We start from the raw sequence: 56421 nt of genomic DNA, 5'->3' as shown, positions 1-56421 counted from the left end.
TGTCGCAAGGCGCTGGTGCTGGGGCGCGCACGGGCGCTGGTGGTGAATGCGGGCAATTCGAACGCTTTTACCGGAAACCGTGGTCGCGAGGCGGTGGAGGCGATTGCAGCGCGCGTGGCGGGGCGGCTGGGCTGCGAGCCTTCGGACGTGTTCGTCGCATCGACGGGCGTGATCGGGGTGCCGCTTCCCGTCGACAAGGCTGAGGCCGGGCTGGACGCCGCCTTCACTGCCGATCCGTGTGGATGGGAAGACGCCGCTGCTACGATCATGACCACCGATACCTTTCCCAAGGCAGCGGTGACGAGCGCGGTCGTCGATGGGAAGACGGTGACGCTCGCCGGGATCATCAAAGGGTCGGGCATGATCGCGCCCGACATGGCGACGATGCTGGGCTTCATCTTCACCGATGCCGCGGCGACTCCGGAGTTTCTGGCCGATGCGCTGCGCGATGCCAATGGCCGCAGCTTTTCCTGCATCACGGTCGATAGCGACACTTCGACCAGCGACACAGTGCTTGCCTTCGCCACGGGCAAGGCGGGCAATGCGCCGCTGGAAGATGCAGAGAGCGACGGGGCCGATGCGTTTCGCGCGGCGCTTGCCGATCTGTGCCTGCAATTGGCGCATCTGGTGGTGCGCGATGGCGAAGGCGCAACGAAGTTCATCAGCATCGCGGTCGAGGGCGCGGACAGCGATTCCAGCGCGCATCGCGTGGCGCTGTCGATCGCCAATTCGCCGCTGGTCAAGACCGCGATCGCGGGCGAGGACGCCAATTGGGGCCGGGTTGTCATGGCGGTGGGCAAGGCAGGCGAACCTGCGGAACGCGACAAGCTTTCGATCCGCTTCGGCGCGACGCAGGTGGCGAAAAACGGGCTTGCGGTCGATGGATATGACGAGGCACCGGTGGCCGCACATTTGAAAGGCAGCGAGATCGAAATCGGCGTCGATCTGGGGATCGGCGAGGGTCGCGCGACCGTCTGGACCTGCGATCTGACCCATGGCTATATTTCGATCAATGCGGATTATCGTAGCTGATGCATGACCTGTACGAGCCCGTATCGGCACTGATCCGCGAGGTTTCGGAAACGATCATCCTGCCGCGCTTCCGCAATCTGAGCGCGGGTGAGAAGGAAGAAAAATCACCCGATGACTGGGTGACGATCGCCGATCGGGAGAGCGAGGCGCGGCTTTCCGAAGGGCTGGCGGCGTTGCTGCCGGAAGCGCGGGTGATCGGGGAAGAGGCATGCGCGGCGGACCCTGCAATCCTCGAACAGGTCGGTACCGGGCTGCAATGGATTATCGATCCGGTCGATGGCACCGGCAATTTCGCGGCGGGGCGTGCCCCCTTCGGCGTGATGGTCGCGCTGGGTGACGGCGATCGGGTCGCTGCCGGCTGGATCTACGACCCGCTGAACCAGCGGATGTGCCATGCCATGCGCGGCGGCGGTGCCTATATCAACGAAGAGCGGGTCATGGCGCGGCGAAGCGACGGTCCGTTACCAGTCGCCGGGTTGGCGACCTATTTCATGCCCCCCGATCAGTGCCAGATCATCACGGCACGCGCCAGCGGTAAATTCGAGATTGTCGACATTCCCCGCTGTGCCGCAGAACAATATCCGCGCCTGGTGCTGGGTCAGAATGACGTGACGATTTTCGAGCGCACGCTTCCCTGGGATCATGCGGCGGGAACGCTGTTCCTGACCGAAGCGGGCGGGCGCATCGCGCGGCTTGACGGATCACCCTATCGACTGGGCGATGCGCGCACCGGTATGATCGCCGCTTCATCCCCGCAAATCTGGGATGAAGCGATGCGATCCTTACTCGGCTGAAGCGATCAGAGTTCGCTTTCCAGCCATGATTTCAGTTGGCTCTTCGGGGCCGCGCCGACCTTCGTCGACGATACCTGACCATCCTTGAACAGGATCATGGTCGGGATGCCGCGAACGCCATATTTGCCCGGCGCTTCGGGATTTTCGTCGATATTGATCTTGGCGATCGTGACCTGATCGGCGAGTTCGCCGGCGATTTCTTCCAGAGCGGGGCCGATCATCTTGCACGGACCGCACCATTCGGCCCAGAAGTCCACAAGCACGGGCTTATCCGCATTCAGCACGTCCTGTTCGAAACTATCATCGGTGATCGGCTTGGTCGCCATGGGTAACACTCCTTTAAACAGGCGTTCTATCTATGAACGAACACGCTTCGGCTCAACCACCGAGTTGCAACCTTTCCTGCTGAGGCGCGAAGTCACGCTTCGCGGCGACGAGCAGCGCATCGGGCAGAACGAACAGGCGCGGCGCAGCGGTGTAGAGCAATGCGGCCTCCACAACGCGCCCCGGAAAGATCGCGCGCAAAGCGCCGACATAGGCAGCCATCTGGCGCAGATGGTATTCGGGAATGGCGTCGAGCGTCGCGGGTGCGCGTCGCCCGGTCTTGAAATCCACGACGCGGATTTTGCTGTCAGTGACGATCAGCCGATCGACCGTGCCCGAAATCACATCGCCATCGACGACCGCGACAATCGGTGCTTCGACCAGCGCATCGCCGCTGAAGATATCGGCAAAGGCCGGGTCGGCGAGGATCGCGCAGGCGGCGTCGGCGATTTCGGCGCGCGTTTCGGCATCCGCCACGCCGCCGCTTTTCTCCAGCCAGATCAGCGCGGCGTCACGCCGCCGATCCGCGCCCAGCGAAGGCAGGCGTTCGAACAGCGCATGGAGCAGCCGCCCGCGCTCGGCAGCGTCGCGCATCGCTGGCGATGGCGGCGGGTCGGCGACGCGGTCCTCCCCCAGCGACGACGGGGCGAGCGGTCGCGGCGGGCGCGATTCCTGCGGCGGGTCGCGGTGCAACCAGCCGGGAAGCGCGCTCGGCTCCGGCGCTGTCTGCTGTCCTTCGCGGACCGGCACGGGATCGTGGTGGCTGGTCCCGTCAAAGGTCAGCGCTTCGCTGTCCTCCCCGGCAACCCCAAGCGCCCGCATCGCGGCGCTGGCGGCCTGATACCAGCTCATCTGCGGCGGCACGCCCTTTGCCTTCGGCCCCAGCGCGCCGGTGACGATCAGCTGCTCCTCGGCACGCGTCGCGGCGACGTAAAAGAGCCGCCAATGCTCTTCCAGCTCCTTGCGCTCGGTCTCAGCCATCGCCTCGGCGAGCGGGCCGCCGCGTTCGGCGGCGCGCGGGCGGAAGATCGGCAGGCGTGGCCCCTCCCCCCCCTCGGGGCGCCAACCGAGAATGTCGCGACGGTTCTGCGTCGGATCGACCGTCGCATCGGCAAGAATGACGAGCGGCGCCTGCAACCCCTTTGCGCCATGGGCGGTCATCACCCGCACGGCATCGCGCGGTTGTGAGGGATCGCGGACAATCTCCACCTCGCCCCGGTCGAACCAGTCGAGAAAGCGTTGCAGCGACGGGGTAGAAAGCGCCTCGAACTGAAGCGCAGCGTTGAGCAGTTCCGAAATCGGATCGCGCGCTTCCTCACCCAGCCGTCGCAGCAATTTGCGCCGCCCATCGAGCGGACCGGAGAGGATTTCCTCAAGAAAGCGATAGGGCGTCGCGATATCGGCGCGGCGCAGCAGCGTGTAGAGCGGTTCGAGCCGATCAGGCGTCACCGTGCCGCGAAGATACCGCCAGAGCGATCCGCGCTGCCGCTCCGCCGTTGCCATCAGGTCGTCCTGACTCCAGCCGATCAGCGGCGAGACAAGCAGCGAGGCGAGCGACAGGTCATCGTCGGGCTGAAGCGCGAACCGCACCGCGGCGAGCAGGTCCTGCACGGCAAGCGGCGCGTTGAGGCGCAGGCGATCGACGCCGGCGACCGGCACCCCTTCGGCATAGAGCCGCGCGACGAGCAGCGAGGCGAGTTCGCCGCGCCGCTTGACCAGGATCATCACATCTTCGGGACGAAGCGGCCTGCCCTTGCTTTCGAGCATATGGCCGGAATCGATCATATCGCGCACCGAACGGGCGACGCGCTTTGCAACCTCGCGGGTCGCGTCATCGACCCAGCCCTCTTCCTCCGCATCACTACCGCCCTCGACGACGGGCGGGAGCAGCGTCACGCGGCCCGGCCCGGCCACTTCGCTGGCATGGGGTTCGCTTTCGCTGAAACTGCCCATGCCGGGCTGGGGCAGCGCGGCGATGGCGGCATCGACGAATTCGAGCACCGGCCGGGTCGAGCGGAAGCTATGGGTGAGCGACATGCTTTCGAGCCGGGGCGCATCGACTTCGAAATCGGGCCGCAGATCGGCGAGGCGTTCGAAATGCCGTTCGGCCAGTTCGAAATACCAGGGGTCGGTGCCCTGAAAGCCGAAAATCGCCTGTTTATAATCGCCCACGGTGAACAGCGTACGCGCGCGGTCGCCCCCCGCCCCTTCGCCCGCGAAAAATTCATCGGCCATCGCCTGAACGATGGTCCATTGCGACCAGTTGGTGTCCTGCGCCTCGTCGATCAGGATATGATCGGTGGTCTGGTCGAGTTTGAAGCGGATCCATTCGCCCATGCCGGGCTGGGCCAGCAGGTGGAGCGTCCGGCGGATCAGATCATCGAAATCGACCGCGCCCGCCCGCCGCTTGGCGCGTGCATAGCCCTGCGCATAAGCCCGCCCGACATCGAGCGCGCGGGCCAGCAGATCGGCATAGGCTGCGCGGGCGCGCATCGAGATCAGGTCGGCGCAAACTTCGCCCAGCCTGATCGCGATTTCGGGATAATCGGGATCGGCCTCGATCAGCTTTTTCGAGTAGGCGCGCGGTTCCCCTTTTGTCGTGTGGAACACACCGACCAGCGCGTCGAGCATCGCGGCGCGCGCCTGAGCATCGGCGGCGAGCCAGCGTTCGATCAGATCGCCATGCTGCGTAGCTTGTTTCAGCCCCCAGATGCGGTTGGCGGCAAGGACGCGACGAAGGCCTGCACAATCGAAACGGTCATCGGCGCAGGCAGTAGCGACCTCCTCGTCAATATCGCCTGAGGGCAGGTCGAGCGCGCGGCGGAGATAGGGCTGGATTCCGGTCGGCAGCCGCTCCAGCGCCTCCGGGGCCTTTGCGCAGGCGGCAAGGAATGCCTCGGCCTGCCCCTCACCCATGCGCAACGACAATTCGCCCACCGCATCGGCATAGCGGGTGCCGCCGTTGCGCGCCTCTTCCTCCAGCAATTCGGCGAGCGCTTCGCGGGCGAGTACCGCTTCTTCGCGCGCATCGAGCGGGCGGAAGCCGGGGACCAGCCCCGCCTCGACCGGAAAGGCGGAGAGCAACGTCTGGCAAAAGCTGTGGATCGTCTGAATGCGGATACCGCCGCCGGGTGCGTCGAGCACACGGGCGAAAAGCGTCCGGGCGAGCGCCTGCTGCTCCGGCGTGCCATCCTCACCCAGCGCGCGCAGATCGTTGAACAGATCGTGCCGGTCCATCCGCACCCAGCGGGCGAGCGTATTGCTGATGCGAGAGGCCATTTCGGCGGCCCCGGCCTTGGTAAAGGTCAGGCACAGGATCGCGCCCGGATCGACCCCGCGCAGGAGCAGGCGGAACACGCGCGCGGTGAGCACCTGAGTCTTGCCGGTTCCGGCAGAGGCGGAAAGCCAGACATGACGAACGGGATCGCTCGCCCGCGCCTGATCGCCCTTCAGCGTGGGGAGGCGCTTCACCTCAGCCCCGCTCACGGCCATACCATTCGTCGCGGCGCATTAACTGGTCATAATCGGGATAATTGGCATATTCGGGGTTGAGCTTTGCCGTGAAGGGTTCGGCGCCGGTCAGCCATCGGGCACAGGCTTCGGTGAAGTTTTCGGCGGCGATGGCGACGAAATCCTCTGCGGGCACGGGTTCTTTCTTTTTCGGATCGACCGGCGAGTCGATATAACCGAACCCGCCCTGCACATTGCGCGACAGCGACCAATATTCGAAGGCGCGCGCCGTCCCGTCCACATTGGCGAAGCCGCCGCGTTCGGCGATCAGGCCCAGAAGCCCCAGTTGCAGGCTGAAGCCCGCACGGACAGCACGCGGCGATGGCGGTTTTCCGGTCTTGTAATCGACAATGGCAAGGCCACCATCGGGCAGCCGGTCGATCCGGTCATAGGTGCCCGAAAGCGTCACCCCGGCAATGGCGATCTCCCCGCGTTTTTCGACATCGATGACGCTGCGGCCTGTCGCTGCCTGCGCGGCAAGCTGAGCCGCGATCCAGTCGATCGCTTCCATCAGCCGGGGTTGCCAGAGCGCGCGCATCATCGGATGCGCATCCTTCAGCATGGCGAGCGCACGATCGCGAAGCCGGGTCGGATCGCACTGGTCCTCGCGCGCCCAGATTTCGAGCACGCGGTGCACCTCCGTCCCGCGCCATGCCGCGCTGGGATCGGCATCGACCGCGTCGAGCGGGCTAAGCCCGAGCATCCGCCGCGCGTAAAAAGCGAAGGGGTCGGCTTTGAGGCGGTCGACTTCGGTGACGGACAATTTGGTCGGACGGTCCGCGACCGGCGGGCATGGCGCGGGGCGATCGACCGGGTCGAAGGTCTCCGGACGGTCGAGCGCCATGGCCCAGTCGCCGATATCCGTGGCGCGGGAGAGCCCGCCCGACAGCGCTTCCAGCCGCAGCCAGAAGCGCGAGGCGATGGTCGGCGCGCTGGCATCGCGGCGCGCGCGGGTGAGCAGTACCTGCTGACCGCCCAGTGCATTGGCAAGGTCATGTGCCGAAAGGCCGATACGCCGTTCGAGGCCGGGCAGGTTGAGTTCGCTGCGGATGCGCGGGGCGAGCCAGGGATCGGGCGATGGCAGGCCGGGCCAGACGCCTTCGTTGAGCCCTGCCAGCACCATGACATCGGCGGTCTGAAGCTGCGCCTCCAGCAAACCGTAAATGGCAAGGCGGGGATGGCCGCCCTGTTGCGGGCGAACCGCGCTTTCGTCCATCAGCGTGCGCAGCATGGGCCCAAGCGATGCGGGATCGACCAGTGCCGGACCGCGATCGCCCTCCCGCTCCAGCGCGTCGAGCAGTTGCGCCCCCTGACGCCCGTCGGGGCGCGACCAGAGCATTTCGCCGCACAAAGCCTCGGCGGCTTCGCGCATCGCGGCGATGAGGCTGCTCATCGGCTGCGGCCCGGCGGCGAAGGTCGCGGCAATGGGTTCGAGCAGCGGGCGGGCCGCCTCCCATGGGGCGAGCGCTGCACGGCGGACGGCGCCGGTGCGCCCCTCCTGATCGGCGAGATGCGCATCGATTCCGGATAGCCCCATGGCAGGACGCGGCCCGCGCAGCGCAAGGTCGATCAGCCGGACCCCGCCCAGCCATTCGGTGCGCCCCTCGCCGGCGCGCACCAGCGGATGTTTGAGCAGCCCGAGCAGCGGCAGCGGCGCGAAATGCTGTGCCGCCGCCTCTGCGAGCGCGAGCAGGAAGGTACCGGGCGGCAGCATGGAAAGCGGCTGCCCCGCACTGTCGTCCACCGCGATGTTCCACCGCGCGCAATGCGCCGCGACACGCCGGGCGAGCGCACGATCGGGGGTAACGAGCGCGGCAGTACGTTCCGGCGTCTCCAGCGCCTGACGCAGCGCGATGGCGACTGCCTGCGCCTCGTCGCCCGGCCCCGCAAGTTCGAGCACCGAGACGCCCGACAGACGGCGCTCGGAAGATGGCAGGTCGGTCCAGCCCCGCGTAAATTCGGGAGGGGCGAGCGCATTGGCGATGGCGCGGCTGCGCGGCGGGTCGGCGTCATGCTCGCTCCCGCCGCGCCAGGTGCGCACCTCGCCACGCGCAACGCTCATCCGGTCGAGCAGCAGCTTCAGGTGAAACTGGGGATGCGTTTCGATCGACCGTTTGCGCCTGCCCGTCACCGAATCTTTGGGATGCGGGCCGAGCGCGTCCCACTGATCGTCGGGCATATTGGTGGCAAGGCCGGGCAGCACCACCATGCCGGTCGGAAGATCAGCGACGGTGCGCAGCATCCGCGCGACAGCGGGCGCGGAACCGGTGATCCCGGCGGCACAGACGAACGCGGCGGGCGGGTTCGCCTTCCAGTGGCGCGCGACCCGGTCGAGCAACCGGCGGCGACGCTCGGCAAGGTCGATCCGGCCGAGGCGTTCGAGCTCTTTGGGCCAGCGGTCGAGCACGATTTCGAACAGGCGAAGCGACGCTTCCCAATGCTGCGACAGGCCATCGGTCAGCTCGATCTGGCGAAGCGCGTGCGGCGGCACTTCCTCGACCAGCAACTGGTCGAGCGTTCGGGCAAGTTCTCCGGCAAGCCGCACCGCCTCCGCCGCATCGACGGGTTCGCCGCTGCGCTGACGCTCCTCCGCCACCAGCCGGGCGAGGATCATGCGGCGCTGAAGCGGATCGACGGCGGGAGGAATCGGCTCTGCATCATCGACCGGATCGATAAACGGCCCTGCCGATTCATCGAGTTCGGGATCGCCGATCGCGACCGGTCGCGGGAGCAACAGGCCGTTGCCGCTCGCCCGGACGAACGCATCGCTGATCGTGCGGATCGCGCGGTTGTTGGGGAGCAGGATGACGCCGCGCGCCAGCGTCATCTGATCCTTGCCATAGCGGCGCAGCAATCCGTCGGCGAGCGCGTCGGCAAACGCGCGGTACGACGGAATGGTGTAAAGATGCGGGCCGCGCCGCTCAGCCATCGGCAAGCAGGGTTTCGGTCGCGCGGATCGCCGGCGGCGTGCCGACATCGAACCACTGGCCCTGATGGACCAGCGCAAAGGCGCGCCCCGCCTCTATCGCACGGTCCCAGAACAGATTGGTTGAAAAGGCTCCTTCCGGCCAGTCGCGGATCACGCGCGGCGAAAGCATCTGCACGCCGGTATAGACGAAGGGGGCAAGGCGCCCGGGCTGACGCCGTTCGGTGATCTGCCCGAAGGCGTCGAGATGAAAATCGCCGCGCCCCGCATGGTTGTTGGCGCGCGCAAGCGGAACGACGAGGAGCAGCGCGTCCATCGTCGCATCATCCCATTGCGCAGCGAGCGAACGGATCGCATCGGTGGGGCCGTCGACCCACAGATTGTCGCTGTTGACGCACAGAAAGGGTTCATCGCCGATCAGGTCGCGCGCCTTGACTATGCCGCCGCCGGTTTCGAGCAGCTCGGCGCGCTCATCCGACACGGCAATTTCGATATCCTTCACCCGGCCGCGCAGATGCGCCTCAAGCGCGTCGGCGAGATAATGGACGTTGACCACCGCCTTTTTGATCCCGGCCGAGCGGAGCCGGTCGAAGACGTGATCGATCAGCGGCTTGCCCGCGACTTCGATCAGCGGCTTGGGGCGCATCGCGGTGAGCGGGCGCATCCGCTTGCCCAGCCCCGCCGCCATCACCATCGCGGTATCGGGGACTTTCGCACCGGGATCGGGGCGCAGGCTCTTGGTCTGATGAGTCGTCATTATCCGTTCGCCAGAATCAGGGGGTCACCCCGTCGGTCGGCGGGGATATTCGCATCGAACCATGTCTTCACCGGGACAAGCGCAGGATGCGCGAGGTCGCGTTCGAGATAGCGCCAGACCCGCGGGCAGAGCGCCGCATAACGCGGTTTCGAATCGCGCTTCCACAACCGGGTGAAAATGCCGATGATCTTCGCATTCCGCTGCGCGCCGAGCACATGATAGGCGTTGAGGAAATCGTCGCCCGCGCCGGTGCGGCGGCTGTACCGGCCGAGCACCGCCGCCTCCAGCTCCGCCGGAACGTCGCGGCGCGCATCCTGAAGCAGCGAGACGAGGTCATAGGCCGGATGCCCGGCAAGCGCGTCCTGAAAATCGAGCAGACCCAGCGTTTCGGCCTGCCCGCCGATCAGCATGATATTTTCGGCATGATAGTCGCGCAGCACGGTTACCGCCGGCGTGGCGGGCAACCGGTCGAGCACCGCGTCCCATGCCGCGCGATAGCTTGTCCCATCGACCGTAAGCCCGACCGCCGGGCAATACCATTCGGTGAACAGCCCGGCCTCACGCTGATATTCCTGCCGGTCATAGGGGCGGACGGGCGCGGCCTCATGTTCGGCGAGGCGGACGAGCAGATCGACCGCCGCTTCATACAGGCGAAGCTCGCTTTCGGGTGCCGCATCGACGGTTTCGCGCATCCGCGCGTCGCCGAAATCCTGAAGCAGCACCAGCCCGTGATCGAGGTCGCGCGCCAGAATCTGCGGCGCGGCGAACCCCCGCAGCGACAGCCATTCGGCGATGGCGATAAAGGGGCGCGGATCCTCCTGCGGCGGCGGCGCGTCCATCAGCACCGCGCTTCTTCCCGGCGCGACGACGCGGAAATAGCGGCGGAACGACGCATCTCCGGCAAGCGGCTGGATCGCGGCATCGCCCCAACCGGAACGTGCAAGAAAATCAGATGCCTCTGCGGGCGGATTCATGTCAACGGCCATCGGGCCCTCCATGCCTCCGGCACTCGCGCTGTCAAGGTGCGTGCGCCCGATTCATCGACCGACAGGGTGAGCCACAGGGCATCGGCAAGCCATGCCTCGCCCAGCCGTTCGGGCCATTCGACAACCAGCAGCGAATCCAGCCGCGCTTCGTCAAGGCCAAGCTCGCCCGCCTCGTCCGGCGCCTCGATCCGGTAGAGATCGACATGCAGCACGGGAAAGCGCACCTCAGGCGGGTCATAGGGCTGGACGATCGCAAAGCTGGGCGACGGCGCCTCCCCCGCCAGCCCCAGTTCGGCGAGTAGCCCGCGCGCAATGCTCGTCTTGCCCGCGCCCAGCGGTCCGGTAAGTCCGATCAGGTCGCCCGGCCGCGCGCTCCGCGCCAGCCGCCGCCCGAATGCCTGACTATCCGCTTCGCCCTGAAGGATCATCCGCGCGGCAGTCCGATCGTCATCAACATCCCTTCTCCCGGCTGGGAAAGCATCGTCACCGTACCGCCATGCGCCTCGACAAAGCGTTTGGCGAGCGGCAGGCCGAGCCCGAGCGCGGGATCGCTGCCCGGCCCGACGATTGCCGAGCTGGCGAAGCGGTCGAACGCATGGTTCGCTGCCTCCTGACTCATGCCCGGCCCGTCATCGGACACGATGATCCGCGCCGAATCGGCATCGCCATCGACATGCAGCAACAGCCGCCCGCCGGGGCCGAGGCCGTTGATCGAAAAGCGCAGCAAATGCTCGATTGCCTGACGGATGCGGCGCGGATCACCGCGCACCGTTCCCGCCGAACCATGAACATCGAGCGCAAGCACGACGCCGCGCTCGGCAGCGATCGGAGCCAGCGTTTCGGCGGCGGCACCGGCGATATGTTCGAGGTCGACGGGCTCGCGCGGTATCTCCTCATCCCCTTCGGTGAGGTCGAGCACATCGTCGATCAGCGTCGAGAGCCGGGTCACCGATTGGAGGATCGCCTCGGCATAGCCGGTCCCGGCGGCGCTCAGCTGCCCGGCATAGCCGCCGTGGAGCATCTCGGTGAACCCCTTGATCGAGGTGAGCGGCGTGCGCAGTTCATAGCTCATATTGGCGACGAACGCGCTCTTCACCCGGTCGGCGGTTTCCAGCGCCTCGTTGCGGTCGCGAAGCGCCTGTTCGATTCGTTTGCTGTCCGAAATGTCGAGCATGGTGAACAGCGCGTTGCCGTCGGGCAGCGGGACTGCCGTCAGTTCGAAATGGCGCCCGTCGGTGAACGCGATCCGGCCGCCGCGCTGTTTGCGTTCGACCGTAGCCGAGCGCACGAGCTCGCTGATCAGCGCAGTCTGGCGGGGATCGCTAAGCCTTGCCTCGCCTGCCTTCACCAGCGCATCGATGCGCGGGTGCCGGGCGAGCAGATCTTCGTCAAAATCCCATACGCGGCGGAATTTTTCGTTCCACAGCTGCAACCGCCCGTCCGAAGCGAAGACGCCGAGCGATTCGAACAGGTTGTCGAACATCGCGGTCCGCACGCGCAGCAGCGTGTCGCGCGCGCTGGCCAGCTGCACCTGTTCGGTGCGATCCTCGAAGATGATGAGCAGCCCGCCCTCGGGCAGCGGCTGGGCGACAACGCGCAGATGGATACCGCCGGGCAGGTGCCAGCTTTCCTCGATCTCCGGGCTTTGCGCGTGAAACCATTCGCGCCGCTCGGCCTTCCAGCCGGGAAAGTCGCGCACTTCGGGCAGACGGCTGGATTCGCGCATCCGTTCGAGCACGCGATCGAATTCGGGGCGATCGGCCAGCCATTCGGGACGCATCGCGAACATGCGCCGAAACGGCTGATTGCAGAAGATCAGCGAGCGGTCGGCGGCGAACTGCGCCACGCCCGCTGAGAGCCGGTCGAGCATTGCGCGCTGCGCATCGGCAAAGCGTTTCAGCCCGCCGCGCGCCTGTTCCAGCTCCTCGATATCGACCGCGAAACCGGCTGCGCCGCCGTCGAACAGCGGCAGGTCGTGAATGCGCAGCATCCGCCGCTCGCCCTTAATGATCGCAGGGACGGCCGCGGTTTGCGGATGGCCGGTATCGCGCGCGATCGCGGCGTTGGCGAGCGGGCCGCCCATACCCGATCCTTCGATCAGTTCGATCTGCTGATCGATCACCTGCGCATGGTTGGCGGCATCGACGGCATGGACATACGCGGTGTTGACCATGGCGAGGCGAAGCTCGCGATTGCGATACCACATCGGCATCGGCGCTGCCTCGATCAGCGCGGTGAGCGAGGTAAAGGCAGCGCGAAGCTCCTCCGCTTCCTCGCCCAGCCGCGCTGCCCGGCTCTGAAGCTCCGAAGCGTCGAACATCCAGATCAGCACGCCGCCCGGCGCGTTCAGCCGGTCCGGCGCGCGCTGCCCCACTGCGAGCAGCGAGCGCGCGCCGCGTTTGACGCGAAGCGACAGGCGAAACGGCGCGCCCGCCCGGCGTGCCGCGGTCACGGCATCGCTGAAGATACGAAAATCGTCTTCGTCCAGCCCGGCATCAGCGGTGGCAAGATCGTCAATCGTCGCCGGTTGATCGACAAGGCCGAGCCACAGGCCCAAAGTCGGAGAGGAATCGACCCGCGAATCCGACCGGACGATCATGACCAGCGCCGGCGAGGAATCGAGAAACGCCTGCTGACGCGCATTTTCGCCGATCAGCGCTGTGCCCATGCGCAACCGCCGTGTCCCGACGAACAGCAGTGCGAGCCCGACCACCAGCACCGCCGCAAGCAGCACGCCGACCATGACCGCCTGAATCTCGGTCAGCCGGATCATGATGGTATCGCAGATTGTGGCTGCCGGGCATGCGTCATTCGCACTTCTTTAAGCGATCATCACCGCTTGCGAAACGCATTCGCCAAATTCGACATGCAAAAAAGAAACGGGCCGCGATCCCGTTAGGATGCGGCCCGTCGCTTTGGCTTCGCCTGTGCCGCACAAAGGTGCGACGCTTGCGATCAATAGCGGTAATGTTCCGGCTTGAACGGCCCTTCGACCGGCACGCCGATATAATCGGCCTGCTTCTGGCTGAGCTTGGTCAGCTTCACGCCCAGCTTGTCGAGGTGCAGCGCCGCAACCTTTTCGTCGAGATGCTTGGGCAGAACGTACACGTCGTTCTTATAATTGTCGTGCCGTTCCCAAAGCTCGAGCTGCGCCAGCACCTGATTGGTGAAGCTGGAGCTCATCACGAAGCTCGGATGGCCGGTGGCGCAGCCCAGATTGACGAGACGACCGCGCGCCAGAACGATGATCTGCTTGCCGTCCGGGAACTCGACGAGGTCGACCTGCGGCTTAATCTCGGTCCATTTATAGTTGGACAGAGCCGAAATCTGAATTTCGCTGTCGAAATGGCCGATATTGCAGACGATCGCCATGTTCTTCATCGCCTTCATATGTTCGGCGGTGATGACATCGGCATTGCCGGTGGCGGTGACGAAGATGTCGGCGCGCTTCACCGCATCTTCCATCGTGACGACTTCATAGCCTTCCATCGCCGCCTGCAGCGCGCAGATCGGGTCGATTTCGGTCACGAGCACGCGAGCGCCGCCATTGCGGAGGCTGTCCGCCGAACCCTTGCCCACATCGCCGAAACCGCACACGCATGCGACCTTACCGGCCAGCATGACGTCGGTCGCGCGGCGGATCGCGTCGACCAGCGATTCCTTACAACCATAAAGATTGTCGAACTTCGACTTGGTGACGGAGTCGTTGACGTTGATCGCCGGGAAGGGAAGCGCGCCCTTCTTCGACAGGTGATAGAGGCGATGCACGCCGGTGGTGGTTTCTTCCGAAACGCCGCGAATGTTCTTCACGGTTTCGGTGAGATAGCCCGGACGCGCCTTCACGAACGCTTTCAGCGCGCGCTGCATCTCGATCTCTTCTTCATTTTCCGGCTCGGGCATGGTGTCGCCCGCTTCCAGACGTGCGCCCCACAGCGCGAACATGGTGGCATCGCCGCCATCGTCGAGGATCAGATTGCAGGTTTCGTCGCCCCAGTCAAAAATCCGGCCGACATAGTCCCAGTAATCGGCGATCGATTCACCCTTTACCGCGAAGACCGGAACGCCGCTTTCGGCGATCGCTGCCGCCGCATGGTCCTGCGTCGAATAGATGTTGCAGGTCGCCCAGCGCACATCGGCACCCAGTGCGGTCAGCGTTTCGATCAGCACCGCGGTCTGGATCGTCATGTGCAGCGAACCGGTGATGCGCGCGCCCTTGAGCGGCTTTGCGCTGCCATATTCCTTGCGCAGCGCCATCAGGCCGGGCATTTCGGTTTCGGCGATCTCGATCTCCTTGCGGCCATAGCCGGCAAGCGAAATGTCCTTGATCACATAGTCCTGGGCTTCGGCGACAGTTGCCACTGGTCAAATCTCCTGGATCGTGAATGTATGGGTTGCCGGGGGCACGATGCCCGCCGCCATGTGCTCCCTCACCTAATCGCTGGGCGGCGGGAAAGCAAACCTTATATAAAGAATCCTTTATATCGGGTTTCGGGCGCGCCCCGTTTATGCGCTGCCGCCGTCCGCGACCAGCAGGCGCGGGTCGATACCCGCCTGGCCGAACGCCGCTTCCCAGCGGCGGTCGACATCGGTGTCGAAGATGAGGTCCGGTTCGGCGGGGGTATTGAACCAGCCGATCCGGGTCATTTCCTCGTCCAGCTGCCCCTCGCCCCATCCGGCATAGCCGAGCGCGACGATCCAGTCGGCAGGGCCGTTGCCCGCCGCAATCGCCTTCAGCACATCGAGCGTGCCCGACAAGGCCCAGCGGCCGGCGACCTCCACCGTATCCTGCCCCGCCCAGTCGGGCGAATGGAGGATGAAGCCCCGGCGCGGCTCCACCGGCCCGCCGAAATGGATGGGCGCGTCGGGCGCTTCGCCCGGATCGATATCGAACTGGCCGAGCAGATCGTGCAGCCCCAGCCCGTCGATCACCGCGCCGACTCCGATACCCATCGCGCCATCGGGATCATGGGCGCATATGGCGATGACCGCGCGTTCGAATCTGGGATCGCCGATCCCCGGCATCGCGAGGAGAAACTGGCCGGTTAGAAAGCGACATGAGTCCATGATTATTCAAATAGTGCACTGCGCCCTGTTGTTCCACGCTTGAAAAGCGGGGCCTTCCATCCGAGTTTCCGCCGTGGCACGCATCTGAGGCACAACCATGAAGGAAACAGGATTATGACGATCAAGGTCGGGGACACCGTCCCCAATGTAACGCTCGTACGCGTCACCGAAAACGGCCCGGACAAGGTTGAGGCGCAGGAATATTTCAAGGGCCGGAAAGTCGCACTCTTCTCCGTGCCCGGCGCGTTCACGCCGACCTGCTCGGCCAAGCATCTTCCCGGCTTCGTCGAAAAGGCCGATGATCTGAAGGCCAAAGGCGTCGACGAAATCGCCTGCACCGCAGTCAACGATGCATTCGTGCTGTCGGCCTGGCAGCAGCAGAACGATGCCGGGGACATCACCATGCTCGCCGACGGTAACGGCGAATTCGCGAAAGCGCTGGGGCTGGAAATGGACGGCAGCGGCTTCGGCCTCGGCACGCGCGGCCAGCGGTTCGCGATGATCGTTAATGACGGCAAGGTAGAGAAGGTCGACGTCGAAGCACCGGGCGAATTCCGCGTCAGCTCAGCCGAACATATGCTCGAAACCATGTAATAGTCGCTCGGCGCCCGGAACAAGGAACCCGGGCGCCGATGCCGGAGTTGATGGGGCAAGCAAAAAGGGAAGCTATTCATGGCCAATACACCGACCAGCCCCGATACCACGCCAGACCCGGCGACCAATAGCAGCGACACGCAGGATGCTGTTTCGAAAAAGGCAAAGAAAAGCGCGCGTGCCACTAAAGAAAAAGTGAGCCGCACCGCGCACGACGCTTCGGCAGCGGCTAAGAAGCGGCCTTATGCCGCCGTCGCACTTGCCACCGGCGCGCTTGTCGCCATCGGCGGCGCTGCATTCGGCATCTTCCGCGTGACCGGAAAGAAAAAGGACGATGCGCGCAAACCGCCGCATGTCAAGCCGAGCGCAACCTGAAACCGGCCCGACGAGCGGCGAAAAAACAAGGCGGAGTCTTGCACTCGTAACCTTCAGGCTTTAGCCGCGAACGATGACGCAAGCTTCCGATATCGTCGCCGAACTCGATCGGCTCTATACCGCTTCGGTCGGCCGTCTTCGCGCCGCGCTCGACCAGTATCTTTCGACCGGCAAGCCGCCCGCGCCCGAAGCGCGCCATGACGGGTCGTTCGCTTATCCCGAAATCCGCCTGCGTTATCGCGGCGGGGTGGATCAGCCGACGCCGGCGCGCTCGTTCGGGCGGCTGGTCGAACCTGGCGCTTATCGGATCAGCGTTACCAAGCCCGGGATCTTCGCCGATTATCTTACGGAGCAGCTTACGCTGCTGATGGAAGATTATGACGTGGAGGTCGATGCGGTCCCCGGCACGCAGGAAATTCCCTTCCCTTATGTGCTCGACCCCGGTCATGCGTTCAGCCTGGACGAAGTATCGGCGAGCGAGCTGGCACGCTATTTCCCAGCGACCGAGCTTGCCAATATCGGCGATGAGATCGCGGACGGCACCTGGGTGCAGGACGAAGGCGAGGAGCGCCCGCTCGCGCTGTTCGACGCGCTGCGCACCGATTTTTCGCTCGCGCGATTGCGCCATTATACCGGCACGCCGCCCGAACATACGCAGCGCTATATCCTCTTCACCAACTATCATCGCTATGTCGATGAATTCGTCCGCTGGGCCTGTTCGCAGCTTGGCGAGGGCAGCCGCTTTACTGCGGTGTCGGGCGCGGGCGGGATCATGGTCGAGCGCGGCGAGGATGTCGACAAGCTGGTCACCGACAGCGCGTGGCGGCGGCATCAGATGCCTGCCTATCACCTGATCGCACCCGATCGCGCTGGGATCACGCTGGTCAATATTGGTGTCGGCCCGTCCAATGCGAAGACGATCTGCGACCATCTCGCCGTGCTGCGGCCGGAAGCATGGCTGATGATCGGCCATTGCGGCGGGCTTCGCCCCAGCCAGCGGATCGGCGATTATGTGCTCGCCCATGCCTATCTGCGCGACGACCATGTGCTCGACGATGTGTTGCCGCCCGAAATCCCGGTTCCGGCAATTGCGGAAGTGCAGCAGGCGCTAGCCCGCGCAGCCGAGAGCGTATCGGGCCAGTCGGGCGACAAGCTCAAGCGCCGCCTGCGCACCGGCACGATCGTCACGACTGACGATCGCAACTGGGAGCTCAGCTATTCCAAATCGGCGCTGCGCTTTTCGCTCAGCCGCGCGGTCGGGATCGACATGGAATCAGCGACGATCGCCGCACAGGGCTATCGCTTCCGCGTGCCTTACGGGACGCTGCTATGCGTATCGGACAAGCCGCTGCATGGCGAATTGAAGCTGCCGGGACAGGCCAACCGCTTCTACGAACGCGCGATCAACGAACATATGCGTATCGGCATCGAAACCTGCGAGCAACTACGCCGCGAAGGCCCCGGCCTGCACAGCCGGAAGCTGCGCGCCTTCAACGAACCGCCGTTTCGGTGAGGGGTTGAGGCGCGCGCCGACTGAATGGCAGGAAGTGCCCCAACTGCGGCCGTCAGAACATTCGTGAGCGCAAGCCGAAAGCTGCCACCTTCAGATTGACAACGACGACCTATTCCGGGCAGCATCGTGTTGGCTGATGCCGCCGGCCGCTCGCGCCCTTGGGCATGGTGAAGGCATCGAGACTTGATCTTCACCGGATAGTCCGCCCGGCGATGGATCGGTAACGCGAGCATCCGATGTGCTGTCGTCGGCGCGAGGAACTATCATGCCTACGATTGATCAAGCCAAGGTAATGGCGAAACGTCTGCGCTCGGCGCTGGCGGCGCGCGAGATCGAGATACCTCATGCTCTCAGTCTCGAACTGATCGCAGCCGAACTCGGGCATCGCGACTGGAATACGGCCGCTGCAACGCTTTCGCCATCGACGACGGGGAGCATGTCGTTTCGACAAACGATACCAATCCTGAGGATTTTCGATGTCGCGAAAGCTCGGGAATTTTATTGCGATTTCCTAGGCTTCGTGGTGACGATGGAGCATCGTTTCGAACCGCGCATGCCGCTTTACATGGGCGTCGAGCGAGCAGGATTGGAACTCCATCTGTCCGAGCACCATGGCGACGCCAGCCCCGGCTCAACCGCATTCGTGTGGATGAAGGGGATTAAGCTGTTTCATGCCGAATTGATCTCGAAGCAATACGGATATGGGCGGCCAGGCGTCGTTCGCCAGCCTTGGGGCCAGCAAATGGAAGTGCACGACCCTTTCGGAAATCGCATTCGCTTTTGCCAGAAGCACAGTTAAAGTTCGGAGCGGTCGTTCACCTGGTTTGGACGACCGCTTCTCACATTCGATCGGTCAAAAGCCACCTGACCGCTTCCCACCCAAAATCTGCCATATCGGGGTTTACTTCCCTCGAAGCTATTCTGCAGCCCACAATAGCCTCCTTTACTCGCTCAGAAACGCCGCAACCTCCTCGCCCATTTCTCGCTTGGTCACCGCGCTCATATGGTTGCCGGGGATGACCGCAAGGCGACCGTTCGGGATCAGGTCGGCGAGGTCAGCGGACGAGCCGTTATCGTCGTCATCCTCACCCGTCAGGGCGAGTACCGGCTGCTGGATCGCGGCGAGCGTGGCGCGGGGGGTATCGACGAACGTGTCGAGGATGCGGATCAGCGCCTTGGGATCGCCCTTGGTGGTTTTCAGAAACGCTTCGGTCATGAAGCCGGGCGATCCGCGTTCGAACGTGCCGAGATTGTTCAGGACATGGCGGAAATGCTCGCCGCGACCTGCGGTATCGGTCATGCCCGACAGGCCCATTCCGGCGAACACGATGCGGCGCGGATTGGCACCATTCGCCATCATCCGCGCCGAGGTGCGCGCGCCGAGCGAATAGCCTGCAAGGTCGTATTCGCCAAGGCCGAGATGCGCGATCAGCGCGAACTGGTCGTGCATCAGCACATCGGGGGGATAGCTTGCCGCGTCATGCGGTTTGGCGCTGTCGCCATGCGCGCGCAGGTCAGGCATGATGACCCGAAAGCCCTTCGCCGCAATCCGCTCGGCATGGCCATAGCGAATCCAGTTCACCTCGGCATTCGAGAAATAGCCGTGGATGAGCAGCAGGTCGCGCCCCTGCCCCATCTCGCGCCAAGCAAGGCGCGTCCCATCGAAACTGTCGAAAAATTGCGGTTCGATGCTCGTCTCAGCCACGTACTATCCTCAATTCCAGCGAAGCGGCGCGTGCCCATGAGCCGCGCCGCTCCCAATATGCTCAATCCGCCTTTTGCAGGTGTCGGCGGCCGAGCAGTTCAGCGATCTGCACGGCGTTCAATGCGGCACCTTTACGCAGATTGTCGCTGACGCACCAAAGCGCGATGCCGTTATCGACGGTCGGATCGTCACGAACGCGGCTGACGAATGTTGCATATTCGCCAACGCATTCGACCGGCGTGACATAGCCGCCATCTTCACGCTTATCGACCAGCATGATGCCGGGGGCTTCACGCAGGATATTCTGCGCTTCCTCTGCCGAAAGTTCGTTTTCGAACTCGACATTGATCGATTCGGCGTGGCCGACGAACACCGGCACGCGGACGCAGGTGGCGTTCACCTTCACCTTCGGGTCCATGATCTTCTTGGTCTCGACGACCATCTTCCACTCTTCCTTGGTCGAGCCGTCTTCGAGGAAGACGTCGATATGCGGGATGACGTTGAAGGCGATCTGCTTGGTAAACTTCACCGGCTCGTTCGAATCGCCGACAAAGATATTGCGGCTCTGTTCGAACAGTTCGTCCATGCCGCTTTTGCCCGCGCCCGACACCGACTGATAGGTGGAGACGACAACGCGCTTGATCGTCGCTGCATCGTGCAGCGGCTTCAGCGCGACGACCATCTGCGCGGTCGAGCAATTGGGGTTGGCGATGATATTCTTCGCGCGGTACCCGTCGATGGCTTCCGGGTTCACCTCGGGCACGATCAGCGGAACGTCCGGGTCCATGCGATAGAGCGACGAATTGTCGATCACCGTGCAGCCGGCAGCGGCGAATTTCGGCGCATAGACCTTCGTCGCTTCCGATCCGATCGCGAACAGCGCGATATCGAACCCGGCGGGGTCGAAATGCTCGATATTCTTGACCTTAAGTTTTCGGCCCGTCTCGCCATATTCGATTTCCGTGCCGATCGAGCGCGAGGAAGCCAGCGCGACGATTTCGTCGGCCGGGAATTCCCGCTCGGCAAGGATGTTCAGCATTTCGCGGCCCACATTGCCTGTGGCTCCGGCGACGGCGACCCGATAACCCATGGTCGGTGTTGTCCTTTCTAGTTGCGCGGCGTCGCCTATCGCGAAGCGTGCGCACATGCCAACAAAAATGCGTTTGGGGCGGTAAAGGCGCACGATTCATACCGTGCGGTGCGGAAGCATAGAGGTGGCGATTTCGCCCCCGATCCGCAAGGCATGGATCGGGATCAGGTATAGCGGGCGGGGTCAATCATCGACGGCGTGACTTCGTCCGCCGGGTCCATCGTGCCGGGATAGGGCGATCCGGGATGGCGTTCGATCTTGCGCCGGACGACCGGCGCTTCGTCCTCGACATGAAGCGCGTGCAGCGCCTCGCTATTGGCAATATCGGCATGGGTGCGCCGCTCGTTATAGCGGACATAATCGAGCCAGGTCGGTGCCTGATAGCGTTCGATCCACAGCGTCTCGTCATTCAGGTCCTGCAACAGGCGCCAGCGGCGCGCGCCGTCGCGAATACGGATGCGGCGGCGTTCGGCCATGACGTCCATGAACGCCTGCCAGTTTTCGCGGGGCACGCGATATTCGATCGTGATGACGACCGGCCCGCTGCGCGCCTCCACCGGCACGCTTGTTTCGGGTTCGCGCCAGCGATTGAGCGGGTCGAGATTGTCGCCGCCCATATCGGGCAGGCGGCGAAGCAGGCCGATGGCGAACACGATCAGTTGCAGCAGCCCGGCAATGATGAGTGCGGCGCTGACGCCGCGCGCATCGGCCAGCGAGCCGAACAGCCAGCTCCCCGCGGCCATCCCGCCGAACGTCACGAGCTGATACAGCGACACTGCGCGCGCCACGACCCAGCGCGGCGAACCGAGCTGGATCGAGGCGTTGAAGGTGGAGAGCGCCAGCACCCAGCCGCCGCCTGCCAGTGCGAGCGCGGGCATGGTGAGCAAAATGCTGCGGCTGAGCCCCGCGCCCACTGCCCCGATCAAAAAGGCAAGCGACGCCGAACGCACGATCAGTTCGGTCGAAAAATTCGTGCGAATACGCGAAATATTGACCGCAGCCGCAACGGCTCCCAGCCCGAAAGCGCCGAGCAGCAGGCCATAAGTCAGCGGGCCGCCTTTGACCAGATCGCGCGCGACCAGCGGCATCAGCGACGATATGGCCGAGGAGAACAGCCCGAACACGCCAGCGCGCACCATGATCGTCTTGAGCGCGGGCGACATCAGGACATAGCGCACCCCTGCCCCCACCGCGCTGCCCAGCCGCTCGCGCGGCAGGTGATTTTCCGGCACCTCGCGCTTCCAGCCGAGCAGCACCGCGATCAGCCCGACATAGCTCAGCGCATTGACCAGAAACGCACTCGCTGCACCCGCCGCCGCGACGATCACACCGCCCAGCGCCGGGCCGACGCTGCGCGCGATGTTGAACGACATGCTGTTATAGGCGATCGCGCTCGATAGCAGCGGTTTGGGCACCATCTCCCCCACCGAAGCTTGCCATGCCGGGCCGTTAAGCGCGGTGCCGCAGCCGATCAGAAAGGTGAAGGCAAGCAGCATCCACGGGGTGAGCACGCCCAGCAGCCCGCAAATGGCGAGCGCGCTTGCCGCGCAGAGCATCAGGGTTTGCGCGGCGAGCATGATCTTGCGCCGGTCGAAATTATCGGCAACCGCGCCGCTGACCAGCGCGAGCATCATGACCGGCAGCGTCGTCGATGCCTGAACCAGCGCCACCAGAGTCGCCGACCCCGACAGCGATACCATCATCCATGACGCGCCGATCGACTGAATCAGCGTGCCGAAGTTGGAGAGAAGGTTGGCGCCCCAGATCATGCGATAGATCGGCACGCCAAAGGGGGACGCGGGAATGGCGCTCCCCCCTGCCTGCCGATCCTCCATGCCGTGCCGCCCCTTCTCTTGCTGCGTATGTCAGCGCGCGACCGGTACGCGCGCGGATTGCTTATTGTTCCGGACGGTCCTTCACCGTGCGGTCGAAGAAATTGAAGATCGTCGTCCATACATGGATGTTGCTTCCCGCCGTATGCGTCTTGCCGGGATAGAACATCATTTCGAACGGCACATCCGCTGCCTGCATCCTGGCAGCGAGCAGAGTCGAATTTTCGAACACCACATTGTCATCGGCCATGCCGTGGATCAGCAGCAGCGGGTCCGAAATCTTCGTCGCATCCTCGACCGCGTCCGCCTTGGCATAATTTTGCGGGTCCTTGTTCGGATCGCCCATATAGCGTTCGGTATAATGGGTATCGTAAAATTCCCATTTGGTCACCGGCGCACCCGACACGCCCGCCGCGTACAGCCCCGGATCGGCCTCCAGCATCTTGAGCGTCATATAGCCGCCATAGGACCAGCCATAGGTTCCGATGCGGTCAGGATCGATGAAATCGAGGGTTTTGAGATAGTCGGCGCCCGCTTTCTGATCCGCCACCTCGGCGCTGCCCATCGCGTGCCAGATCGCATCTTCGAACGCAGTGCCGCGATTGGCCGAGCCGCGATTGTCGATCTGGAAGAACACATAGCCCTTATCGACAATATATTGCTCCATCGGCCCGCCCCATGCGCGGCTGACCGTCTGTGAATGCGGGCCGCCATAATGCTGGAACCAGACCGGATATTTCTTGCCCGGCTCGAGCTTCGGCGTGATCATCTCCCAGTGGAGCACCTGACCGCCCGGCCCTGTGATCGTGCCGAATTTGGTTTCACGATGGCTGGGCAGATAGGGGTGATAGGGATGATCGGGGTCTTTCACGTCATTCCGGCTGATCCATTCGATCCGCTTTCCGGTCGCATCGGCGAGATAGACCTGGGTCGGCTGATCGCGGTTCGAGCGGCTGATGATCGCGCGGCTGGCGTCGCCGTCCATCGAGGCACTGTTCCACCAGCCGGTTTCGGTTAGCCGGGTAATATCGGACGGGTCGGACAGGTTGAGCGCATAGAGATGCCGTTCGAGCACCCCGTCCTTATTGGCGAGGAAATAGATCCGCCCATTTTTCTCATCCACCCCGGCGAGCCCGGCAACGTCCCAGTCGCCATGGGTGAGCTGAGTCCATTTGCCGTCGCTGAACCGATACAGATGGCCATGGCCTGAGCGTTCGGACCACCAGATCAGGCTGCCGTCGCGCATGAAGTGATAGGTGTTGGAAAGGTTGATCCAGCTTTTGTCCGCCGCCTTTTCGCTGAACATCACGGTCGAGCGGCCGGTCGCCGGATCGACCTTCAGCATGTCGAGCTGCGTCTGCGCGCGGTTCTCGCGCTGAACGTAGAGCGTCTTCCCGTCGGGAGCCCAGTCGACGCGCGCCAGATAAATATCGCGGTCGCTACCCAGATCGACCTTCACCTTGTCGCTGCCATCGGGGTTCATCACCCATAGCGAAACATCGACATTGGGCGTGCCAGCGGCGGGATAGCGCTGGTCATAGACTTTCGTCCCCTCCGCCCCGATCGCTGCACGCGCAACCACGCCGACCGGCGCTTCATCGAAACGCTCGACCGCGATACGCGCATCGGTCGGCGACCACCAATAGCCGGTCGAACGGTCCATTTCCTCCTGCGCGACGAACTCCGCCTCGCCCCAATGCACCGTCCCCTTACCGTCGGACGTGATCTGCCGCGCCTCGCCGCCCTTCAGCGGCTGCACCCACAGATTCTGGTCGCTGACATAGCTGACATAGCCGCCCTTCGCGCTGATGACGGGGTTCAGCTCGCCCGTCTCGCTTTCGGTCAGGCGACGGACCGACCCGTCGAGCTTTGCGAGATAGAGATCGCCGTCGAGCGGTACGAGGATCGATTTGCCGTCGGGCGCCCAGTCATAGGCGACAATGCCTTTAAGGTCAGTGATGCGCGCGCGCTCGCGCTGCATCTTTTCGGCTTCGGTGAGTTCGGCGCCGGTGCCGAGCTTTTTCGAATCGACCAGCATGCGCCATTTGCCGGTCGTGGTATCCATCGCCCAAAGATCGTAGCGCTCGCGATCGTCGGTGCGGTTGCGCAGAACGGTCAGCAGCTTGCCGTCGGGCGAGAGCTTCACTCCGCGCGGGACCTGACCGGAAAGGTTCGGGCTGGCGAACAGGCGTTCGAGGTTGAGGTCAGGCGGGCTGTTCCCGGGAGTCTGCGCTGAGGCCGCTCCTCCCGTCATTGCCGCAATCGCCGCCAGTCCTGCCAGGCCGGTCTTCATTCCACTCGCTCCTACCTATGTACCTGCATGTCCGTATCGCGGGCCCGGTGGCCAAGGTAAAGGGCGCATTGCCGCCGCACCATGCAGCGCGTAACGATGGGGCCATGGATCATCCCGGTACCGACTCCCTTCCCTCCACCTTGCTGCCCGACCCCGATACGGGACTGATATTCGCCCGGATTCTGGATGGAAACGGCGGTAGCCGGGCGATCGACTGGGATGCGGCCGCGCGCTGGTGCCCGACCGGCGGAGAGACGCTCTGGATGCATCTCGACCGGACGGTGGAGAGCGTCGATGACTGGCTGCGCGACGAAATCGGCATTTCAGAAGCGACCGTGGAAGCGCTGGTATCGAACCAGACCCGCCCGCGCGCCTTTCGCGAGGCGGATTCGCTGATCGCGGTGCTGCGCGGCATCAATTTCAATCCGGGCGCCGAACCTGAGGACATGATAACGCTGCAAATCTGGGCGCGCGCCGACCGGGTGATTACGCTTCGCCGCCGTATTCTTCAGGCACCGCGCGACATTCTCGACCAGCTCGAACGCGGCGCCGGGCCGCGCAGCGCGGGCGATCTGGTTACCGAGATCGTCGAACAGCTGGTGGCGAAGATGGGCGGTTCAATCGTCGATATGAACGAGCGGATCGACGAGTTGGAAGAGGAAGAAGACGATACCGAGGTCGAGGATGTGCTCGACGTCATCGCCACGATCCGGCGCAACTGCCTTGGCCTGAAGCGTCATATGTCGCCGCAGCACGAAGCGCTGATGCAGATCGCGCGCGATCCGCCCGAATGGATGAGCGCAGCGAACAGCCGCGACATTCGCGAGACGATCGATCAGCTCAAACGCTATCTCGAAGATATCGACGTTTCGAAGGAAAGCGTGCTGGTGTTGCAGGACGATATCAACAACCGCGCCGCCAACCGGTCGAACCACACCATGTACATGCTGTCGATCGTCGCCGCGATCTTTCTGCCGCTCAGTTTTGTTACCGGACTGCTCGGCATCAATGTCGGGGGCGTTCCGGGCGTGAACGATCCGCAAGCTTTCTGGAAGACGATGTTTTTGCTGGGCGGAGTCCTTGCCGTACAGCTGCTGATCTTTCGCCGCTTGCGCTGGCTGTAACATACCGCATCTACGATTGCATTTTTCGCAATTGTGGATTCGGGAACAATCCTGCCTGTAAACGGTTCCCGGCTCCATACCGGGAGGTATGATTGGGTAATTGCGCGCCGCCCCGGCGTGCCAGTAAAAACAAAAAGGATGCCATGAAAACCAGTTCCAAGCTCGCGCTCGCCGCTGCCACGGCGATGTCCTCGCTGTGCGCCTTCGCCGGATCGGCCAATGCTCAGGCGTTTTATCTTCAGGAACAATCGGCGCGCGCGGCAGGACGCGCATTCTCGGGTGAAGGTGCCGACACCGGCTCTTCCTCGCTATGGTGGAACCCGGCATCGATCGCCGGAATTGACGGCATTCAGGCGAATGTCAGCGCCAGCCTGATCCTGCCCGACGGCGAGATTCGTAACAACGGTACGGCGATCGTTCGCCCTGGTCAGGCGGCAGCCCCGGTGGGCGGCTATCCGGTTGCCACCAACCCGATCGAATCGGGTGCGCTGCCTTCGGGATCAGTCGCGGTGCCGATCGGCGACCGGCTGGCGGTCGGGCTGACCTTTGCGTCGCCCTACAGCTTCACCACCGATTACGATTCGGGCGCATGGGTCCGTTACAGCGCGGATCGCACGCGGCTGCGCACCTATGACATTCAGCCCTCGATCGCCTTTGCGGTGACGCCATGGCTGCGTATCGGCGGTGCCGCGAATATCGAATATGCCGAAGCGACGCTGACCAATGCGCTGCCCAATCTTTCGCCGGCTCTGCCCGATGGCCTGCAATCGCTGAGCGGCGACGGCTGGGATGTGGGCTGGAGCGCGGGCGCACAGGCCGATGCCGGGCCGGTCACGGTGGGCCTCAGCTACAAATCGAAGATCGAGCATGATCTGAAGGGCGAATTGAACGTCTCCGGCCTGCTCGGCCCGCTGGCGGCGCAGAATCGCAGCCTGTCCGATGTTCATGCGACCTATTCGACGCCCTGGCAGGCGATCGGCAGCGTTCGCTATGCAGCGACGAACAATCTGACGCTGAACGCGCAGGTCATCCGCTATGGCTGGAGCGAGTTCGACGCGATCCGGCTCGGCGATCCGGTGAACACTGCGATCCCTGAAGATTACAAGAATAGCTGGAGCTATGCTGGCGGCTTCGACCTCAAGGTCGATCCGAAGCTGACGCTTCGCGCAGGCGTGCAATATGCTGAAACGCCGATCCGCAACGATTATCGCGATGCGCGCGTGCCGGATTCGGATCGCTGGAATTTCGCAACCGGCGCCAGCGTTCAGGTATCCAAAGCGTTCGCGGTCGACGTCGCGGCCAATTATATCCGCTTCAAGGATGCGCCGATCACCAAACCGGCAGGTGCATATGTCGGCACGCCTGCCCAGACCCTGGTGGGCATGAACGGCGAGCTGAACGACGCAAGCGCAGTCGTACTGTCGCTGGGCGGCCGGTTGAGCTTCTGATCGCGTATGGCGGTGCGGAGCAGGGGCTCGCCTCTGCTCCGCACCCACCACGAAACCACATAAAGAAAAAGGCCCGCCGGAACCGATCCGGCGGGCCTTTTCGTGTCGCCTGAAGGGGCGCTGCCTTACTTGGCAGCGCTGTCCTTTGCGGGGCGCGGATCGCGGCGCTCGGCGATGCGAGCGGCCTTACCGGTGCGGCCACGCAGATAATAGAGCTTGGCACGACGAACGACGCCCTTGCGGACGACTTCGATCGAATCGACGCTGGGCGAATAAAGCGGGAAAACGCGCTCAACGCCTTCGCCGAACGAAATCTTGCGGACGGTGAAGCTGCTGCCCATGCCGCGATTGGTGCGCGCGATGCACACGCCTTCGAAATTCTGAACGCGGCTACGGTCGCCTTCAACGATGTTCACGCCGACGCGCAGCGTGTCACCCGCGCGGAAATCGGGGATCGACTTCGCCTCTTTGAACTTGGCGATCTGTTCAGCTTCGATGGTCTCGATGAGGTTCATCTCATTCTTCCTTCGTCTGTTGCCGCGCACCAGAGGGAGGCTGAACCCGAGCGCCACTGTAGCGCTCCCAAAGGTCCGGCCTCCTTAGCCGTGTATCATCCTCCGCCCGTGCTTTACGCCAGGCGGCGATCTTCGCATGATCCCCCGATCGCAGCACTTCGGGGATCGCGCGCCCTTCCCACAATTGCGGTCGGGTATATTGCGGATATTCGAGCAGCCCCGTTTCGAAGCTCTCGTCCATACCGCTCGAAGCCGCGCCCATTACGCCGGGAAGCAGCCGAATGCAAGCGTCAAGCGTCACCAGCGCTGCGATTTCGCCGCCCGACAGGATGTAATCGCCGATCGATACCGGTTCGATATCGCGTGCTTCGAAAATCCGCTCGTCAAAGCCTTCGAACCGGCCACACAATATCGCAACGCCCGGCCCCCCGGCGATTTCGCGAACCCGCTGCTGGCTGAGCGGACGTCCGCGCGGCGTCATGGCAAGGACGGGCACGCCCGGAGCGACGCTATCGACAGCTGCTGCCAATATATCAGGGCGCAGCACCATGCCGGCTCCGCCGCCTGCGGGCGTATCATCGACGCTGCGATGTTTATCCGTCGCGAAGTCGCGCATCTGCACGGCGTTCAGCGACCATTTCCCCTCGGCCAGCGCGCGCCCGGCAAGCGATACGCCCAGCGGTCCGGGAAACATTTCGGGGTATAGCGTAAGAATGGTCGCAGCGAAGGTCATGCGCGCGTCTGTTCCTGCCCTAAGCCGATATGGCAAGCAAAAGCTGGTTCTCCGTTCTTTTCGCAGATCACCATGCGACCGCTTTGTTGCAGGTGCGTTGTGCGATCAGAATTCACAGGAAAGGCACCCGCCATGCATGTCGAACCCCGGCTTCCGCTGCTCACCCCCGATCAGCTGACCGACAAGCAAAAGCCGCTTTATGAGGATATGAAACAGGGCATCGCGTCCGATTTCAATGCGTTCATGACGATGGACGACAATGGCGCGCTGTTGGGACCGTGGAACCCCTGGCTGCACGATCCCGAAATCGGCGGCGCGATCTGGAACCTGACCAAGGTGATGACGGCGCAGGCAAAGCTCGACGATCATGTCCGGCAGGTCGTCATTCTGGTCGTCGGCGCACATTTCGATGCCGCGTATGAGCTGTACGCGCATGTTGCGGTGGCGGAGAAAGACGGCATGTCCGATGCGCGGCTCGCCAGCCTGTGTTCGGGGATCAAGCCCGCCGACCTGAGCGAGGACGAGAGCATCGGCTATGACGTCGCCTATGCGCTCGTAAACGGCGGCACCCTGCCCCGCCCGGCATGGGACCTCGCCGTGAAGCATTTCGGCCTGCACGGCGCGACCGAGCTGGTCTATCTGGTCGGCCTCTATTGCATGGTATCGACGACGCTGAACGGCTTTGCGGTGCAGGTGCCGGAACCCGACGAGACCTGACCGTATGAGCGACTGCATCATCATCGGCGCGGGTCCCGCCGGCCTTACCGCCGCCATCTATCTCGCCCGGTTCCATCTTTCGATCCGACTGTTCGATTGCGGGAGCAGCCGCGCCGCGCTGATCCCGCGAACGCATAACCATGCGGGATTTCCGGGCGGGATTGCGGGGACCGAGCTGCTGGCGCGGATGCGGCGACAGGCGGCGGATTTCGGAGCGGAGCGGATCGAGGGCGAGGTCGGGCGGATCGTGCCGCTGGAAGATGGCGATTTTACCGTCCATGTCGCTGCCGAGGAATATCGCGCGCGCAGCGTGTTGCTGGCCACCGGCGTGGTCAATCACCGCCCCCCAATGCCCGATGCATTGCATGACGAAGCGCTGCGCCGGGGTCTGCTGCGCTATTGTCCGGTCTGCGACGGCTATGAAGTCACTGACAAGCGCGTCGGGGTCGTCGGAACCGGCGATCATGGCATGCGCGAGGCGCTGTTCGTGCGCGGCTTTACCGGCGATGTCACGCTGATTGCGCCCGCAGGCGATCATACCCTGTCCGACGCATGTATTGCCGAGCTCGATTCGGCCGGGATTGCACGGATCGCCGGGCCGTGCAGCGGATGGAGAATCGAGGGCGAGCGCATTGTACTCGACACCGCAGCGGGCAGGATGACGTTCGACAGCATCTATCCGGCGCTGGGTTCGACGATCCGTTCGCAACTGGCGGTCGCGGCGGGCGCGCGTGCTTCCGAGCAAGGATGTCTGGAGGTCGATTCGCATCAACGCACCTCGATCCCCGGCCTGTATGCGGCGGGCGATGTGGTCCTCGGCCTCGACCAGATCAGCCATGCCATGGGCGAAGCAGGCGTTGCAGCAACGACGATCCGCAACGATCTGAGCCTGCGCCGCCCCCTTCGTCGCACGGCGGTGACGGAGGCGATATAAGCGGTATAGAGGCGTGATGATCTTAGCCTCCCGACGCCTCGCCCTCGCCGCCGCGCTTTGCCTGCCGGCCCTGTCCTCACCTGCTGTTGCTCAGCAGCGGGCGCCGGACGCGCTCGCCGACATTGCCCGATGGGCCGGTGCGCGAGCGCAGCAGTCGCTGGACGATCCTGCGCTTTCCCGCCCGCTCGACCGGGACGAAGCGGTTCGCGCCGTCGCGCTGCTGAGCGCTGCCCGGATGCGGGCGATCACCGCTGACATGGCGACGGCAATGGCGGCGAAGCAGATCGTGCGCGGCGACAAGGTGATGCAATGGCAGAGCAAGCGCTTCGGCAATGCAGCGCCGGGCCATCGCAGCCTGTGGATTTCGATGCATGGCGGCGGCAATGCAGAACCGGCGGTCAATGACCAGCAATGGCGCAACCAGATCGGCCTCTATCAGCCGGCGGAGGGCATCTATCTCGCCCCGCGCGCGCCCACCGATACGTGGAATCTGTGGCATGAGGGGCATATCGACCCGATGTTTCAGCAGCTGATCGACATGCAGGTCGCGATGAACGGCGTCGATCCGAACCGGGTCTATCTGATGGGCTATTCGGCGGGCGGCGACGGCGTGTGGCAGCTTGCCCCGCGCATGGCGGATCGCTTTGCCGCCGCAGCGATGATGGCGGGGCATCCCAATGACGCATCGCTGCTCGGCCTGCGCAACCTTCCGTTCGCGATCTTTATGGGCGGCGCGGATTCTGCCTATGACCGCAACAAAATCGCTGCTGAGAAAACAGCGGAGCTTGACCGGCTGCACGCTGCCGATCCCGGCGGCTATGTCCATATGTCGCGTATCTATCCGGGACTGCCGCACTGGATGGATCATAAGGATGCAGAGGCTTTGCCATGGATGGCTGGCTTCACGCGCAATGCATGGCCTAAGCGGATCGTGTGGGTGCAGGACGATGTGACGCATGACCGGTTTTACTGGCTGGAAATTCCCGATGCTGCTTCGGCACAGCAAGGCGACCGGATCGATGCATCGGTCGACGGCCAAACGATCGCGCTGTCGGGCGCGGTGCCAAGGGGCATGACGCTTCGCCTGTCGGACCGGCTGATCGACCTCGATCGTCCGGTTCGCGTCATCGTGAACGACAAACCGGTCTTTTCGGGCAAGGTCTCCCGGACAGGCCGCGCGATTCAGCAGTCGCTGCTTGAACGAATGGACCCGCAATCCGCCGCGACTGCGATGTTGACGCTCGATTAAGGCGAACCGGCAATAATATCAGGGCGCAGCGAGCCGAACCTGTAGCGCCATCGTCACTGCGAGCCGCGACATGGCGCAGCGCTACAGATTAGCGCACATATTCACTGGAGCGCTGCGATCCTCGCGATGACGATCCGGTGAACGAGTCACGCTCGCCGCAAGGTGATATAAGAGATTGACCGTGGATGCCGGAACATGTCCGGCATGACGAGATAAGTCGTCAGCCCTCGGCGAAGGCGGCGGAGACGATCAGGCGGTCTTCGTTCCAGTCGGGGACCGCTTCATCGCGCATCGGCACCATGAAGCGCTTGCCGTTCGGGCGTTCGATTTCGATCACATCGCCCGCGCCGAAATCCTCGATCGCGACGACGGTGCCGATCGACATGCCGTCTTCGTCGATCACCGGAAGTCCGAGCAGATCGACATGATAATATTCGCCCTCCTCCAGCGGAGGCAGAGCGGAACGCGGGACCGTTAATTCAGTGCCGCGCAGTTTTTCGGCAGCGCTGCGATCCGCCACTTCGGCGAAGCGAGCGATCATGCCGTTGGTCCCGTCACGCAGTTTTTTCAGCGTGAGCGTTCCGTTGTTGAAGGATTTGTGCGCGCCAAGATCTTCGGCAAAGACCTTCAGGCGAACCTCACCCGCCACGCCGTGCGCGCCGATAGCGACGGCCAGCGTGACCGGGCGGTCCTGCCGCTTTGAAGCGGCGGGGGGAGGATTGGTTTCTGACGACATGTCTCACGTCCTCCCCTGCCCCCGTCCACATTCATGCGCCCGGGGTGCCGGAAAGCAATCAGCCTTCGGTCGATTCCTCGGCGGCGGCTTCTTCAGCAGCCGGTTCCTCGGCGGGAGCGGCCTTCGCCTCGGCAGCAGCCTCTTCAGCCGCCTTCGCCTTTTCGGCGCGCTCTTCAGCGCGTTCCTTGGCCTTTTCGCCCGGCTCTGCCTTGTTCGGGTTGTTGCGGGCAGCGCGTTCCTTCACGCCCGCAGCGTCGAGGAAGCGAGCGACGCGATCGGTCGGCTGCGCACCGACGCTCAGCCAGTGCTTGGCGCGATCGGTGTCGATTTCGACGCGCTTCTCGTCATCCTTGGCGAGGAGCGGGTTATAGGTACCGATCTTCTCGATGAAGCGGCCGTCGCGCGGGCTGCGCACATCGGCGATCACGATCCGGTAATAGGGACGCTTCTTCGATCCGCCCCGCGACAAACGCATGCTGAGTGCCATTTTCTAACGTCTTCCTTCTTCTTCAATTCCTCACCCCGGCAACCGGCCGGGGATCGTCCGTCTTTCCAAAGCCGATCCGGGTCGGAGCGGCGGCTATTTATTCTTTTTGAGCATGTCCTCAAAACCGGGGGGAAGCTGCGGCATATCGCCCTTCCCATTGGGCAGGCCGGGAATGCCTTCCATGCCGCGCATCGCATCGCCAAGCTGCTGACCGCCAAGCGCATTGCCCAGACCGCCCATGCCGCCGCCGGCACCCGCCTTGCCCAGCATCGCCATCATGCCCTTGATACCGCCCATCTTTTTGATCTTCTTCATGGCGGTCTGCATCTCCTGATGCATTTTCAGCAGGCGATTGACGTCCTGAACCGTGGTGCCCGATCCCTTCGCCACGCGAATCTTGCGCTTGGCGTTGAGCAAAGCGGGCTTTTCGCGCTCGGTCGGGGTCATCGACGTGATCATCGCGTCCATGCGAAGGAGCAGCCGCTCATCGACCGCGCCCGACGCCATTGCTGCCTGCGCCTTTTTCAGGCCGGGCATCATCCCCGCAATCCCGCCGATCCCGCCCATACGGCGCATCTGCTGAAGCTGCGCGCGCAGGTCGTTCATGTCGAACTTGCCCTTGGCAAGGCGGCTCGCCATGCGCTCGGCATCTTCCTGCTCGATCGTCGCAGCGGCCTTTTCGACCAGGCTGACGACATCGCCCATGCCCAGGATTCGGCCCGCGACGCGCTTGGGGTGGAAGGCCTCCAGCGCGTCGAGCTTTTCGCCCATACCGGCGAATTTGATCGGCTTGCCCGTGACCGAGCGCATCGAAAGCGCAGCACCGCCGCGCGCATCGCCGTCCATCCTGGTCAGGATCACGCCGGTCAGCGGCACCTGCTCGGAGAAGCTGGTCGCGACATTTACCGCGTCCTGACCGGTGAGCGAATCGACGACGAGCAGGATTTCAGCCGGCTTGGCGATATCCGCGACTGCCTTCATCTCGTCCATCAGCGCCTGATCGACGTGCAAACGGCCTGCGGTGTCGAGCAGCAGGACGTCATGCCCCTGCAGCTTCGCCGATTGCAGCGCGCGGCGCGCAATATCGACCGGCTGCTGCCCCTGCACGATCGGCAGGGTCGCGACCTCAGCCTGCTGGCCCAGAACCGCAAGCTGTTCCTGCGCCGCCGGACGATTAACGTCGAGCGAGGCCATCATGACCTTTTTACGCTCCGTGCCCGACAGCCGCTTTGCGAGCTTCGCCGTGGTGGTCGTCTTGCCCGACCCCTGAAGTCCGACCAGCATGATGACGGCGGGCGGCGAAACGTTGATTTCCAGCTCGGCCGTGTCCGGCCCCAGCATGGCGATCAGCTCGTCATTGACGATCTTCACGACCTGCTGACCCGGCGTTACCGAGCGCAGCACATCCTGACCGATCGCCTTTTCAGTGACGTCGTCGACGAATTTGCGCGCAACCGGAAGCGCCACATCGGCTTCGAGCAGCGCGACGCGCACTTCGCGCATAGCGGTGCGGACATCGGCCTCAGTCAGCGCGCCACGCCCGCGCAGCCGGTCGAATACGCCGCCTAACCTGTCGCTAAGACTATCGAACATGCTCACTCCCATCACGGCCGTATCCGGTGAAACGCAAAACACGCCGGCGGACGAAACCTCGTCGGCCGGCGTACCCCATGGGGCCGCAATCGCATCTCGCTCCGGTGGAACGGTGACAGCCGCTTAGCGCAAGTCGCGGCAACAGGCAAGCATTACCGCGGGTTAACGAATCCTAAATCTCTTTACCCGATAACTACCTATCACCTCTGAAAGACCCGCGATGACGCAGGATGTTGATAACGCGACGCCGTCCGCGCCCGGACCGGGCGAGTATGACCTGCTTAACGGCAGCATCAGTATCGGCGCGATTCTGTTGCTGGTCTTTACGGGGAGCACGCTGTTACTGGCCATGCTCGATTATTATTTCGAGGGCAGCATATCCGCAGCGATCGTTGCGGTAATCGCATGTATCGCCAATATCGCAGTCATCGCCTGGATGTGGCGGCGGCATCGCACGCGTTCGGCGGCCGGCGCTGCGCACGAAGCGCGGACGAGCGGACCTGCGCCCCGCGATGCGCTCACCGGCCTTCTCAACCGGGACAGCCTGATCGAGCAGGGCGCCGCGCTGATCGCCGACGCCGGGCGAAAGCATCATCTGACATTGCTGCTGATGTTTGACCTCGACCATTTCAAGACGGTCAACGACATGCACGGCCATGCGGTGGGCGATGCGCTGCTGAAACTCGCCGCGATCGAGATCGCAGAAATCGTACCCGCGGGCTCCCTGACCGCGCGGGTCGGCGGCGATCGATTCGCGTGCGCTTTTGCGGTCGACGCTGCGCATATCGATCTGGTCGAACGAATCGCCGAGCGGCTGATCGCCAGCATGGCGCGCCCTTTCGAGATTGCGGATGCGCATTGCGAGATTTCCTGTTCGCTGGGCATCGCCCGCTCGGACGAATCGGGAAGCGATATCACGGCGCTGATCCGATCGGCCGAGATTGCCACGCGCGCCGCAAAGCGCGGCGGCGGCAATCAGGTCGCGTGGTTCCGGTCCGGCATGGAGCAGGAACTGACGATTCGAAGCGAACTGGAAAGCGGAATCCGTGCCGCCATTCCGCGCGGCGAGATCGTCCCCTATTTCGAGCCGCAGGTAAATCTGCGCGACCGCAAGCTCACCGGCTTTGAAGTGCTGGCGCGCTGGGAACATCCTGCCCGCGGGCTTGTCACGCCCGACCAGTTCATCAAAATCGCCGAGGAAAGCGGACTGATCGGCGAATTGTCGCTCAGCCTCATGCGTCAGGCCTTTACCGCTGCCCGCGACTGGAGCGGCGACCTGACCCTGTCGGTCAATATCTCGCCCTGGCAGCTGCGCGATGCATGGTTCGCGCAAAAAATCATCCGACTGCTCACCGAAACCGGCTTTCCGGCGCAGCGGCTGGAGATCGAGATTACCGAGAGCGCGCTGTTCGACAATCTTGCGCTGGCGCAGTCGACGCTCAACAGCCTGAAGCATCAGGGGGTCGGGATCGTACTGGACGATTTCGGAACCGGATTTTCCAGCCTCGCGCATCTGCGTGCGCTGCCGTTCGACCGGATCAAGATCGATCGCAGCTTTGTCGCGTCGATGAACGATCACCCCGACAGCGCTGCGCTGGTCAATGCGATTGCGCGGATGGGCGACAGCCTGAACCTTCCGGTCATTGCCGAGGGCGTGGAGAATGAGGTGCTGGAAAACCGGCTGCGCGCCATCGGAATCGCCCGGGCGCAGGGCTGGGTCTATGGCAAGCCGTTATCGATTGCCGGTGCGCGGCGCATGCTGGCCGAACGGCGCATGCTGGCACCGGAGGGCCATCAGATCGACACCGGCCCCGCGCTTGTCTTCAGCGCTACCATCCAGCGTCTGGTCGGCTGAGATAGTCGCGCTCTTCGGGCGTGGATTCGCGCCCGAGCGCGGCATTTCGGCCGGGGAAGCGACCGAAGCGCTGAATCACGTCGCGATGCGCGCGTGCAAAGGCGATGACTTCTTCATCGCCAAGCGATTCGAACATCCGCACGCTCTCCGCCTGCACCCCGGCATCTTCGGCGTGCATCAGCGGCATATAGAGAAATTGCCGCTGCCGGGGCGTCATTGCATTGTCCCAGCCCCGGCCGATCGCATGGCGGGCAAGTTCGAGCGCGAGCGAATCGGCGGCAAAGGCGGCTGACTGACCGCGATAGATGTTGCGCGAAAACTGATCGAGCACGATGATCGCGGCGAGGATGCTGTCGGGCCAATCGCGCCATGCCACCGCGCCGGAGGAAAGCAGCGCCGCGCGCAGCTGCGAAAAGCGCGCCGCGATCCGCGCATCGAGTTCGGCATCCTTCGTGAAATGCTGTTCATCCGAAAGCTCGTTGAACCAGAAATCCAGAACCGTACGCGCCGCCGCGTGGACTTCGTCCGCCGCCATCCCTAGATCGTGGCCCATGATTTCGTGCATTCAACCTCCTGGCCGGTAATGGCCGACATTATCAGCCTAGGCTGCAGATTGAACATCGCCGAAAGCGAAACGATCCGCGCGATGCTCGGCAATCGCGATACGGTGGTCGTGAACAGCTGCGCCGTCACCAACGAGGCGGTACGCCGCACGCGTCAGGCGATCCGCCGCGCCCGGCGCGACCGTCCCGATAGCGAGATCGTCGTCACCGGCTGTGCTGCGCAGATCGACGCCGATTCGTTCGCGACCATGCCCGAGGTGAACCGGGTGATCGGCAATGCCGACAAGCTGCTCCCCGCTGCGTGGGCAAGCGAGGAAGCGGTGGTGGTGAGCGACATCATGCGAGTCGCCGAAACCGCGCCGCACCTCGCCGCCAGCTTTTCCGAACATGCCCGCGCCTTTGTCGAAGTGCAGAATGGCTGCGATCATCGCTGCACCTTTTGCGCGATTCCCTATGGCCGGGGAAATAGCCGCTCGGTCCCGGCGGGAAGCGTGATCGAGCGGATTGCGGGGCTGGTCGATGCCGGGCATCGCGAAGTCGTGCTGACCGGCGTCGATCTTACCAGCTATGGCCCCGACCTGCCGGGGACGCCGACTTTGGGGCAGCTGGTCGAGCGTATCCTGCGCCATGTGCCAAAGCTGGAGCGGCTGCGCCTGTCTTCGCTCGATTCGATCGAGATTGACGACCGGCTGTTCAGCCTGATTACCGGTGAGGCGCGCATTCTGCCGCATGTGCATCTCTCGCTTCAGGCGGGCGATGACATGATCCTCAAGCGCATGAAGCGCCGCCATTCGCGCGCTGAGGCAGTGCGGATCGTCGAGCGGCTGAAGGCAGCGCGCCCTGACATTGCCATCGGCGCCGATCTGATCGCCGGATTCCCGACCGAGACCGAAGACATGGCAGCGAATACACGAGCGCTGATCGCCGATTGCGACATCGTCCATGCGCATATCTTCCCCTTTTCCCCGCGCGAGGGCACGCCCGCCGCGCGGATGCCGCAACTCGACCGGGCGCTGATCAAGAATCGCGCGGCGCGGCTGCGCGAGGTAGCGGCGGCGCATCGCGATGCCTGGCTCAACAGCCAGATCGGCAGCCGCCGGCGCATCCTGATCGAACGACCCGGCGAGCGTGGCCATGCCGGCAATTTCGCCGAGATACGCCTGCCCCAACCAGAAAGAATCGGAGACATTGTGGAGGTAACCATCACCGACGCGAAGGACGGGATGCTGATCGGAACGCGGGCATGAGCAACGGCAGCTGGCATGACCGCTTGCTGAGCGGTTTCAAGCGCACATCGGACCGGCTGACCGGCAATCTGGTCGGTTTGTCGGCGGCGCGGCTCGACGAAGAGACGCTCGACGAGATCGAGGAAGCGCTGATCGCGTCGGATCTTGGGCCGGAAATGGCGGGGCGCGTGCGCAAGCGGCTCGCCGCGGGGCAATATGAGCGCAATATGGAAGAGCTGGGCATCCGGCTCGTCGTTGCCGAAGAGGTCGAAAAGACGCTTGCTCAGGTCGCGAAACCACTCGAAATCGAAGCATTTCCCCGGCCGCAGGTGATTCTGGTCATCGGGGTCAACGGATCGGGCAAGACGACGACCATCGCCAAACTCGCGCATCTGTTCCAGGAACAGGATTATGCCGTGATGGTCGCGGCGGGCGACACGTTCCGCGCCGCCGCGATCGGCCAGCTAAAGACCTGGGCCGAGCGAATCGGCGTTCCGATCGTTGCCGGGCCGGAGGGCGGCGATGCGGCGGGGATCGTCTATGACGCAGTCAAAAAGGCGACCGAGATCGGCACCGATGTGCTGATCGTCGATACTGCCGGGCGGTTGCAGAACAAGCGCGAGCTGATGGACGAACTCGCCAAGATCCGGCGCGTTCTGGGCCGCCTCAACCCGGAAGCTCCGCACGATGTCGTGCTGGTGCTTGATGCGACGACGGGGCAGAATGCGCTCAGCCAGATCGAAGTGTTCAAAGAGGTGGCGGGCGTCACCGGCCTTGTCATGACGAAGCTCGACGGCACCGCGCGCGGCGGCGTGCTGGTCAATGCGGCGGAGAAATACGGCCTTCCCATCCATGCGATCGGCGTGGGCGAACAGGTCGACGACCTGCGCCCGTTCGATGCCAATGAAGTCGCGCGGATCATCGCCGGGGTCGAGGAGCTGAACCGATGAACGCACCCGCCAGAAACAATTCGCCCGCGCTGCGCATGGCGGTGGATTTCGGGCCGCTCGCGGTCTTCTTCCTCGTCAACACGCTGATGGGCGGGCCGCAGCTTGCGCGCGTCATGACGGCGACGGCAGCGTTCATGGTGTCGATCGTCGTGGCGATGCTGGTGTCACGATGGAAGACCGGCACGATCTCCCCGATGCTGTGGATGTCGGGCGTGCTGGTGCTCGTGTTCGGCAGCCTGACGCTCTATTTCCACGACGAGACCTTCATCAAGGTGAAGCCGACCATCGTCTATGCGATGTTTGCGGCGATCCTCGGCTTCGGGCTCGCGACCGGGCGTCCGCTGCTGCAACAGATGCTGGAAACCGCCTATCCGGGTTTGAACGAAACCGGATGGCGCAAGCTGACGATCAACTGGACTATCTTCTTTGTCTTCATGGCGGTGCTGAACGAACTCGTCTGGCGCAATACGAGCTGGAGCTTCTGGGTCGGGTTCAAGCTATGGGGCGCGGTGCCGCTGACGCTGATCTTCGCCGCCGCGAACATCCCGATGCTGTTGAAGCACGGCCTTTCGGTGGACAAGAAAGACGATCCGCCGCTCCCGCCCGAGGGGTGACACGCCGGGGGAGCGAGGGTGAACCGCTGACCGGATCGTCATCGCGAGGAGCATAGCGACGAAGCGGTCCAGCGATGCGGGGATGTAGCCTGTGGATCGCCGCGCCCCTGCGGGGCTCGCAAGAACCATCTTGCGTCGGGTCAGGCGCTTCTCGATTTCGCTCGAAGCGAACGGAGGGTGCGGTGCGACCGGTAAAGGCCCACTGCGACGCAAAAAAGGGCGCCGGAAGCACCGGCGCCCTTCTGGTATCAGCGATATAGAGCCGGATCAGCCCTGATCGGCGCGCGATACGCCTTCGCCGTCGATATTCTGCGCAACGAAATCCCAGTTGATGATCTTCGTCACATTGTCGAGATAATCGGGCCGCGCATTGCGGTAATCGATATAATAAGCATGCTCCCACACATCGATGGTCAGCAGCGGCTTCATGCCTTCATAGGCGACCGGCGTATCGGCATCGTGCAGCGACGTTACTTTCAGCTTGCCGCCGTCGAGCACCAGCCAGCCCCAGCCGCTGGCGAAATGGCCCGAGGATTCCTCGACCAGCTTCTTCACCAGATCGTCGGCCGAGCCGAACTCTTCCTTGATCATATCGGCGAGCTTGCCGCCGGGGGCTGCCGAATTGGGCGTCAGGCACTGCCAGAAAAAGCTGTGGTTCCAGATCTGCGCCGAATTGTTGAACAGGCCCTGATTGCCCTTCGCCTTGGCCTGCCTGATCACTTCGGAAAGCTTCGCGCCTTCAAGGCCGTTGTCGGCAAGCGCGTCGTTGGTCTTCTTCACATAGGCGGCGTGGTGCTTGCCATGGTGAAAATCCAGCGTTTCTGCCGACATATGCGGGGCGAGTGCGTCCTTGGCATAAGGCAGTTCGGGTAGTTCAAAGGCCATGTGGCTCCTCCGTTTTCGCAAAAATTCGTGGGCTCGTCTGCCCAACGCATGAGACAGGCCAAGTTCCTCACATTTTTTCATTCATGACGCAAAAGAAACGATTTTATCGCGCTGATCGATTTTATCGTTGATCGAGCAATTCGTGGCGCTTCAGGGCGTGGCGAAGCTGATCGTAGCTAAGGCCCAACGCCTCCGCCGTCGCGCGCTGGTTGAAGCGATTCTCCTCCAGCGCATTGGCGAGGATCGTACGTTCGAACTGCGCCACCCGACTCTTGAAATCGCGCGCCTGCGGTTCGAATGATTTCAGCGCCGCTTCGGACGGCGGGGGCGGGGGAGGCGCAGGCCGTGCGCTCTCAGCCGAACTGGTCGGCATGGGCGTCGGGCGATAGGGCGATTCGAAGGGATCGATCTCGATCCGGTCGACCGGCCCTTCCCGCTCCCAGCGATAGACGGCACGCTCGACCACATTGCGCAGCTCGCGGACATTGCCGGGCCAGCGATGATTGCACAGCGCGTCGGTCGCTTCCGGTCCGAAGCCCGGCCAGTCGGGCCAGCCGATCTCCGCCGCCATGCGCCGCGCGAAATAATCGGCGAGGATCATGATATCCTCTTTACGCGCGCGCAGCGGCGGCAAAGTGACGACTTCGAACGACAACCGGTCGAGCAGATCGGCGCGAAACGTACCGCGCTCCACCCGGTCGGGAAGATGCTCGTTCGTCGCCGCGACGATGCGCACATCGGTACGGATCGGGCGCGACGCGCCGATGCGGGTAACCTCGCCATATTCGACCGCGCGCAGCAGCCGCTCCTGCGCTCCCATCGACAGCGTGCCGAGTTCGTCGAGGAACAGCGTGCCGCCGTCCGCTTCCTCGAACCGCCCTGCCCGCGCTTTGGTCGCACCGGTAAAGGCGCCCGCTTCATGCCCGAACAGCTCGGCCTCGATCAGCGTTTCGGGAAGCGCGGCGCAGTTCATGACGACGAGAGGCTGGTCCCAGCGCGGACTGAGGCGGTGGAGACGCTCGGCGACCAGCTCCTTGCCCGTGCCGCGCTCGCCGATCACCAGCACCGGACGGTCGAGCGCAGCCGCGCGACTGGCGCGTTCGAGCACGTCCAGAAACGCCGAAGACTGCCCGATGACCTGTACCGCTCGTTCCATGGCGAGCATCTGGCGTAATTTCCCAACTATTGGCAAGCGCTAACATGCCAATCGTGCAAAGTCGCCAGGGCAAAAATCCATAACATATTGTTTTACAATCGTTTTTATAAACTGGCACGCCTCCTGCAATGCATCAGACATCACCGCAACAGGGTGGTGAACATTCCGATGGTTCAGGGAGGACCGGACAATGAATAGCATGATTGCAAAAGCAGCTCGCTCCGCTTCCAGCCTGGCGCTGGCAGGCATTCTCGGCACCGCGCTCGTTGCCGGTGCAGTATCGCCGGCATCGGCGGGCATCGTGAAGCAGGATAATTGGGAGACGGCGGTATCCCATCGCCTCAGCAACAATATCCGTCCGATGACGTCGATTGTCGGTCAGCCGTTCATGCAGAGCGCAGCGATCGTCGCAGCGCATTTCGACGCCGATGGTAATTTCATCGGTGCAACTCTGGAAAAGAGCGCGGGCAACAAGGTGCTCGATCGCGAAGCGGTTCGTGCTGTGAAAGCGGTGAAATATCCCGCCCTTCCGGCCAGGATGGCAGGAAAGCCGGTGACGGTCCCGATGGAAGTGCTGTTTTCCAACACGCTGCGCAAACAGGACCGCATCAAGCTGCGCGCCACCTCGTACGAGATCGCGCAGAAATATAACAGCGACACGATGGTCGCCAGCGCTGCGACCAAATGATCGCGACCGACCTTGCCGGGGCGTGATTGGACTATCGCACCCCGGCAGGATGGTTCAAATATTAGTGACGATATGAAGGAGTAGAATTGCCATGGGTATCTTTTCACGAACCCGGGACATCATCGCCGCCAATGTCACCGACTTGCTGGACAAGGCGGAAGACCCGGCGAAGATGATCCGCATGATCATCCTCGAAATGGAGGAAACGCTGGTCGAGGTTCGTGCGTCAGCCGCGCGGACGATCGCTGATCAGAAGGAAATGCGCCGCCATATCTCGAAGCTGGAAAAGCTTCAGGAAAGCTGGACCGAAAAGGCCGAGCTGGCGCTTTCGAAGGATCGCGAGGATCTGGCCAAGGCAGCGTTGATCGAGCGTCAGAAAGCGGCCGACATGGTCGAGCAGCTGAATGAAGAAATCACCGTGCTCGACGATGCACTGAAAAGCTCGGAAGCGGATATCGCAAAGCTTCAGGCGAAGCTGCGTGAGGCACGCACCCGCCAGAATTCGATCGTCACCCGTCTGGAGTCGGCGAACAACCGTACCCGGATGCGCGAAATGTATGCCGGTTCGAAGATGCAGGACGCGTTTTCGAAGTTCGACATGATGGAAGCGCGCGTCGACATGGCCGAAGGTCGTGCAGAGGCAGCCGGTATGGGCCATCAGAAGTCGCTGGAAGAGGAAATCGCTGAACTGCGCTCCTCCGAAAAGGTCGAGGCCGAACTCGAAGCGCTGAAGCGCCGCGTGGGCAAGCAGGAGGGCTGATCCGATGGAGGACGTCTTCATGCCCATCGTCATCGTCGGGATGCTCTTTATCGGACTCCCCTGGGTGGTGATGCACTATGTGACCAAGTGGAAGCAGGCGGCGACCATTACCGGCGAGGATGAAAAGCTGCTCGACGAGCTGCATTTCACCGCCCGCCGGCTGGAAGAACGCCTTCAGACGATCGAACGCATCGTCGCAGCCGACAACCCCGATTTCCGCCCGCAGGTGCCGAGCAGCACCGATCCTCGCGAAATCGATTTTTCCCGGAGGAATTAATCATGTCCGCAAGCCGCACCAAATTCTATCTCGACAAACAAAATGGCCAATGGTCGGGCGTATGCGCAGGCATCGCCGATTATACCGGGGTCGAAGTCATCTGGGTCCGCGTCGCTGCGGTGATCCTGACGCTGGCCGGGGGCTTTCCCTGGACGCTGATCGCCTATTTCGTCGTCGCCTGGGTGGGTGAGAAAAAGCCCGTCGGCCTGTATGAGAGCGCCGAGGACGCCAAATTCTGGCAGGGCGTGCGCACCAATCCGACGCGATCGACCGCCGAGGTCCGCTCCAAATTCCGCGACATCGACCGCCGGCTTGCCGACATGGAGATGTTCTACACCAGCCGCAACACGCGCCTTGCCGATGAGATCGACAGCCTGCGCTGACATCGCCATTCGAAGGATCGAATCATGCCCCCCGGACAAACTTTCGTTCTGATGATTATCGGCATGGCGATGATCGCCGGCATCGTACGCCAGATCATCCGCGCCAAATATAATTATCATCCCGACAGCAAACGCGCGGCGCGGCGCGGTGCCGGGCAAAACCATCACGCCGACGAACTGGCCGTGACCCGCAAGATCGAATTGCTGTCGAGCGAAAATGACCGGCTGAACGGCCAGATCGCCCGACTGGAAGAGCGTCTTCGCGTCGTCGAACGGATCGTCACTGACCCTGCCGACCGCACCTCGCGCGAAATCGACGCGCTGCGCGACGCCGCCCATTAAGGAGACCGATCATGATTAGCCCGATCCTCGTGCCCTTGTTCGGAATTTCGATCCCGCTCGTCGCCCTGATCGCCAAACTGATCATCCAGCCCTGGCTGGAACATAAGCAAAAGGCGATGGAGCTTGAATCGCGAATGATCGCCGAAAAGTCCGCCCAATATGCAGCGCAGACCGAGCGGCTGGAACAGCGGGTTCGGGTGCTGGAGCGGATCGTGACCGATCGCGGCATGGATATCGCCGACGAGATCGAAAAGCTGCGCGACACGCCGCTGAACTAAGCAACAAGAACAGAAAAGCAGGGAGTTTCCGTCATGAACCCGTTTGAAATGGTGGTCGCCATCATCGTCATCGTGACCATCGGCAAGATCGTTCAGGCAAAGATACGGACACAGGCGAGCGAAGCGCCCCTGCGCGCCGCCGATAGCGAAGAGGCCCGCCATATGCAGGCCGAAATCCGCAGTCTTCGCGAACGCATCGCGGTGCTCGAACGGGTCATCACGGACAATCACAGCAGCGTCAGCCTGGAGCGCGAGATCGAGCGCCTGCGCGACGAAGGCCACCGCTGAACGCCAAATCAAGGGGACAGGATATGACCAACGATCCCAATATCTACCTGATCATGGCGGCGACCGGCCTTACCGGGCTCGCCATGATGATCACCGCAGCGCTGGTCGGCTGGAAGAGCTGGATCGCGCTCAAACAACAGGAATTATCGATTGCGCACGGCCCCGAAGCCGACGCCCCGCCCGCCTCCACCGGCGCGCGGATCGAGATCGCCGACCTGAAAGAACGCATCCGCAAGCTGGAAGCGATCGCAGCCGGGGTCGATCTGTAACGAAATTCTCAGCTTCGTCCGGCCTGACGGACGATTTGCCGCCGCCGGTGCGTCTCACTCCCGCATCGGCGGCGGTTTCATTGTGGCGCAGCCGCGCTATATCGCGGCGATGCAAAGCATCGATGACCTTCGCGACGAATATGAATTTCTCGAACCCGATGACCGCTATCGGTTGCTGATCGATCTTGGTCGGGAGCTGGAGCCGATGCCCGATGCGCTGAAGACCGATGCAACGCTGGTGCGCGGCTGTTCGGCGTCGGTATGGGTCTATCCGACCGCGAAAGAGGACGGCACGCTGCATTTCCTCGCCGACAGCAATGCAGCGATCACCAAGGGGATTATCGCCCTCGTCCTGCTAACCGTGCAGGACCGTCCGGCGAAGGAAGTGGCAAAGGCGGATATCGAGGGCGCGCTGGCGCCGTTCGACCTCAAAAACCAGCTCAGTTCGAACCGCACCCAGGGCATTCCCAATATGATCGCGCTGATCCGCGAAACCGCGGCACGCTATACCGGTTGACCGGAACCAAGCATCGCGTCGGGCGCTGATCGCCGGACAGCCGGGAGTGCCGACCATCGAACGCAGCGAGACACGCACCGGCACATCGCCATGGCGTAACTGGAAATATATATCGATCGGCCTCATCGCCTTTGTTGCAGCGATCGTGATCGGGCTGGCTGCTTTCCCATGGGGCGCGCTCGGCGGCACGATCCAAAAACGCCTGTCGCAATCGCTGGGCCGCGAGGTGACGATCGGATCGGTCGAGCGGGTTGATCATTTCTCGCTGCATCCGGTTATCGAGCTTCGCAATGTCACGATTCCTCAGCCCGAATGGGTCAAGAACACAGCGCCGATGCTGCATGTGGGGCGGATACGCATCGGCTTTGCAGCGCTGCCCGTTCTGCTGGGCAGGCAGCGGCTGGAACGCATTGAGGTCGCGGATGCGCGGGCGCTGCTGATCCGCACCAGGAACGAGCGAACCAACTGGAGCGGGCCGAAGGACAAGGGCGGAGGCGATGGCGGCGGACCGTCACTCGGCACGTTGCGCCAGTTCAGCCTGGCCGATGTGGCAATCGATTATCGCGATGCATTGCAAAACCGGCGCTTCAAGGTCCGGCTGAGCGGCAGCGCGCAGCAAGGGCTACGTATCAACGGCACCGGCGAGGTGCGTGGTAGCCCGGTGCGGATCAATGCGAGCGGCGCGCCTTTTGACCGGCTGACGAATAAGGGCCGCTGGCCGTTCGCGCTGCATATCGAGGGCAAGACCGTCAGCTTCGACATGACCGGGACCATGGCAAGGCCGCTCGATGGCGACGATCTGGAAGCCGAAGTGAAAGCGCGCGGCGCGGGGCTGGGCGATGTCGATGCGCTGATCGAAGCGGGGCTTCCCGACACGCAGCCGGTCAGGATGGCGGCGACGCTGCAGCGGCGCGGGTCGACCTGGCGGATCGAGGGGCTGGCCGGGACGGTCGGCCGCTCCGATTTCTCGGGCGAGGCGGTGATCGAGAAGCAGAATGGTCACACCCATATCGACGGACGGCTTAGCGCGAAGCGGTTCGACTTCGCCGATCTCGCCTCGGATGCGGGCAAGGCAAAGGCGGATGCGAAGACCGCGCGTATCGGCGAGCACGTCGTGCCCGATACCGCGATCGATCTTTCCAATCTCGGCGATACCGACGGGGTGCTCCGCCTTCATGCCGACCGGTTGTTATGGCCTGGATCGGAGCCGTTTCGCGGGCTGGACGGCACGCTGACGCTGAAAGACAAAACGCTCAGCGTCGATCCGCTGCGCTTCGCCATGCCGCACGGCACGCTGTCGGGACAGGCGAAGATCGTGCAGCAGGATGCAGGGCCGCGCCTGCATCTGCGGCTCGAGTTGCAGGGCGGCCGGCTATCCGATCTGTTTCCCGGTGCCGGGATCGACGCGCCGACACGCGGCAGGCTGGACCTGACCGGCACGGGAAAGACGCTGCGCGCGGCGATCGGAACCGCCGACGGGCGGCTGACGCTGGTGGCGCTGGACGGGACGCTTCCCGACAAGACCGCGCTGCTGCTGGGGCAGGATGTCGGCGGCGGCCTGTTCGCGGGCAAGAAGAAACAGGCACAGCTGCGCTGCCTGATCGCGCCTTTCACCTTTACCGACGGCACCGCCAAGACCGGCGACGTACGGATCGACACCAGCCGGGCGGTGACTCGCGCGCGCGGCACGATTCGCTTTCCCTCCGAACAGCTTAATCTCGCGCTTTACGGTGTGGCCAAACAGGATTCGACGCTACGGCTCGACGGCGCGGTGCCGGTAAAGGGCACGATAAAGTCGCCTGATATTTCCGTGCCCGAAAGCGGTGATTCGGTCGGCGATATTCTGGGTCAGATCGGCAAGAAACTGTTCGGGAAACGCGAAGAGAAAGCGGGTGATCTCAATTGCGGGGGCGAAATCGCCAAGGCGATGGATTTCTAAATCCTATCGCGGCGGATCGAATCTGAACCTGTGCAACCATCGTCATTGCGAGCCCCGCCGGGGCCGGCAATCCAGAGCCGGGGGCGCATCGCCGGACCGCTTCGTCGCTGCGCGCCTCGCGATGACGATCGGCTCAGTCAATCACGCGTAATATGACAGGATATTACCCGCCCGGCGCCAGCCCAAGCGATTGCGCCACCTCATCCAGATCGGCACCCGGCGCCACGAGCAGCCATTGGTCCATCCGCGCGGCATTGACGACGGTCACCGCATTTTTCGGACACACGCCAAGGCATTTGGTCTCGACAATGCCGACGGCCCCTTTCCGCCCCTTTTTGACGCCGAGATGTTTGCGCAGCGCCTTGGACAGCGTCTGCTTCCCTTCAGGACCGAAGCCGCCTTTCAGCTTTTTCTGGCATTTGGCGCACACCATCGCGGCATTCGCCCAGTTGGCGTTTATGCGGGTCTTCAATCGGGCTTCCACTGGCGGCGTTCCTCCGCCGATTTCAGCACGTCATAAGCAGCCTGAATAGCGTGGAAGCGCTTGGCTGCCTCCGCATCATCCGGGCGTTTGTCGGGATGGTTTGCCTTGGCCAGCCGTCGCCAGGATGCACGGACGCTCTCAAAATTGGCATCTGATTCAAGCTCCAGCACTTCAAGCGCGCGCATCTCGTCGCGCGAACGCGTGCCGTCACCGGGGCCGGCCCAGCCATAATGCGCCGAATCGGCATAACCCGCCGCTTCGCGCCGCTCATTCGCCTCGCGCTGCTTGGCCTCTTCCTCGTTCAGCCCTTCGAAGTAATTCCAGTTGCGATTATATTCCGCCGCGTGGCGTTCGCAGAAATACCAGCGTTCGGGGCTGTTGGGGGATTTCGGTGCCGGCCGGTCGCCCGGCGCTTCACAACCATGCCGGTCGCAAAGCTTTACGGTCGCCGCCTCGCGCTTGTCGCCATACGGGCGCCAGCGGGGAAAACCCCAGTCATAGGATCGGGAAGAACGTGCCATAGCTTACTGAAATAAGGATCACGCCCGCCAAAGGCCAGAGCGGGGGCCGAAAAGGCCGGTGAAAAATGCCAGAGGGCCTGTAAGCCGGGTTCTGTCCATCCCTTGCGGGACTGGGCGACCATTCCTCTAGGGCGACGCTCGCACGCCGCCTCAAGCAACCAACCCGGACGACGGGCCGGAACGCAGCCCTTATGCCGTCCCTATTCGGTCTTGCTCCCGGTGGGGTTTGCCATGCCGCGACCGTTACCGGTCCCGCGGTGCGCTCTTACCGCACCCTTTCACCGTGACCCGGTCGAAACCGGGCCGTCTGCTCTCTGTGGCACTTTCCCTGGGGTCACCCCCGCCGGGCGTTACCCGGCACCGCCGTTTCCGTGGAGCCCGGACTTTCCTCGTGGGAAGTTCCCACGCGGTCGCCCGGCCCTCTGGCAATGGGCGTACCTAATCATCGCCCTGCGGTTTGGGAAGCAGCAAAGCGAGCAAAATCGCGCGGCATTCGGCATCGATGATCCCGTCGATCAGTTCGGGGCGAAAGCGCCGCTGAAACGCCACCACAGCGGCCTGGGCATCGGTAACATCATAGCCGAACCGTTCGAGCGCCAGCATGAAGCCGCCATCGGTCCAGTGCGGATCGGCGAGATTTTTCGTCGGACGCGGCAGAGCAAGCCGCAGCCGGGCGAGCTTGCCCCACGGAAAGAACTCGCCCGGATCCTGTTTGCGGGCGGGCGCAATGTCCGAATGGCCGACAACATTGCCGCGCGTGATCTCGTACCGGTCCTTGATCTGATGCACGAGGCGGATGACTGAGGCCACCTGTTCGTCGGGAAACGGGCGATAGCCGAATTCATGCCCCGGATTGACGATTTCGATACCGATCGAGGCACTGTTGATGTCCGTGATGCCGCGCCAGTGCGACCGGCCCGCGTGCCATGCGCGCTTCGCTTCATCGACCATGCGCAGGATCGTTCCGTCTTCGGCGACCAGATAATGCGCCGAAACCTTGGCTTCGGGATCGGTCAGGCGGGCAATCGCCTCATCCCCCGTACGCATCCCGGTATAATGCAGCACGATCATCGACACGGGCAATGTCCGCTCGTCGAAATTCGGTGATGGCGTTTCGATAAATTGCATTGCGCTCGCTGGCCCGTTCCCCCGCAAATCCCGATTGATACGAACGCGCGGCGAAAGCAAGAGAAGTGGCTATGTTCGACCGGCGTCTTCCGCGGCACGGCAGTAAAAACCGCGAAACCGCTCGCTGGGCACGAGGCCCCGCGCCTGCCCGATCACGGTCTCACCGGCACCGAGGACCAGAAGCCCCTCGTTCGCCAGCACACCGGCAAGCCGGTCGAACAGCCGATGCCTTCGTTCGGGCGCGAAGTAAAAAAGCAGATTCCGGCACAGGATCAGGTCAAATTTTCCCGCCGGGCACGGATCGGACGCCAGATTATGCCTGCGAAACTGCACCTTGCGGATCAGGTCGGGGTGTGCCGTCCATTGCTCGCCGCGTTTCTCGAACCATTCCACCATGCGCCGCACCGGCATGCCGCGCTGAATTTCGAACTGGCTGAACGTCGCGGCGCGCGCGCGGTTCAGCGCCTGCGCGGACACATCGGTGGCGAGAATCTCGGGAAAGGCCGGATCATCGATCCCCATCTTTTCGGCCAGCAGAATGGCGAGCGAATATGGCTCCTGCCCGGTAGAGCAGCCCACCGACCAGATCCGCATGCGTCCGCCCGCCTCCTGCGCACGGATGCGGGCTGCCTCGGCAACCTGATCAAACACTCCTGCATCGCGGAAGAAAGAAGTTTCGTTGTTCAGTATCGCGTCGACCACCGCGTCGATCAGCACACCGTCGGCGGCGGCAACGACATGGCTGACGAATTCGTCGAGCGACGATGCGCCGCTGCCGCGCAGCAGCGGCTTCAGCGCGGTTTCGACGCGCCAGACACGGTTCGGCGCAATCTCCTGACCGGTTCGCGCCTCGACCAGCGCCGCGATGATGGCCAGCCCCTGGTCGGAAAGCCGTCGCTCGTCCGGTCGGGAGGCGGGCCGCACCGTCATGCGCCGCTCACGCTGGCGGAAAGAAAGGCGGCCATCGATACCGGTGTCATGACGGCGGTCGCATTGCCGCTCGTGGCGATGGCGCCGGGCATGCCCCATACCACCGAGCTGGCGCGGTCCTGAACCAGCACCGTTCCGCCCACTTCATACAGGTTGCGCGCGCCGTGCATCCCGTCACGGCCCATTCCGCTAAGCACAATAGCGAGCGCGCGTTCGCCATACACGCGCGTTACCGATTCGAGCATCGGATCGACCGAGGGCAAACAGCCGCTGACCGCCGGTTCCCTGCCGAGCCGGATGGCTCCTCCGTCCCGCACCTTCACGCACAGGAGATGCCCGTCGCCCGGCGCAATGATGATCCGCCCGGGACGAATACGTATATGGTCGATCGCCACATCACACGGACGCCGGGCGATGATTTCCAGCTGTGCGGCGAAGTAGCACATGAACGATGTCGGCAAATGCTGGGTGATCAGGATAGGCGTCTCGAACTCGGGGGGAAGCGCGCCCAGCAACTGCGACAGAGCGTGGATGCCGCCCGTCGAGGCTCCGATCGCCACGACATCAAAATCGGCGCGAGGTACGATCTGCGTTACCGAGCCGGACGGCGCAGGATGGCCGGGCCGTGCGGTCAGCCGAACCAGCCGCTCGTGCAATGCTTCCGAAAAGCGATTGGCGAGATTGCCCGCCGCAGGTTTCACCAGCGTATCGGCGGCGCCCAGCGCAAGCGCGCGGACCGCCGCCGCGCCGCCCTCTTCACAGGCGGTCGAGACAATGAGAATCCGGGCGCCCGCGCCCGCTTCCAAAAGGCTGGGCAACGCGGTCAACCCGTCAATCCCGGGCATTTCGATATCGAGCAGAATGATATCGACGATCGCATGGGCGAGATGGTCAAGCGCCGCAGCGACACTGGATACCGTCGCGGATACCTTAAACCCGTCGAACGATTCGACCATGCGCGTGATGATCGTACGGGCAACGACCGAATCATCCACGATCAGCACCCTAGCGGGTGCCGAAAGGCCGTTCACGGAGGAACCGGTGGCGCTACCCGCGAAATTCACGACTGCAGCCTTCAGTCTATCCCGACGATCTGAAGCTTGCTTTCGAGCGTTTCGCGATCGAACGGCTTCATCACATATTCGTCGGCTCCCGCCTCTATCGCGGCGCGGATATGCGCCATGCCGTTCTCGGTCGTGCAGAAAACGATCTTCGGCCGTTTGGGCAGGTCGGTTGCATGGAGCGCGCGCAGGAAATCCATCCCGCTCATCACCGGCATGTTCCAGTCGAGCAGCACCACGTCCGGCGGCGAGGCAATGCAGCTATCGAGCGCCTGACGGCCATCGCATGCCTCTCTTACCTCGAACCGCAAGGTTTCGAGTATGTGGCGGGCGACCTGGCGGATCACCTTTGAATCGTCGACTACCAGACAGCTCTTCATCCAAATTACCTTGTCATACGCGTATTGGAATGCCCACGTCTCGCACAGGGCCGGTAAGGAGAGCGTTAACAGACGCGCCATTATGGCTCGCTCGGACATGCCGACACGATCCCGGTCGGATCGATGATCAGCAACGGCTCGCCGTCGCGATCGACGAAACCGCGTCCCAGCTCCCGCCATTGCGGATCGAGCACGATACCGTCGGGCAGAGGCGTTGCGATGAACGGCAGCACATCCTCCACATCCTCCACGAGCACCGCATAATAATGGCCCTCAAGCCCGACGATGATCGCCCGCCCCGTCGCCTCCGCGGGTGCCCGGCCCAAAGCGGCGCAGCTGTCGATCACCGTGACAACCCGGCTGCGAATGGCGGAGATGCCGACGACATGGTCGGGGGCAAGCGGAATCGGGGTAACGTCACTAAGGTCGATGACCGATTCGACCTGATCCGAATCGATCGCAACCATCTGACCCGCGATCCGCGCGATGAGGTACAGGCCTTCCATCATCCTGCCTTTGCAACCCGGTCTTTTGCGGCATTCAGCAATGCATTGCGGTCATAGCGGAAGATGCTTCCGCTGGTTTCCGCATTGTCGCGACGGTCGGTGAGATGGATGTGGCGCGCCGGCGGCACGCCTTTCACCGCGTCGCCCTCGCGCACGATCACCATATCGGGCATTTCATCATCCAGTCTGAACGCCGTTCGATAGCCGGCGCTTTCCATGAGCGGTCCGATGAAATTGCGCATCCAGCCGTCCTCGCCACCAGCGATCAGGCACAGGGGCGCGGCATGGCGCGCGGGCACGCTTCCGCGAAACTGATCGAACAGCCAGTTGGGATCGATCATCTCCACCGGCTCGCCCTCGATCATCGCCACGCCAGCTACCGCCCCCGGTTCGCCGGGTGTAACTGCGTCGTGAACATAGACGATGTCGAACGCCTCACGGACCGCATAAGCCATTTCGCCGAGCCCGCAGTTGAGCCGCAGCAGCGCGATCTGCCCTTTGTCAGGCACATCGCCGGTCACCACCAGCGTTATCAGCGTGCCGTCCCGGTCGATGCGCAATCGCCCGCCCGACATGGAAACCGCCTCTGCCCTCGCCTTTTCGATCCGATCGACCACATCGAGCGGAATGCTGCGTTGTTGCCCGTCAAGATCGAGGAACAGCAGCAGTGGCATGCCGGGGTCCTCCGACTCCTCTTCCTCGCCTGCATCGAAAGCATTGTGAAGGCCGAAGCGCACGTCGGCCCGGGCAGCCACTCCCGCCGTGTCGAGCACGAGCATCGGCTGACCATTGTCAGGCAAGGTCTGCCCACCATACACGCCACTCGCCACCACCTGCGGCGCAGCGGGTTTGATCACCAGCTCCTCGGTATCGAACACCGTATCGACCGCCATCGCATAGCTGCCCGTACCGACACCGACGATGACAAGCATCCCGGTCGCGGTCGCCGCACGCTCTGCAATGCCAAGCAGTTCGCCGAGATGCACCAAAGGATATTTCCGGCCGCGAACGGTTGCCACATCGCCAGTGCCGAAGCGATCCACGCGGATATTTCGCCCGGCGGCATTGACGATCTCTTCGACCGACTGACGCGGAATCGCGAAGCGGTGGCTGCCCGCTCCCACCGTCACCGCAGAGATGATCGAGAGCGTCAGCGGCAGATGCAGGACGATATGCAGCCCCCGGCCCGGCGAATTTTGCAGATCGATCCTGCCGCCGATCTGGTCCACGCTCGATCGCACCACGTCCATTCCAACGCCGCGTCCCGACACGTCCGACGCTGTGTCCTTCGTGGTGAGGCCGGGTTCGAAGATCAGCGCGAGCTTCGCCCGTTCAGACAATGCGTGGAGTTGCGCCTCGCTGCGATCACCGGTGGCCGCCAGCCTGGCGATGACTCCCGCGACATCGATACCGCGCCCGTCGTCCATGATCTCGATCACGATCTGGTTGCCGGTCTGCCGTGCGGCGATGGTCAGGCGACCCGCAGCCGGTTTGCCCACGCCAAGCCGTTCATCGGGCGTTTCGATCCCATGGTCGATCGCGTTGCGGATGATGTGGACCAGCGGATCGCGCATCGCCTCGATCATCTCGCGGTCCAGTTCGACATCGGCGCCTTCGATCTGAAGCGTCACCATTTTGTCCAGCTTCGTCGCAGTGTCGCGCACGACCCTCGGCAACGCGGAGAAAAGCGCATCCAGCTTTTGCATCCGGGTGCGGGTCACCGCATCGCGCATATCCGCGACGGTGGCGGACAGGCGTTCGAGCGCTCCCTCCACCACCGGCCCGCAATCGATCTCGCGCAACTGGCGGGCAAGCTCGTTACGGGCGAGCACCATGTCGGACATGCCGCTCATCATCCGATCGAGCAGATCGACGCTCAGCCGGACGCTGCGCGCGCTGTGCCTGGCGATCGATGCGACGGCATCCGGTGCTTCGGCCGCGCCTTCCTCCAGCGCCGCGATAAGCAGATCCTCACCCGAATGATCGAGCGCATGACCACCGTCGATCGCCTCGACGATCTCCCCGATCCGGTCGACGATCCCCAGCACTGCATTGACCAGACGGGAATCGGGGATACGCGTGCCGTCGCGGACCTGCGCCAGCGCATCCTCCGCCGCATGGCTCAGCCGTTCGAGACGCGGAAGGTCGAGAAAACCGCAGCTGCCCTTGACCGTATGCACAAACCGAAAAATGGCATCGAGACGCGCGCGATCGCCCGGGGATGCCTCCCACGCGACAATTTCGCCGGAAAGCGCCTCCAGTGTCTCGCGCGTTTCGGCGACAAATTCCTGCAGCAGATCGTCCATGATTCCCCGCAACTGAGCCGCGCGATCATGCCCTGATAGGGTTAAGAGCTGGTTTACCCCGCGCGAAAAGATACGCCGAAGACGAGGATATCCGCCTCTGGCGGCGAAACCTGCAAAGTGCCGCCGCTTTGTTCGACCAATGCATGCGTCAGAAATGCCGCCGCCGCGCGCGGCGTCACCGGCAGGTCGCCCGACTGACCGAGCAGCGCTGCGCGCAATTCGCCGTCGAGCACGATTCGCGGCCCGTCGGCACGCACGCCGATCTCGATCATGTCGTCCACCGTTTCCGCAGCGATATCGAGCTGTCCGCCACGCACCAGCGCATCGCCGCCGATCAGCGCAAGATTGAGCAGAACCTTGATCGCCTGTTTGGGAAGCACCTGCGCGCTCACCATCCAGCCGAGATTCAATCGCGCATTATCGCCGAACAGGCCCAGGATCGCGGCATGCGCCTCCCGCGAATCGACGGTTTCGCCGAACCCGCCTGCCGCGCCGAAAGCGAGGCGGAAGAATTTCAGCTTGTTGGCGGAAGCCCGCGCGCTTTCGCCAAGCAGTTCAAGGCATCGCGCACGCATTTCCGGATCATGCTCATCGGCCAGCAGTTCCAGCCCGTTGTTCAGCGCGCCGACCGGGCTCAACAGATCGTGGCACAGCCGCGAACATAACAGGCTTGCAAAATCAGTCGCGGAAATATTCAAGCTCGACGCTCCAGCATTCTGCCCTTTCCGACCGCAGGACTGCGGCCACGGACGTGGCAACCCGCTTACCAGCGATCAAATCGAAAGCAACCGGATCGAAGCGGCCGTGCATAGACCCGTGCGGCACCGCACGCCACAGTCGTGCTTCCCGATCCGTGACGATCAGCCATAATTTCCCGTCGGGCTGCGCCATCGCCGCATCGGTCGACGAGGGATAGGGCCGCCCGTCCGGATGCGAATGATAATAACCGAGAATCCGCAGCGCACCGGCGCGGCGTGCCAGACGATGGCAGCGAAGCAGGACGGCAGGATCGATTTCGAACCGGTGTGATGGGGCGGCAGCGACATTGTCAGCGGCTATTGCGGTGCGAACCTCGCCTTCCCGACCGCGCAGAACGCCGCAGATTTCGGCGTGCGGCGATGCAGCGGCGGCGCGCATCAGGCCCAACAGCAGCGCTCTTGAAATCCGGACATTCATCCCCATCTCCTTAGCCGAATGGATCGGGGGGTTTCCACAATCGAAGCAAGGATAGCGGACGACGCCCATGGCTGGCGTCTTGACCGCGCGCTTGCGCAAGCGCTGCCCAGCCTGTCGCGCGAACGGCTGAAAGCGCTGATCGCCAAAGGCAATGTACTGGATCCGCGCGGCGTTCCCGTCCGCAACGCGTCGCAGAAGACATCGGCAGGCGATGTTTTCTGCGTGGCGATCCCGGCACCCGAACCGGCGCATAATATTGCCGAAGCGATTCCGCTGCGCATCGTGTACGAAGACGAACATCTGATCGTCATCGACAAACCGGTCGGCATGGTCGTGCATCCGGCGGCAGGCAATCCCGACGGCACGCTCGTCAATGCATTGCTGCACCACTGTGCCGGGCAATTGTCCGGCATCGGCGGCGTCGCTCGTCCAGGCATCGTGCACCGAATCGACAAGGACACCTCGGGTCTGATCGTCGCTGCGAAACATGACCGTGCGCATGAGGGGCTGGCGCGCCAGTTCAAGGCGCATAGCATCGACCGGCGCTATCTGGCGATCGTTGCGGGTCTGCCCACTCAGGGCGAGGGAACGATCGAGGCGGCGCTCGG

Annotated in this window: 57 protein-coding genes and 1 other RNA gene (2 of these 58 only partly in view); 26 read left to right on the top strand and 32 right to left on the bottom strand. The window is 63.4% G+C overall.

Going from position 1 to position 56421, the window contains the following annotated elements; all coding sequences use genetic code 11:
• Positions 1 to 1032: the 3' portion of a bifunctional glutamate N-acetyltransferase/amino-acid acetyltransferase ArgJ gene (gene argJ, locus EV664_RS14610; RefSeq protein ID WP_133496459.1), read on the top strand. 198 nt of this gene lie to the left of the window's left edge; only the last 1032 of its 1230 coding nucleotides appear in the window; the start codon falls outside the window, past its left edge; its stop codon occupies positions 1030 to 1032.
• Positions 1032 to 1826 carry an inositol monophosphatase family protein gene (locus EV664_RS14605; protein WP_373287522.1) on the top strand — a complete coding sequence of 265 codons (795 nt, stop codon included), beginning with the start codon at positions 1032 to 1034 and terminating at the stop codon, positions 1824 to 1826. The genes argJ and EV664_RS14605 overlap by 1 nt, the downstream gene beginning before the upstream one ends.
• Positions 1827 to 1831: 5 nt before the next feature.
• Here the strand turns inward: EV664_RS14605 and trxA are convergent, their stop codons facing one another.
• The 9 genes from trxA to EV664_RS14560 form a co-directional block, all read right to left on the bottom strand.
• Positions 1832 to 2152 carry a thioredoxin TrxA gene (trxA, locus tag EV664_RS14600; protein ID WP_133496457.1) on the bottom strand — a complete coding sequence of 107 codons (321 nt, stop codon included), beginning with the start codon at positions 2150 to 2152 and terminating at the stop codon, positions 1832 to 1834.
• 52 nt (positions 2153 to 2204) lie between these two features.
• Positions 2205 to 5642 carry a double-strand break repair helicase AddA gene (gene addA / locus EV664_RS14595; RefSeq protein WP_133496456.1) on the bottom strand — a complete coding sequence of 1146 codons (3438 nt, stop codon included), beginning with the start codon at positions 5640 to 5642 and terminating at the stop codon, positions 2205 to 2207.
• Positions 5623 to 8589, bottom strand: coding sequence for a double-strand break repair protein AddB (gene addB / locus EV664_RS14590; protein WP_133496455.1), 2967 nt, complete (start codon positions 8587 to 8589; stop codon positions 5623 to 5625). Before addB ends, addA begins: the two co-directional genes overlap by 20 nt.
• Positions 8582 to 9343, bottom strand: coding sequence for a nucleotidyltransferase family protein (locus tag EV664_RS14585; RefSeq protein ID WP_133496454.1), 762 nt, complete (start codon positions 9341 to 9343; stop codon positions 8582 to 8584). Before EV664_RS14585 ends, addB begins: the two co-directional genes overlap by 8 nt.
• Complete coding sequence (locus EV664_RS14580; protein ID WP_133496489.1) at positions 9343 to 10317, bottom strand: aminoglycoside phosphotransferase family protein; 975 nt, start codon at positions 10315 to 10317, stop codon at positions 9343 to 9345. Before EV664_RS14580 ends, EV664_RS14585 begins: the two co-directional genes overlap by 1 nt.
• On the bottom strand, positions 10314 to 10757 hold the full coding sequence (tsaE, locus tag EV664_RS14575) for a tRNA (adenosine(37)-N6)-threonylcarbamoyltransferase complex ATPase subunit type 1 TsaE (protein WP_133496453.1): 444 nt from the start codon (positions 10755 to 10757) through the stop codon (positions 10314 to 10316). The genes EV664_RS14580 and tsaE overlap by 4 nt, the downstream gene beginning before the upstream one ends.
• Positions 10754 to 13102: a sensor histidine kinase gene (locus tag EV664_RS14570; RefSeq protein WP_133496452.1), complete on the bottom strand. Its 2349-nt coding sequence runs from the start codon at positions 13100 to 13102 to the stop codon at positions 10754 to 10756. The genes tsaE and EV664_RS14570 overlap by 4 nt, the downstream gene beginning before the upstream one ends.
• 182 nt (positions 13103 to 13284) lie before the next feature.
• Positions 13285 to 14688 carry an adenosylhomocysteinase gene (gene ahcY, locus EV664_RS14565; protein ID WP_133496451.1) on the bottom strand — a complete coding sequence of 468 codons (1404 nt, stop codon included), beginning with the start codon at positions 14686 to 14688 and terminating at the stop codon, positions 13285 to 13287.
• A gap of 144 nt (positions 14689 to 14832) precedes the next feature.
• Positions 14833 to 15393: a YqgE/AlgH family protein gene (locus EV664_RS14560; RefSeq protein WP_133496450.1), complete on the bottom strand. Its 561-nt coding sequence runs from the start codon at positions 15391 to 15393 to the stop codon at positions 14833 to 14835.
• A gap of 114 nt (positions 15394 to 15507) precedes the next feature.
• On the opposite strand from EV664_RS14560, the gene EV664_RS14555 reads away from it, so the two are divergent.
• The 4 genes from EV664_RS14555 to EV664_RS14540 all read left to right on the top strand — a co-directional run bounded on the left by EV664_RS14555 (position 15508) and on the right by EV664_RS14540 (position 18674).
• Positions 15508 to 15987 (top strand): peroxiredoxin, encoded by a 480-nt coding sequence (locus EV664_RS14555; RefSeq protein WP_133496449.1) that lies wholly within the window; start codon positions 15508 to 15510, stop codon positions 15985 to 15987.
• 78 nt (positions 15988 to 16065) lie between these two features.
• A complete protein-coding gene (locus EV664_RS14550) occupies positions 16066 to 16362 on the top strand; it encodes a hypothetical protein (RefSeq protein WP_133496448.1) in 297 nt (98 codons plus the stop codon).
• A gap of 73 nt (positions 16363 to 16435) precedes the next feature.
• Entirely contained in the window at positions 16436 to 17875 is a 1440-nt protein-coding gene (locus tag EV664_RS14545; RefSeq protein WP_133496447.1) for an AMP nucleosidase, read from the top strand.
• Between the two features lie 265 nt (positions 17876 to 18140).
• Positions 18141 to 18674, top strand: coding sequence for a glyoxalase superfamily protein (locus EV664_RS14540; RefSeq protein WP_133496446.1), 534 nt, complete (start codon positions 18141 to 18143; stop codon positions 18672 to 18674).
• Positions 18675 to 18818: 144 nt separating this feature from the next.
• Here the strand turns inward: EV664_RS14540 and EV664_RS14535 are convergent, their stop codons facing one another.
• The 4 genes from EV664_RS14535 to EV664_RS14520 all read right to left on the bottom strand — a co-directional run bounded on the left by EV664_RS14535 (position 18819) and on the right by EV664_RS14520 (position 24795).
• A complete protein-coding gene (locus EV664_RS14535; protein WP_373287521.1) occupies positions 18819 to 19580 on the bottom strand; it encodes an alpha/beta fold hydrolase in 762 nt (253 codons plus the stop codon).
• Between the two features lie 61 nt (positions 19581 to 19641).
• Positions 19642 to 20670 carry an aspartate-semialdehyde dehydrogenase gene (locus tag EV664_RS14530; RefSeq protein WP_133496445.1) on the bottom strand — a complete coding sequence of 343 codons (1029 nt, stop codon included), beginning with the start codon at positions 20668 to 20670 and terminating at the stop codon, positions 19642 to 19644.
• A gap of 164 nt (positions 20671 to 20834) precedes the next feature.
• Positions 20835 to 22505, bottom strand: coding sequence for an MFS transporter (locus EV664_RS14525; RefSeq protein ID WP_133496444.1), 1671 nt, complete (start codon positions 22503 to 22505; stop codon positions 20835 to 20837).
• A gap of 61 nt (positions 22506 to 22566) precedes the next feature.
• Positions 22567 to 24795 carry a S9 family peptidase gene (locus EV664_RS14520; RefSeq protein ID WP_133496443.1) on the bottom strand — a complete coding sequence of 743 codons (2229 nt, stop codon included), beginning with the start codon at positions 24793 to 24795 and terminating at the stop codon, positions 22567 to 22569.
• A gap of 47 nt (positions 24796 to 24842) precedes the next feature.
• Between EV664_RS14520 and EV664_RS14515 the strand changes: the two genes are divergently transcribed.
• Both EV664_RS14515 and EV664_RS14510 read left to right on the top strand, forming a co-directional pair.
• Positions 24843 to 25919 (top strand): zinc transporter ZntB, encoded by a 1077-nt coding sequence (locus EV664_RS14515; protein ID WP_229668288.1) that lies wholly within the window; start codon positions 24843 to 24845, stop codon positions 25917 to 25919.
• A 143-nt stretch (positions 25920 to 26062) separates the two neighbouring features.
• Positions 26063 to 27367, top strand: a complete 1305-nt coding sequence (locus EV664_RS14510) for an OmpP1/FadL family transporter (RefSeq protein ID WP_133496442.1) — start codon at positions 26063 to 26065, stop codon at positions 27365 to 27367.
• A 125-nt stretch (positions 27368 to 27492) separates the two neighbouring features.
• Here EV664_RS14510 and rplS read toward each other — a convergent pair whose 3' ends face one another.
• Together rplS and trmD are read right to left on the bottom strand one after the other, a co-directional pair.
• Positions 27493 to 27882: a 50S ribosomal protein L19 gene (rplS, locus tag EV664_RS14505; protein WP_133496441.1), complete on the bottom strand. Its 390-nt coding sequence runs from the start codon at positions 27880 to 27882 to the stop codon at positions 27493 to 27495.
• A 1-nt stretch (position 27883) separates the two neighbouring features.
• Positions 27884 to 28615, bottom strand: coding sequence for a tRNA (guanosine(37)-N1)-methyltransferase TrmD (trmD, locus tag EV664_RS14500; protein WP_133496440.1), 732 nt, complete (start codon positions 28613 to 28615; stop codon positions 27884 to 27886).
• Positions 28616 to 28747: 132 nt separating this feature from the next.
• Between trmD and EV664_RS14495 the strand changes: the two genes are divergently transcribed.
• Genes EV664_RS14495 through EV664_RS14485 form a run of 3 tightly spaced genes read left to right on the top strand, consistent with a single transcriptional unit; the run spans position 28748 to position 31515 of the window.
• Positions 28748 to 29332: a carboxymuconolactone decarboxylase family protein gene (locus tag EV664_RS14495; RefSeq protein WP_133496439.1), complete on the top strand. Its 585-nt coding sequence runs from the start codon at positions 28748 to 28750 to the stop codon at positions 29330 to 29332.
• A 4-nt stretch (positions 29333 to 29336) separates the two neighbouring features.
• Positions 29337 to 30266 carry an NAD(P)/FAD-dependent oxidoreductase gene (locus tag EV664_RS14490; protein WP_133496438.1) on the top strand — a complete coding sequence of 310 codons (930 nt, stop codon included), beginning with the start codon at positions 29337 to 29339 and terminating at the stop codon, positions 30264 to 30266.
• A 16-nt stretch (positions 30267 to 30282) separates the two neighbouring features.
• Positions 30283 to 31515 (top strand): dienelactone hydrolase family protein, encoded by a 1233-nt coding sequence (locus EV664_RS14485; RefSeq protein WP_133496437.1) that lies wholly within the window; start codon positions 30283 to 30285, stop codon positions 31513 to 31515.
• Positions 31516 to 31735: 220 nt separating this feature from the next.
• On the opposite strand, the gene rimM is transcribed toward EV664_RS14485, so the two are convergent.
• The 3 genes from rimM to ffh form a co-directional block, all read right to left on the bottom strand.
• A complete protein-coding gene (gene rimM / locus EV664_RS14480; RefSeq protein WP_133496436.1) occupies positions 31736 to 32251 on the bottom strand; it encodes a ribosome maturation factor RimM in 516 nt (171 codons plus the stop codon).
• 58 nt (positions 32252 to 32309) lie between these two features.
• Entirely contained in the window at positions 32310 to 32738 is a 429-nt protein-coding gene (gene rpsP, locus EV664_RS14475; RefSeq protein ID WP_133496435.1) for a 30S ribosomal protein S16, read from the bottom strand.
• Between the two features lie 93 nt (positions 32739 to 32831).
• Complete coding sequence (ffh, locus tag EV664_RS14470; RefSeq protein WP_133496434.1) at positions 32832 to 34331, bottom strand: signal recognition particle protein; 1500 nt, start codon at positions 34329 to 34331, stop codon at positions 32832 to 32834.
• A gap of 220 nt (positions 34332 to 34551) precedes the next feature.
• Between ffh and EV664_RS14465 the strand changes: the two genes are divergently transcribed.
• Complete coding sequence (locus tag EV664_RS14465; RefSeq protein ID WP_133496433.1) at positions 34552 to 36186, top strand: putative bifunctional diguanylate cyclase/phosphodiesterase; 1635 nt, start codon at positions 34552 to 34554, stop codon at positions 36184 to 36186.
• Here EV664_RS14465 and EV664_RS14460 read toward each other — a convergent pair.
• Positions 36161 to 36751: a DUF924 family protein gene (locus EV664_RS14460; RefSeq protein ID WP_229668287.1), complete on the bottom strand. Its 591-nt coding sequence runs from the start codon at positions 36749 to 36751 to the stop codon at positions 36161 to 36163. The genes EV664_RS14465 and EV664_RS14460 overlap by 26 nt on opposite strands.
• A gap of 18 nt (positions 36752 to 36769) precedes the next feature.
• On the opposite strand from EV664_RS14460, the gene mtaB reads away from it, so the two are divergent.
• Genes mtaB through EV664_RS14445 form a run of 3 tightly spaced genes read left to right on the top strand, consistent with a single transcriptional unit; the run spans position 36770 to position 39539 of the window.
• Positions 36770 to 37996 (top strand): tRNA (N(6)-L-threonylcarbamoyladenosine(37)-C(2))-methylthiotransferase MtaB, encoded by a 1227-nt coding sequence (gene mtaB, locus EV664_RS14455; RefSeq protein ID WP_133496432.1) that lies wholly within the window; start codon positions 36770 to 36772, stop codon positions 37994 to 37996.
• Positions 37993 to 38925 carry a signal recognition particle-docking protein FtsY gene (ftsY, locus tag EV664_RS14450; RefSeq protein ID WP_133496431.1) on the top strand — a complete coding sequence of 311 codons (933 nt, stop codon included), beginning with the start codon at positions 37993 to 37995 and terminating at the stop codon, positions 38923 to 38925. Before mtaB ends, ftsY begins: the two co-directional genes overlap by 4 nt.
• On the top strand, positions 38922 to 39539 hold the full coding sequence (locus EV664_RS14445; RefSeq protein ID WP_133496430.1) for a septation protein A: 618 nt from the start codon (positions 38922 to 38924) through the stop codon (positions 39537 to 39539). Before ftsY ends, EV664_RS14445 begins: the two co-directional genes overlap by 4 nt.
• Before the next feature lie 267 nt (positions 39540 to 39806).
• Here EV664_RS14445 and EV664_RS14440 read toward each other — a convergent pair whose 3' ends face one another.
• Together EV664_RS14440 and pspF are read right to left on the bottom strand one after the other, a co-directional pair.
• A complete protein-coding gene (locus EV664_RS14440; RefSeq protein WP_133496429.1) occupies positions 39807 to 40424 on the bottom strand; it encodes a superoxide dismutase in 618 nt (205 codons plus the stop codon).
• A 121-nt stretch (positions 40425 to 40545) separates the two neighbouring features.
• The gene (pspF, locus tag EV664_RS14435) at positions 40546 to 41580 is read right to left on the bottom strand and encodes a phage shock protein operon transcriptional activator (protein ID WP_133496428.1); all 1035 of its coding nucleotides are present in this window, start codon (positions 41578 to 41580) and stop codon (positions 40546 to 40548) included.
• 190 nt (positions 41581 to 41770) lie between these two features.
• On the opposite strand from pspF, the gene EV664_RS14430 reads away from it, so the two are divergent.
• The 10 genes from EV664_RS14430 (at position 41771) to EV664_RS14385 (ending at position 47321) form a co-directional block, all read left to right on the top strand.
• Positions 41771 to 42268: an energy transducer TonB gene (locus EV664_RS14430; RefSeq protein WP_133496427.1), complete on the top strand. Its 498-nt coding sequence runs from the start codon at positions 41771 to 41773 to the stop codon at positions 42266 to 42268.
• Positions 42269 to 42359: 91 nt separating this feature from the next.
• Complete coding sequence (gene pspA / locus EV664_RS14425; protein WP_133496426.1) at positions 42360 to 43028, top strand: phage shock protein PspA; 669 nt, start codon at positions 42360 to 42362, stop codon at positions 43026 to 43028.
• 4 nt (positions 43029 to 43032) lie between these two features.
• On the top strand, positions 43033 to 43305 hold the full coding sequence (gene pspB / locus EV664_RS14420) for an envelope stress response membrane protein PspB (RefSeq protein WP_133496425.1): 273 nt from the start codon (positions 43033 to 43035) through the stop codon (positions 43303 to 43305).
• A gap of 2 nt (positions 43306 to 43307) precedes the next feature.
• Complete coding sequence (gene pspC / locus EV664_RS14415) at positions 43308 to 43688, top strand: envelope stress response membrane protein PspC (protein WP_133496424.1); 381 nt, start codon at positions 43308 to 43310, stop codon at positions 43686 to 43688.
• A 24-nt stretch (positions 43689 to 43712) separates the two neighbouring features.
• The gene (locus EV664_RS14410) at positions 43713 to 44030 is read left to right on the top strand and encodes a hypothetical protein (RefSeq protein ID WP_229668286.1); all 318 of its coding nucleotides are present in this window, start codon (positions 43713 to 43715) and stop codon (positions 44028 to 44030) included.
• Between the two features lie 11 nt (positions 44031 to 44041).
• Positions 44042 to 44308 carry a hypothetical protein gene (locus tag EV664_RS14405; RefSeq protein WP_133496422.1) on the top strand — a complete coding sequence of 89 codons (267 nt, stop codon included), beginning with the start codon at positions 44042 to 44044 and terminating at the stop codon, positions 44306 to 44308.
• Positions 44309 to 44341: 33 nt separating this feature from the next.
• Positions 44342 to 44596: a hypothetical protein gene (locus tag EV664_RS14400; protein WP_133496421.1), complete on the top strand. Its 255-nt coding sequence runs from the start codon at positions 44342 to 44344 to the stop codon at positions 44594 to 44596.
• 23 nt (positions 44597 to 44619) lie between these two features.
• Complete coding sequence (locus tag EV664_RS14395; protein ID WP_133496420.1) at positions 44620 to 44865, top strand: hypothetical protein; 246 nt, start codon at positions 44620 to 44622, stop codon at positions 44863 to 44865.
• Between the two features lie 109 nt (positions 44866 to 44974).
• Positions 44975 to 45382, top strand: a complete 408-nt coding sequence (locus tag EV664_RS14390; RefSeq protein ID WP_133496485.1) for a SufE family protein — start codon at positions 44975 to 44977, stop codon at positions 45380 to 45382.
• Between the two features lie 46 nt (positions 45383 to 45428).
• A complete protein-coding gene (locus tag EV664_RS14385) occupies positions 45429 to 47321 on the top strand; it encodes an AsmA family protein (RefSeq protein ID WP_133496419.1) in 1893 nt (630 codons plus the stop codon).
• A gap of 163 nt (positions 47322 to 47484) precedes the next feature.
• On the opposite strand, the gene EV664_RS14380 is transcribed toward EV664_RS14385, so the two are convergent.
• The 11 genes from EV664_RS14380 to EV664_RS14330 form a co-directional block, all read right to left on the bottom strand.
• Positions 47485 to 47754 carry a (2Fe-2S) ferredoxin domain-containing protein gene (locus EV664_RS14380; RefSeq protein WP_373287523.1) on the bottom strand — a complete coding sequence of 90 codons (270 nt, stop codon included), beginning with the start codon at positions 47752 to 47754 and terminating at the stop codon, positions 47485 to 47487.
• Between the two features lie 35 nt (positions 47755 to 47789).
• Positions 47790 to 48326: a J domain-containing protein gene (locus EV664_RS14375; protein WP_133496417.1), complete on the bottom strand. Its 537-nt coding sequence runs from the start codon at positions 48324 to 48326 to the stop codon at positions 47790 to 47792.
• Between the two features lie 64 nt (positions 48327 to 48390).
• Positions 48391 to 48752: RNase P RNA component class A (gene rnpB, locus EV664_RS14370), an RNA gene on the bottom strand.
• Positions 48753 to 48764: 12 nt separating this feature from the next.
• A complete protein-coding gene (locus tag EV664_RS14365) occupies positions 48765 to 49454 on the bottom strand; it encodes an N-acetylmuramoyl-L-alanine amidase (protein ID WP_133496416.1) in 690 nt (229 codons plus the stop codon).
• A 69-nt stretch (positions 49455 to 49523) separates the two neighbouring features.
• The gene (locus tag EV664_RS14360; RefSeq protein ID WP_229668285.1) at positions 49524 to 50384 is read right to left on the bottom strand and encodes a CheR family methyltransferase; all 861 of its coding nucleotides are present in this window, start codon (positions 50382 to 50384) and stop codon (positions 49524 to 49526) included.
• Positions 50381 to 51448, bottom strand: a complete 1068-nt coding sequence (locus EV664_RS14355) for a chemotaxis protein CheB (protein WP_229668284.1) — start codon at positions 51446 to 51448, stop codon at positions 50381 to 50383. Before EV664_RS14355 ends, EV664_RS14360 begins: the two co-directional genes overlap by 4 nt.
• 11 nt (positions 51449 to 51459) lie before the next feature.
• Positions 51460 to 51825, bottom strand: a complete 366-nt coding sequence (locus EV664_RS14350; RefSeq protein ID WP_133496415.1) for a response regulator — start codon at positions 51823 to 51825, stop codon at positions 51460 to 51462.
• A gap of 80 nt (positions 51826 to 51905) precedes the next feature.
• Positions 51906 to 52334 (bottom strand): chemotaxis protein CheW, encoded by a 429-nt coding sequence (locus EV664_RS14345; RefSeq protein WP_229668283.1) that lies wholly within the window; start codon positions 52332 to 52334, stop codon positions 51906 to 51908.
• Entirely contained in the window at positions 52331 to 54637 is a 2307-nt protein-coding gene (locus tag EV664_RS14340) for a chemotaxis protein CheA (RefSeq protein ID WP_133496414.1), read from the bottom strand. Before EV664_RS14340 ends, EV664_RS14345 begins: the two co-directional genes overlap by 4 nt.
• Positions 54638 to 54690: 53 nt before the next feature.
• Complete coding sequence (locus tag EV664_RS14335) at positions 54691 to 55335, bottom strand: histidine phosphotransferase family protein (protein ID WP_133496413.1); 645 nt, start codon at positions 55333 to 55335, stop codon at positions 54691 to 54693.
• Positions 55316 to 55813 (bottom strand): M67 family metallopeptidase, encoded by a 498-nt coding sequence (locus EV664_RS14330; RefSeq protein WP_162848867.1) that lies wholly within the window; start codon positions 55811 to 55813, stop codon positions 55316 to 55318. The genes EV664_RS14335 and EV664_RS14330 overlap by 20 nt, the downstream gene beginning before the upstream one ends.
• Before the next feature lie 18 nt (positions 55814 to 55831).
• Between EV664_RS14330 and EV664_RS14325 the strand changes: the two genes are divergently transcribed.
• Positions 55832 to 56421, top strand: the 5' portion of a protein-coding gene (locus EV664_RS14325) for an RluA family pseudouridine synthase (RefSeq protein WP_133496412.1). 361 nt of this gene lie beyond the right edge of the window; only the first 590 of its 951 coding nucleotides appear in the window; it begins with the start codon at positions 55832 to 55834; the stop codon falls past the right edge of the window.

Source organism: Stakelama pacifica, from assembly GCF_004361835.1.
Classification (GTDB): domain Bacteria; phylum Pseudomonadota; class Alphaproteobacteria; order Sphingomonadales; family Sphingomonadaceae; genus Sphingomonas; species Sphingomonas pacifica.
Note: the sequence above shows the minus strand (reverse complement) of the source record. Positions and strands in the feature narration are given on the sequence as shown.

Bases quoted from the DNA above. Each gene is read 5' to 3' on its own strand.
- EV664_RS14605 (WP_373287522.1), top strand. From the start codon at position 1,032: ATGCATGACCTGTACGAGCCCGTATCGGCACTGATCCGCGAGGTTTCG.
- trxA (WP_133496457.1), bottom strand. From the start codon at position 2,152: ATGGCGACCAAGCCGATCACCGATGATAGTTTCGAACAGGACGTGCTG.
- addA (WP_133496456.1), bottom strand. From the start codon at position 5,642: ATGGCCGTGAGCGGGGCTGAGGTGAAGCGCCTCCCCACGCTGAAGGGC.
- addB (WP_133496455.1), bottom strand. From the start codon at position 8,589: ATGGCTGAGCGGCGCGGCCCGCATCTTTACACCATTCCGTCGTACCGC.
- EV664_RS14585 (WP_133496454.1), bottom strand. From the start codon at position 9,343: ATGACGACTCATCAGACCAAGAGCCTGCGCCCCGATCCCGGTGCGAAA.
- EV664_RS14580 (WP_133496489.1), bottom strand. From the start codon at position 10,317: ATGAATCCGCCCGCAGAGGCATCTGATTTTCTTGCACGTTCCGGTTGG.
- tsaE (WP_133496453.1), bottom strand. From the start codon at position 10,757: ATGATCCTTCAGGGCGAAGCGGATAGTCAGGCATTCGGGCGGCGGCTG.
- EV664_RS14570 (WP_133496452.1), bottom strand. From the start codon at position 13,102: ATGATCCGGCTGACCGAGATTCAGGCGGTCATGGTCGGCGTGCTGCTT.
- EV664_RS14560 (WP_133496450.1), bottom strand. From the start codon at position 15,393: ATGGACTCATGTCGCTTTCTAACCGGCCAGTTTCTCCTCGCGATGCCG.
- EV664_RS14555 (WP_133496449.1), top strand. From the start codon at position 15,508: ATGACGATCAAGGTCGGGGACACCGTCCCCAATGTAACGCTCGTACGC.
- EV664_RS14550 (WP_133496448.1), top strand. From the start codon at position 16,066: ATGGCCAATACACCGACCAGCCCCGATACCACGCCAGACCCGGCGACC.
- EV664_RS14545 (WP_133496447.1), top strand. From the start codon at position 16,436: ATGACGCAAGCTTCCGATATCGTCGCCGAACTCGATCGGCTCTATACC.
- EV664_RS14540 (WP_133496446.1), top strand. From the start codon at position 18,141: ATGCCTACGATTGATCAAGCCAAGGTAATGGCGAAACGTCTGCGCTCG.
- EV664_RS14530 (WP_133496445.1), bottom strand. From the start codon at position 20,670: ATGGGTTATCGGGTCGCCGTCGCCGGAGCCACAGGCAATGTGGGCCGC.
- EV664_RS14525 (WP_133496444.1), bottom strand. From the start codon at position 22,505: ATGGAGGATCGGCAGGCAGGGGGGAGCGCCATTCCCGCGTCCCCCTTT.
- EV664_RS14520 (WP_133496443.1), bottom strand. From the start codon at position 24,795: ATGAAGACCGGCCTGGCAGGACTGGCGGCGATTGCGGCAATGACGGGA.
- EV664_RS14510 (WP_133496442.1), top strand. From the start codon at position 26,063: ATGAAAACCAGTTCCAAGCTCGCGCTCGCCGCTGCCACGGCGATGTCC.
- rplS (WP_133496441.1), bottom strand. From the start codon at position 27,882: ATGAACCTCATCGAGACCATCGAAGCTGAACAGATCGCCAAGTTCAAA.
- trmD (WP_133496440.1), bottom strand. From the start codon at position 28,615: ATGACCTTCGCTGCGACCATTCTTACGCTATACCCCGAAATGTTTCCC.
- EV664_RS14495 (WP_133496439.1), top strand. From the start codon at position 28,748: ATGCATGTCGAACCCCGGCTTCCGCTGCTCACCCCCGATCAGCTGACC.
- EV664_RS14490 (WP_133496438.1), top strand. From the start codon at position 29,337: ATGAGCGACTGCATCATCATCGGCGCGGGTCCCGCCGGCCTTACCGCC.
- EV664_RS14485 (WP_133496437.1), top strand. From the start codon at position 30,283: ATGATCTTAGCCTCCCGACGCCTCGCCCTCGCCGCCGCGCTTTGCCTG.
- rimM (WP_133496436.1), bottom strand. From the start codon at position 32,251: ATGTCGTCAGAAACCAATCCTCCCCCCGCCGCTTCAAAGCGGCAGGAC.
- rpsP (WP_133496435.1), bottom strand. From the start codon at position 32,738: ATGGCACTCAGCATGCGTTTGTCGCGGGGCGGATCGAAGAAGCGTCCC.
- ffh (WP_133496434.1), bottom strand. From the start codon at position 34,331: ATGTTCGATAGTCTTAGCGACAGGTTAGGCGGCGTATTCGACCGGCTG.
- EV664_RS14465 (WP_133496433.1), top strand. From the start codon at position 34,552: ATGACGCAGGATGTTGATAACGCGACGCCGTCCGCGCCCGGACCGGGC.
- EV664_RS14460 (WP_229668287.1), bottom strand. From the start codon at position 36,751: ATGCACGAAATCATGGGCCACGATCTAGGGATGGCGGCGGACGAAGTC.
- mtaB (WP_133496432.1), top strand. From the start codon at position 36,770: ATGGCCGACATTATCAGCCTAGGCTGCAGATTGAACATCGCCGAAAGC.
- ftsY (WP_133496431.1), top strand. From the start codon at position 37,993: ATGAGCAACGGCAGCTGGCATGACCGCTTGCTGAGCGGTTTCAAGCGC.
- EV664_RS14445 (WP_133496430.1), top strand. From the start codon at position 38,922: ATGAACGCACCCGCCAGAAACAATTCGCCCGCGCTGCGCATGGCGGTG.
- EV664_RS14440 (WP_133496429.1), bottom strand. From the start codon at position 40,424: ATGGCCTTTGAACTACCCGAACTGCCTTATGCCAAGGACGCACTCGCC.
- pspF (WP_133496428.1), bottom strand. From the start codon at position 41,580: ATGGAACGAGCGGTACAGGTCATCGGGCAGTCTTCGGCGTTTCTGGAC.
- EV664_RS14430 (WP_133496427.1), top strand. From the start codon at position 41,771: ATGAATAGCATGATTGCAAAAGCAGCTCGCTCCGCTTCCAGCCTGGCG.
- pspA (WP_133496426.1), top strand. From the start codon at position 42,360: ATGGGTATCTTTTCACGAACCCGGGACATCATCGCCGCCAATGTCACC.
- pspB (WP_133496425.1), top strand. From the start codon at position 43,033: ATGGAGGACGTCTTCATGCCCATCGTCATCGTCGGGATGCTCTTTATC.
- pspC (WP_133496424.1), top strand. From the start codon at position 43,308: ATGTCCGCAAGCCGCACCAAATTCTATCTCGACAAACAAAATGGCCAA.
- EV664_RS14410 (WP_229668286.1), top strand. From the start codon at position 43,713: ATGCCCCCCGGACAAACTTTCGTTCTGATGATTATCGGCATGGCGATG.
- EV664_RS14405 (WP_133496422.1), top strand. From the start codon at position 44,042: ATGATTAGCCCGATCCTCGTGCCCTTGTTCGGAATTTCGATCCCGCTC.
- EV664_RS14400 (WP_133496421.1), top strand. From the start codon at position 44,342: ATGAACCCGTTTGAAATGGTGGTCGCCATCATCGTCATCGTGACCATC.
- EV664_RS14395 (WP_133496420.1), top strand. From the start codon at position 44,620: ATGACCAACGATCCCAATATCTACCTGATCATGGCGGCGACCGGCCTT.
- EV664_RS14390 (WP_133496485.1), top strand. From the start codon at position 44,975: ATGCAAAGCATCGATGACCTTCGCGACGAATATGAATTTCTCGAACCC.
- EV664_RS14380 (WP_373287523.1), bottom strand. From the start codon at position 47,754: ATGGTGTGCGCCAAATGCCAGAAAAAGCTGAAAGGCGGCTTCGGTCCT.
- EV664_RS14375 (WP_133496417.1), bottom strand. From the start codon at position 48,326: ATGGCACGTTCTTCCCGATCCTATGACTGGGGTTTTCCCCGCTGGCGC.
- EV664_RS14365 (WP_133496416.1), bottom strand. From the start codon at position 49,454: ATGCAATTTATCGAAACGCCATCACCGAATTTCGACGAGCGGACATTG.
- EV664_RS14360 (WP_229668285.1), bottom strand. From the start codon at position 50,384: ATGACGGTGCGGCCCGCCTCCCGACCGGACGAGCGACGGCTTTCCGAC.
- EV664_RS14350 (WP_133496415.1), bottom strand. From the start codon at position 51,825: ATGAAGAGCTGTCTGGTAGTCGACGATTCAAAGGTGATCCGCCAGGTC.
- EV664_RS14345 (WP_229668283.1), bottom strand. From the start codon at position 52,334: ATGATGGAAGGCCTGTACCTCATCGCGCGGATCGCGGGTCAGATGGTT.
- EV664_RS14340 (WP_133496414.1), bottom strand. From the start codon at position 54,637: ATGGACGATCTGCTGCAGGAATTTGTCGCCGAAACGCGCGAGACACTG.
- EV664_RS14330 (WP_162848867.1), bottom strand. From the start codon at position 55,813: ATGAATGTCCGGATTTCAAGAGCGCTGCTGTTGGGCCTGATGCGCGCC.